Below are 57,671 nucleotides of genomic sequence, written 5' to 3'. Positions count from 1 at the left end.
ATATGCAGCAAATTTATGCGGTGTAACAAAAATTTTAAAAGTTGGTGGAATTCAGGCTATTGCAGGGATGACTTTTGGGACACAATCTATTCCGAAAGTGTATAAAATATTCGGACCAGGAAATCAGTTTGTAACGGTGGCGAAACAGTTGGCGACACAATTTGGTGTTGCAATTGATATGCCGGCAGGACCTTCAGAATTATTAATTGTAGCTGATGATACGGCAGTTCCGGCTTTTGTTGCTTCGGATTTATTATCTCAGGCAGAACATGGAACAGATAGTCAGGTGATTTTAGTTTCGACTTCTAGAAAACTGATTTCTGATGTTGAAGAAGAAATACAATCTCAGTTAGAAGTTCTTCCGAGAAAAGCCATTGCAGAAAAAGCCATCGAAAACTCGAAATTAATTTATGTCGAAAATGATCAAATTGCTTTGGATTTAATTAATGAATATGGTCCTGAGCACTTTATAATTTGTTCTGAATATGATGATTTCTATTGTAACGGAATCGTAAATGCAGGTTCAGTTTTCATTGGAAATTATACGCCGGAAAGTGCCGGAGATTATGCTTCGGGGACAAATCATACACTTCCAACAAATGGTTATGCTAAAAATTATAGTGGTGTAAATCTGGATAGTTTTATGAAATCGATGACATTTCAAAAAATATCTAAAATCGGAATTCAGAATATCGGAAAAGCAATTGAAGCTATGGCTGAAGCCGAAGGTTTACAAGCGCATAAGAATGCTGTAACGTTGAGATTGGAGAGTTTAAAATAAAAGACAAAAGGAAGAAGAAAGAGCAAAAAACAAGATTTTAAAAGATTTTTTTGTCTTGGTTCTTACTTCTTAAAAAAATAAAGCAATGAGTACTTTCGATATAAATACAATAACACGTGAAAACGTCAAAACATTAAAACCTTATTCGTCGGCAAGAGATGAATTTGAAGATTTTGATACAGCCGAAATGATTTTTTTGGATGCGAATGAAAATCCGTTTCAAAATGGCGTAAATCGTTATCCTGATCCACAACAGAATTCGGTTAAAGCGATTTTGGCTAAAAATAATTTAACAAAACAAAGTCAGATTTTATTAGGAAACGGAAGTGACGAAGTTTTGGACTTGCTTTTCAGAGCTTTTTGCGAACCTAATAAAGATAATATTATTTCATTGCCGCCAACCTACGGAATGTATGGTGTTTTGGCAAATATTAACGCAATTGAAAATCGAGAAATTTTACTGACAACAGATTTTCAGCCACAAGTTGAAAAAATTCTGGAAGCAGTTGACGAGAATACAAAAATCATCTTTTTGTGCTCGCCAAACAATCCAACCGGAAATTCTTTTTCAGATGAATGTGTGGTGAAATTATTGCAAAACTTTAAAGGTTTAGTAGTAATTGATGAAGCTTATATAGATTTTTCGGAGAAGGAAAGCTGGCTGGCAGAAATTGATGCGTATCCAAATTTGGTGATTACACAAACGCTTTCGAAAGCCTATGGTTTGGCTGGAATTCGTTTAGGAATTTGTTATGCATCTGAAGCTGTTATTTCGGTTTTAAATAAAATCAAACCACCTTATAATGTAAACGAATTAACACAGCAAAGAGCAATCGAACGTTTAAAAGATTCTGAAAAAATAAAAAGAGAAATTGCTTCTATTATTGAGCAGAGAGAAGAATTACTTAAAGTTTTACTTGAAGTTAGTTTTGTGGAAAAAGTCTATCCTACTGAAGCCAATTTTATTCTGGCAAAAGTAGATGACGCAAATAAAAGATACAATCAATTAATAGAAAAAGGAATCGTAATTCGTAATAGAACTACACAGCCTTTATGTGAAAATTGTCTTCGTTTTACGATTGGAACTGAAGAAGAAAATGCTGTTGTTATTAAAGAATTAAAGTTGTTGAACTAGATTTAACCGCAAAGAACACAAAGTTATTCTGCCAGAATGATTCAATATAATTCGTGAATTCGTGGCGGAAAAAAAATATAATATATGAAAAAAGTACTTTTTATCGATCGTGACGGAACGATTGTTTTAGAACCAGAAAATTACCAATTAGACAGTTTAGATAAATTAGAATTTTATCCGAAAGCTTTTCAATATTTGGCTAAAATTGCTAACGAATTAGATTACGAACTAGCAATGGTAACTAATCAAGACGGATTAGGAACGGATAGTTTTCCTGAAGATACGTTTTGGCCAACACAAAATTTCATTTTAAGAGCTTTTGAAAACGAAGGCGTTTTGTTTGATGAAATCTTTGTCGACAGAACTTTTCCGGAAGAAAATGCACCAACACGCAAACCAAGAACAGGAATGTTGACTAAATATTTGAATAATCCAGAATATGATTTGGCTAATTCTTTTGTTTTAGGAGATCGTTTAACAGATGTTGAATTGGCCAAAAATCTTGGTGCTAAAGCGATTTTCATGAATAATACGGATGGAATTGGAAGTAATGAAATTTCATCAAAACGTGAGGAATTAGACGAAACAATTGTTTTACAATCAATGGATTGGAAGACAATTTATGAATTTTTGAAATTAGAAGCGCGTTCAGCTTCAATCACTCGTAAAACCAACGAAACCGATATTTACATCAATTTAAATCTTGACGGAACAGGAAAAAGTAAAATCGACACGGGAATTGCGTTTTTCGACCATATGTTAGATCAAATCTCACGTCACGGTCAAATGGACTTAGAAATCACAGTAAAAGGCGATTTAGAAGTGGATGAACACCACACAATTGAAGATACAGCAATTGCTTTAGGAGAAGTTTTTGCGAAAGCGTTAGGAAACAAACTTGGAATTGAGCGCTACGGTTTCTGTCTTCCAATGGATGATTGTTTAGCGCAAGCTGCAATTGATTTCGGAGGAAGAAACTGGCTGATCTGGGAAACGGAATTCAAACGTGAAATGGTTGGTAAAATGCCTACAGAAATGTTTTATCATTTCTTCAAATCATTCACAGACGGCGCAAAAGCGAACTTAAACATCAAAGCAGAAGGAATCAACGAACATCACAAAATTGAGTCAATCTTTAAAGCTTTCGCGAAAGCAATAAAAGTAGCCGTAAAAAGAGATACGGAAAAAATGATTTTGCCTTCGACGAAGGGAATGCTTTAAAGAATTTTGTTTCAGGTTTCAGGTTTAAATTTTCAAGTTTCAAGTTTCAGGTTTCAAGTTTCAAGTTTCTGGTTGTCTAAAATGTATTTTTTAATGGATTTATTTAATTATACAATATCTATTTGGAATGAAGCAGATATAAAATTACAATCTGGTGCTTCAGAGGAATTAATTTTAGAATTTGAAAAGAAATTGAATTTTAAATTTCCAAAAGACTTTAGATCTTTTTATTTGAAAGTAAACGGATTTGTAGATTTTGAATGGAATAAAAATATGTTTTCATTGTGGTCTTTAGAAAGAATATACGAAGAGTCTAAATTCGACCAGAATCTTGATTATATTGCTTTTTGCGATTATTTAATAAATTCTCATTCGATGGGGTTTATGAAGAGCAGAAATGGAATTTTCATGAATACTACAAACGAAAAAGTATGTGAAACATTTGAAGAATTTATAGGTTTATTAAATACGAATTCAGATAAATTATATTAAACAACATCAAATTTTGTTTCAAGTTTAAAGCTTCAGGTTTTACGTTCTATTGAGTAACTTGAAACATGAAACCTGAAATAAAACAAACGAAAAAAGAATGAAAATAGTAATTATAAATTACGGAGCAGGAAATATTCAGAGCATTATGTTTGCTATTGAAAGATTGGGGTTTAAAGCTGTTTTGAGTAATAATCCGAACGAAATTAAATCGGCTGATAAAGTTATTTTTCCTGGCGTTGGCGAGGCGAGTTCGGCGATGACTAAACTTCGTGAAAGCGGTTTGGATAGTTTAATTCCGCAATTGAAACAACCTGTTTTGGGAATTTGTCTCGGAATGCAATTAATGTGTAATCAAACCGAAGAAGGAAATACTAAAGGTTTAGGAATATTTGATGTTGATGTTTTGAAATTTTCAAACAACGTAAAAGTGCCTCAAATGGGCTGGAATCAGATTTACGATTTAAAAACCGATTTGTTTAAGGGAATTTCGGAAAATGAATTTATGTATTTGGTTCACAGTTTTTATGCGCCAAATTGTACAGAAGCCATTGCAAGAACGAATTACGATGTAGAATACGCATCGGCTTTACAAAAAGATAATTTTTACGGAACGCAGTTTCACCCAGAAAAAAGTGGTGATGTTGGGGAAAAGATTCTAGGCAATTTTCTAAAAATGTAGAATTTCAATTTCAAAAATCAATATCAATCAAAATATCAATTTCAGCTTTGAGAATCTAAAATCTAAAATCTGAATTCTAAAATTAAAAACATGAGAATAATACCAGCTATAGATATCATTGAAGGAAAATGCGTTCGCTTATCCAAAGGTGATTATGACACAAAAATAATTTACAATGAAAATCCGCTTGAAGTTGCGAAATCATTTGAAGCACACGGAATTGAATATTTGCATTTAGTAGATCTTGACGGCGCAAAATCAAGCAAAATTGTCAATTATAAAATATTGGAGCAAATCGCAACGCAAACTAGTTTAAAAATTGATTTTGGTGGCGGATTAAAATCAGATGACGATTTGAGAATTGCTTTTGAAAGCGGTGCAAATCAAATTACTGGTGGAAGTATTGCGGTAAAAAACAGAGCAATTTTCGAAAAATGGATTTCCGAATATGGTTCTGAGAAAATTATTTTAGGCGCTGATGCAAAAGATGAAAAAATTGCAGTTTCTGGCTGGTTAGAAGAATCAAATGAAGATTTGGTTCCGTTTATTCAGGATTATCAATCAAAAGGAATTCAATACGTTATTTGCACTGATATTGCCAAAGATGGAATGCTTCAAGGCCCAAGTTTTGATTTATACAGCAAAATTTTAGCAGAGGCAAAAGGAATAAAATTAATTGCTTCAGGAGGTATTTCAACTTTCGATGAATTGCCAAAATTAGCTGAACTTGGTTGTGAAGGAGCAATCATCGGAAAGGCGATTTACGAAGGAAGAATCACTTTGAAACAACTACAGGATTTTATAATTAGAAAATGAGAATTAATTAGATAATTTGCCAATTAGACAATTAGATAATTTTTGACGTTGCGTTCAAATTATCAAATTTTCTAATTGGCATATTAAAAATTAACACATAAATAAATGTTAGCAAAAAGAATCATACCTTGTTTGGATATAAAAAACGGAAGAACCGTAAAAGGTGTTAATTTCGTTGACTTGCGCGATGCCGGAGATCCTGTTGAATTGGCTGAAATTTATTCGGCTGAAGGTGCAGACGAATTGGTTTTTTTGGATATTTCGGCTACGGAAGAAAGACGTAAAACCTTAGTAAATATGGTGCGAAGCGTTGCTGAGAAAATCAATATTCCGTTTACAGTTGGAGGTGGAATTTCATCTGTTGAAGATGTCGATATTCTGTTGAATAATGGCGCTGATAAAGTTTCAATCAATTCATCGGCAGTTAAAAATCCGCAATTAATTAATGATTTGGCACAGAAATTTGGAAGTCAATGCGTCGTTGTTGCAATTGATGCCAAACAAATTGACGGACAATGGATAGTGCATTTGGTTGGAGGTAAAGTGCCAACTGAATTGAATCTTTTTGATTGGGCTGTTGAAGTCGCAGAACGTGGTGCGGGAGAAATTTTGTTCACTTCGATGGATAATGACGGAACTAAAAATGGTTTTGCAAACGAGGCTTTGGCTAAGCTTTCAGAATTAGTGAATATTCCAATTATTGCTTCGGGAGGTGCCGGAAATATTCAGCATTTTGTTGATTCATTTAAAAAAGGAAAAGCAGATGCCGCTTTGGCAGCAAGCGTTTTTCACTTTAAAGAAATTGAGATAAAAGCTTTGAAACAAGAATTAAAAAATAATAATATAGAAGTTCGATTATAGTTTTAACTTTAAGACTTTGGACTTTTCAACTTTAGACTAAAATTATGGAAATCGATATAAAAAGTGCACACGGATTGATTCCGGCAATAATTCAGGATTCAGAAACTAAAAATGTTTTGATGCTGGGTTATATGAACGAAGAATCGCTTCAAAAAACCATAGAAACTCAAAAAGTAACTTTCTTCAGTCGTTCAAAACAAAGACTTTGGACAAAAGGCGAGGAGAGTGGTAACTTTTTGAATTTGGTAAGTATTAAAAATGACTGCGACGGTGATACGCTTTTGATTCAGGCAAAACCTGTTGGACCTACATGTCACACAGGTGCAGATACTTGTTGGCAAGAGCCAAATGAAGCGAATTATGGTTTTATTTCTCAATTGGAAAATACAATCAAAATCAGAAGAGAAAATGCTGATTCTGAGAAAAGTTATGTGGCATCTTTATTTGAAAAAGGCATCAATAAAATTGCTCAGAAAGTTGGAGAAGAAGCTGTAGAAGTGGTTATTGAAGCTAAAGATGAGAATGACGATTTATTTTTGAGCGAAAGTGCAGATTTGCTTTTTCATTATTTGATTTTATTGCAGGCAAAAGGTTTTCAATTAAATGACGTTGTTGAAGTTTTGAAGAAACGTCAGAAATAATTTTAAATTGTGAAAAAATATTTACTAAATTATGTTAAAATAAATTTTATTTTTTGATATTTACGTAAATATTTAAGCCATGGATATAGAAACATTCAGAAAGCGTTTTGTGGATCATTCAGACGAAGATTTAATTTTGATGCTGACTAAAAACGCCAGTAAATACAATCCTGATGCACTCGTTGTTGCAAAGGAAATTTTAGTTGCCAGAAATATTGATATTGATGCCATCCTGAAAGAAGCCAATGAAAAGAAAATAGCAGAAGAGAAAGAAACAGAAAAGAGACATATCGAAGATCTTTCTCCTTTGGAACAAATTGAATATTTATCGGAAAGAAGACTTGAATTTGAAGAAAATATCGAGGATATAATTGAAGATAATCACAAAGATCTTACTGATGCAGAATTGCTTGAAAATTTTGAAAGTATTCTGGATAAAATAATAGAAAACGGAAACTTTGGAGAACTTACAGAAAGCTACTCTAAAGAAAATTATTTTATTGTAAGCAATATAATTGAACAAAGAAGTGTTAAAATTCCAGTTTCTGTTCTAAAGAAAATAGATCGTATAAATGATATTACCCGTAAAGATTTTTCCAGAAAATTTACTAGAAATATTATAATTGGAATTGTTCTTTTAGCTCTTGGTTTGGTGTTTACAATAGGAACCGGAGGCGGACTTGTTTTTTATGGTGCTGTTTTGTCAGGTTTAGGTTTAGTAATAAACGGAATTGCAGGTAAAAGAAATTTAAAAAGAGGAGCACAGATTGGACTTGAATCTTACGGTTGATCGCTTTTTAAATTTTATTCTTTAAACTCAAAAACAGCAAATTCAGAAGGTTGATGAAATCCGAATTTTAAACTTTTATAAGGTTGAATTGCAAGATATTCGGTTGTGTTACCGTAATCTATTCTAAAAGCATTTCCTCTCCATTTTGTGCCAGTTTTTGGTTTTATAAAATTTCCATTTTCAATTTTTTCTAAACTTGAAAATGAAATTTTAATTTCTGCAGAAAAACCCTCAGGATTAATTTTGCTTGCGGTTTCCAGTCCAGAAATGTTATAAGCCATTGACATTTTCCATCCGCCGCAATCTGGCGAAATACATTTTAAAAGCATATCATAATAAGTGGAATAAGCATTTACTCCAATTTCAATATAGTTTTGTCCGTCACCGTCGGGATCAATGAAAATTTCTACTAAATCATCTGTATTGAAAATCTGTGTATCGTTTTTTTGTTTTGCTCCAATTATTTTAGAATCTGAGCAGCGATAAGCAATATAAAGATTTTCGTCATTCCATGAGAAGGAAACAAAAGTATTTTGAGTTGATTTTTCTCCCGAATTATGAATAACAAATGGTCCTAAAAATGGAGTTTTCCAATCTGATAAATCGCCGTCAATAATAACTTTTTCAGTAGTTTTATGAATGGGGATTTCTTGTGAATAGGAATTGTTAAGAAATAAGAAAAGCAATAAATACAGTATAAAATAAGATTTCATAAAAATGAATGATTTAAAAAGCTAAAAATAGAGAAGAATTATTAATTTTAGTGTTATTTTTTTGTTTTGAATGCAAACATTTTTCCAATAATCTTTAAATTTTCAAATTATTTTATGAAAAAAAACTTAAGCGCTATTTTGATAGCTTTAATTTCTGGTTTTTCAGCACATTCACAGTCTATTTTTAGCAAGTCAGAAACTTTGACACATCAGGACACTTTACGAGGAAGCGTCACAAAAGAAAGAGCTTGGTGGGATTTGAAATATTATCATTTAAATGTCAAAGTAAATCCGGTTGAAAAAACAATTACAGGTTCAAATACAGTACGTTATACAGTTTTGACTGAAAATAATAAAATGCAAATCGATTTGCAGGAACCAATGAATATTACGAAAGTGATTCAAAATGGAAAAGAACTGAAATTTGAACGAAACGGAAATGCTTTTTTTATAGAGTTATCTGAAGAACAAAAAGTTGGAGAAACGAAAGAGGTTGTTGTTTCTTTTGGAGGAAAACCTAAGGAAGCTGTTAATCCACCATGGGACGGAGGGATTACCTGGAAAAAAGATAAAAACGGAAAAGATTTTATTGCTTCATCATGCCAGGGTTTAGGCGCTAGTATTTGGTGGCCATGCAAGGATCATATGTATGATGAAGTTGAAAATATGCTGATTAGTGTGAATGTTCCCGGAGATTTAACTGATGTTTCGAACGGAAGACTACAAAGCGTTAAAAAAGAAAAAGACGGAACAAAAACTTTTAATTGGTATGTTTCAAATCCGATTAATAATTATGGCGTAAATATTAATATTGGTGATTATGTCAATTTTTCGGAGAAATATAAAGGAGAAAAAGGTGATTTAGATTGTAGTTATTATGTTCTGAAAGATAATTTGGCAATTGCTAAAGAACATTTTAAAGATGCGCCACGAATGCTGAAAGCTTTTGAAAACTGGTTTGGACCTTATCCTTGGTATGAAGACAGTTATAAATTGGTAGAAGCACCTTATTTAGGTATGGAACATCAAAGTTCTGTGACTTACGGAAACGAATTTAAAAATGGCTATCTGGGAGATGATATGAGCAGAACTGGTTGGGGCTTAAAATTTGATTACATTATTATTCACGAATCCGGTCACGAATGGTTTGCTAATAATATTACCTACAAAGATATTGCTGATATGTGGATTCATGAAAGCTTTACTACTTATTCTGAAAGTCTTTTTATTGAATATTATTATGGTAAAGATGCTGCAGCAGCCTATATTATTGGTGAAAGAAAATTGATTAGTAATGACAAGCCAATTATTGGTACTTATAATGTCAATAAAGAAGGTTCTGGTGATATGTATCCAAAAGGAGCAAATATGTTGCATACCATTCGTCAGCTTGTGAATGACGATGCAAAATGGAAAAACATTTTAAGAGGCTTAAACAGCACTTTTTATCATAAAACCGTTACCACTAAAGAAATTGAGGATTATATGAGTAAAGAATCAGGTATCGATTTAAGTCCTATTTTTAATCAGTATTTAAGAACAACTCAATTGCCAACTTTTGAATATTTTTTCTTTAAGCAAAAATTAGCATATCATTGGATCAATTGTACGCCAGAATTTAATATGCCTCTAAAAGTAAATTTAAATGGTGCTGAAACCTGGCTAAAACCTAAAAATGAATGGCAGGTATTAGATGTAAAAGGTGATAAACGAACACTTGTAACAGATAAAAACTTTTATATTACCACTTCTGATATTACGAATTAGATTGTTCTAAAAGATTAAAAATCAAACCCGACTGAAGTTTATATATTCAGTCGGGTTTGTTTTTTTATTTCAGAAATCATAAAATTTTAGAATAATTAATCTGAATGTTTACATTTGTTACAGATTAAACAGGTTTAAAGACCTTATTTATTACAAATTTATAAATAATGAGAAAATACTTTGGTGGCGCTTTTATCGCCTTTTTAGTTGGTTTTGGTGCAAATGCGCAAGGACTTTTAAACAAGTCAGAAACTGTTTTTACGCATCAGGATAGTTTGCGTGGCAGCATTACAAAAGAAAGAGCCTGGTGGGATTTGAAATATTATCATTTAGATGTAAAAGTGAATCCTTCAGAGAAATCAATTTCAGGTTCAAATACAGTACGTTATACTGTTTTGGCAGAAAACAATAGAATGCAAATCGATTTGCAGCAGCCAATGAATATCACAAAAGTGACTCAGAATGGTTTGCCATTAAAGTTTGAACGAGACGGAAATGCTTTCTTCATCACTTTAGTAGAAAAACAGAAAGTTGGAGATTCAAAAGAAATTATAATCAAGTTTGAAGGAAAACCAAAAGAAGCCGTGAGAGCGCCTTGGGACGGTGGATTTTCTTGGAAGAAAGATAAAAACGGAAAGGATTTTATTGCTACGTCATGTCAGGGTTTAGGCGCGAGTGTTTGGTGGCCTTGTAAAGATCATATGTACGATGAAGTCGAAAATATGTTAATCAGCGTGAATGTTCCTGGAGATTTGACAGATGTTTCAAACGGAAGATTAAAAAGCGTTAAAAAAGAAAAAGACGGAACGAAAACTTTTAATTGGTATGTTTCGAATCCAATTAACAATTACGGTGTAAATATCAATATTGGTGATTATGTTAATTTCTCTGAAGTTTATAAAGGTGAAAAAGGCAATTTAGATTGTAATTATTATGTTTTGAGAGATAATTTGGTTCTAGCTAAAGAGCAATTTAAAGATGCTCCAAAAATGCTAAAAGCTTTTGAAAACTGGTTTGGACCTTATCCGTTTTACGAAGACAGCTATAAATTAGTAGAAGTTCCGTATTTAGGTATGGAACACCAAAGTTCTGTAACTTATGGAAACCAATATAAAAACGGTTATTTAGGACGTGATTTAAGCGGAACTGGTTGGGGATTAAAGTTTGATTTCATTATTATTCACGAATCTGGCCACGAATGGTTCGCAAATAATATTACTTACAAAGATATTGCTGACATGTGGGTTCACGAAAGTTTTACCAACTATTCAGAAAGTTTGTTTTTGGAATATTATTATGGAAAAGACGCCGCTTCTGAATATATTATTGGATGCAGAAAAAATATTAAAAATGATACGCCAATTATTGGCCATTATGATGTAAATAACGAAGGATCTGGAGATATGTATCCAAAAGGAGCTTCAATGTTACATATGATTCGTCAGGTAATTAATGACGATGCAAAATGGAAATCGATTTTGAGAGGAATGAATAAAACCTTTTATCACCAAACGATTACAGGTAAACAAATTCAGGATTATATCAACGAGCAATCAGGAATTAATTTCAATAGAGTTTTTGCTCAATATTTGACTACAACTCAAATTCCTGTTTTTGAATACATGTTTAAAAATGGAACTTTTGGGTATCATTGGACAAATTGCGTAGCTAAATTTGATATGCCGGTTAGAATAAAACTAAATGGAGTCGAAATGTGGTTAAAACCAACAACTGAATGGCAATCTGAAAAAACTACTAATGAAGATAGAAAAGTAGAAGTTGATAAAGATTTCTATGTTACAACTTCGAATATTGTAGAATAAAACTTCGATAAAATCAATAAAAAAAGCGTAAAAGATCAGATCTTTTACGCTTTTTTGTTATTAAAATTTAAAGCCTTAACGACTATTCAGCTTAGCTTTTTCCTTTATTATATCAGCAATCTTGCGATTTTCGATTTTGCTTTCAAGCCAGGAAATAATATCTAAATATAAGAAAGCTCTTTTTTCGTAAGTGTTCTTTTCAAGTTCAACAAAACGAGCGTGCATTTTCTTGAATTCCTTCTTAATATCGGCTGGATAAAAATTATTTAAGTTTCTTAAAAATTTGATGATTTCCTTTTGAACTTCATGTAAATCATTCATTTTCAATAAGAATTTATACGTGCTTTTAAGATGATTTTCTAAATAATAATCTTTTCCTAATTCGTAATGTGCAATCAACGACAAAAGTCTCGCGAAGCACATTAAATCCTCACGCATTGTCAAATTCTTGTTATTGATGATTTTATCTAAGTAAAGAATACATTCGTTGTACTTTTCATTTCCAAAATAAATCGAAGCGATTTTGTAGAAAAACAACATTTCGTGATGTTCATCAAGATGTTCGCTGTGTAATTTCAGTCGTTCTAAAATTTCCGGAATCAAATATTCGCTTTCGGCAAAAGTCCCTTCTAAAATATGTAAATTCAGCTTATTATTATATATGTATAGAAATGATAGCGATGCAATGTTATCATTTACCGGAAATCTTGGATCTTCGATCGTTTCTTCTAAAAGTGAAAGGTATCTTTTGAAATTCGAAGTATATTTCAACATATAAAGTGATTCCAAAAAGTAATGATTTCCTTTTAAGAAAAATACTGGATTCAGATAAATCATATTTGGATTATCATAAAACAGCGTAACCCATTTATAAGCGTATTTATAACTTGCTAAGAAATCCTGAACTAAGAAACTGCGCCACAAATTAGCATTGTAAAACCAATATTTCTCTCTAAAACCAAACTTGCTTTCGTCTAGTTTTGCAATATGTCTGTTGAAATAATCGTCAATATATTTATATTCTTCATCGCTTTTTACGTAACCGGTTTTCAGCATGATTCCGTATAACTGAAGCGATAAATTGGATAATTTGCTTGAAATCGTGTTTCTGTAATTCAATTCTTTTGCCTGAATTACTAATTCGTCAGCGCGGCCTTGAATACTTCGGGTAATGTATTGTGATTCGATTAATTTTTCGAATTCTACAATCTCATAAGCCATATATTTTTCATCATTTTCTAAAGCCTGCTGTTTTGTTTTGTCTAGAATTTTTAAACTCTGTTTGTACAAACCTTTATTATAAAGAATAACAGCAAAATCAATCTGCTCGCGCAATTGGTAACGAATATTCTGGCTCGGAATATTTAATCGGATACTAACTAAAATCTGCTTGTATAAGTATGATTTTAAGTTAGATAACTGAACTTTTTTAATACTTCCGCTTTTTAGAATAAGCTTTTCATCATACGTTTCAGATTTGTCTAAAATATTAAACAGTTCAATAAATTTTGTGTTCGAACTGGTTTCTAATCGGCTCGCAAAAATTTTAAATTGTCTTTTTTCAGATTTGGAAAGTGATTTAATCAGAACAAATAAGAAATCTTTTTGATGGTTAGCCATTGTAAAAAATAATAATATAACTTATTGATTATAAAGTAATTAACTAGGTATAAATTGTTTTATGAACAGTATAATTTCATTAAAACGAATTTTGTACTGCATAAGTACAATATATATTTGTTATTACAATGTGAAATTACATTAAATAAATGAATATGAATAGAGAGAAAGTTCAAATTTTTGACACCACTTTGCGCGATGGTGAACAAGTTCCAGGATGTAAGTTAGATACTAATCAGAAATTAGTTATCGCAGAACGACTAGACAAAATGGGAGTTGATATTATCGAAGCTGGTTTTCCTGTGTCAAGTCCGGGCGATTTTTTATCGGTCTCTGAGATTTGTAAAATTGTAGAAAATGCAACTGTCTGCGGATTAACAAGAGCCGTAAAAAATGACATTGATGTTGCAGCAGCAGCTTTAAAGCACGCTAAGAAACCTAGAATCCACACCGGAATCGGAACCTCAGAATCTCATATCCTCCACAAATTACAAACTACGCCTGAAGATATTATTGCCAGAGCAAAATTTGCAGTAGCTCACGCAAAATCATATGTAGAAGATGTTGAATTCTACGCTGAAGATGCAGGAAGAACTGATAATGCGTTCTTAGCAAAAGTTTGCGAAGAAGTTATCAAATCTGGTGCAACGGTATTAAATATTCCTGATACGACAGGGTATTGCCTTCCAGAGGAATATGGAGCAAAAATCAAATATTTAAAAGAAAACGTAAAAGGAATCGAAAACGTAATCCTTTCATGTCACTGTCATAATGATTTAGGAATGGCAACTGCAAACTCAATTGCAGGAGCTATAAATGGTGCAAGACAAATTGAATGTACTATTAATGGTATTGGAGAAAGAGCTGGAAATACTGCGCTTGAAGAAGTGGTAATGATTTTCAAACAACATCCATACTTAAACTTAGATACAAATATCAATACTAGAGAATTAAACGAAATGAGCCGTTTAGTTTCTGAAAGTATGGGAATGATTGTGCAGCCAAATAAAGCAATTGTAGGAGCAAATGCTTTTGCACACAGTTCTGGAATTCATCAGGATGGAGTTATTAAAAACAGAGCGACTTACGAAATTATGGATCCGCTTGATGTTGGAGTAAATGAATCATCAATTATTTTGACAGCAAGAAGTGGAAGAGCAGCTTTGGCTTACCGAGCTAAAAAAGTTGGTTACGAGCTTACAAAAGTACAATTAGATATTGTATACATTGAGTTTTTGAAATTCGCTGATATTAAAAAAGAAGTTGTTGATGCTGATATTCATCAAATTATCGAAGCTTCAAAAATTCAGGGAGAATTGATCAGAAGCTAGTTGAAAAGAGAATAGAAGAAAGAAGCAAGAAAATAGAAAAAAAAATAAAGATTTAAATCATAAAGAACGAGACGTTATGAATTTGAAAATAGCAGTTTTACCAGGAGACGGAATTGGACCAGAAGTAATTTTACAAGCCAAAAAAGCATTATACGCAATTGGCGAGGTTTACAATCATGAATTTGTTTTTGAAGAAGCACTTATGGGTGCAGTTGCAATTGATAAAACAGGAAATCCGCTCCCGGAACAAACGCTTAATCTTTGTCTGAATACTGATGCTGTTTTGTTTGGCGCAATTGGAGATCCTAAATATGATAATAATCCAAATGCAAAAGTTCGTCCAGAACAGGGATTGTTAAAATTACGTAAGGAATTAGGTTTGTTCGCAAACATTCGCCCAATTAAACCGTATAAAGCATTAGTTGAATCTTCTCCTTTAAAAAGAGAAATTATTGAAGGCGCTGATTTTACTATTTTCAGAGAATTAACAGGTGGCGCTTATTTTGGAGCAAAAACATTAAATGAAGAAGGAACACACGCTTCAGATTTATGTGAATATTCAGAAGAAGAAATCACCAGAATTGCACATTTAGCTTTTAAATCGGCACAAAACCGACGCAAAAAGTTAACAATGGTTGATAAAGCAAATGTTTTGGAAACCTCAAGATTATGGAGAAAAGTAGTTCAGAAAGTGGGTGAAAGTTATCCAGATGTAGCTTTAGACTTCTTATTTGTTGATAATGCAGCGATGCAAATTATCTTAAATCCAAAACAATTTGATGTGATTTTGACAGAGAATTTATTTGGAGATATTTTATCAGATGAAGCAAGTGTTATTACAGGTTCAATTGGACTATTGGCATCGGCATCTTTAGGAGAAAAAAATGCTTTGTTTGAGCCAATTCACGGTTCTTATCCTCAGGCAAAAGGAAAAAATATTGCCAATCCAATTGCTTCAATTTTATCAGCAGCAATGTTGCTAGAACATTTTGGTTTGTTTAAAGAAGCAAATGTGATTTATCAAGCGGTTGAAAAAGCAATAGAATTTAAAGTAGTGACGGTTGATTTAAAACCAGATTCAAAATTCGGTACAAATGAAGTAGGGGAGTTTGTTTCTAATTTTATTTTCAGCAAAGATGATCTGCTTTATTTTAATAATGACAATGTAAGTATTGGGCAATCGACAATTGTTTAATATTTTTTGTTAAAACGTAGAAAAAACAACAAGAAGTCTTTAAAATGTTGAGATTTTATTTTTTTAGTCATTAAAGTTTTTATACTTTTGTCTCACTAAAAAATAGAAAAGATGCAAATCTCAATTATTATTATTTCTTCTGTCGTTGTTGTCAATGTGATTAGCACATCTGCGTCGGGAATGTTATAAATATAATTGAAAAACTATATTATAAACCTTCCAAATACTGGAAGGTTTTTTTTTTGAACAAAAATTAAAATAAAATAATACATAATGGAATTAAATAAGTACAGCAAAACCATCACTCAAGATCAGACACAGCCTGCGGCGCAAGCTATGTTATACGGTATTGGTTTAACTGAAGAAGATCTGAAAAAAGCACAAGTTGGAATTGTGAGCATGGGTTACGATGGTAACACTTGCAACATGCACTTGAATGATTTAGCAAAAGATGTTAAAAAAGGTGTTTGGGATGCAGATCTTGTCGGACTTATTTTTAATACCATTGGTGTTAGTGATGGAATTTCAAACGGAACTGAAGGAATGCGTTATTCTTTGGTTTCCCGTGATGTAATTGCAGATTCTATTGAAACAGTTGCAGGAGCACAATGGTACGATAGTATTATTGCAATTCCTGGATGTGATAAAAATATGCCTGGAGCGTTGATCGCAATGGGAAGATTAAACCGCCCGTCAATGATGGTTTACGGAGGTTCAATTCATTCTGGAAAATGGAAAGGTGAATCTTTGAATATTGTTTCCGCTTTTGAAGCTTTAGGGAAAAAAGTAAAAGGAGAAATAACTCCGGAAGATTTTAAAGGAGTTATTAAAAATGCTTGTCCAGGAGCTGGAGCTTGTGGCGGAATGTATACTGCAAATACTATGTCTTCTGCAATCGAAGCATTAGGAATGAGTTTGCCATACAGCTCTTCAAATCCTGCTTTGAGTCAGGAAAAAAGAGATGAATGTCTTGCTGCCGGAGCTGCGATTAAAATTTTATTAGAAAAAGATATTAAGCCAAGAGATATCATGACTCGAAAGGCTTTCGAAAATGCTATCACAATTGTAGCAGTTTTAGGAGGTTCTACAAATGCAGTTATGCACTTAATTGCAATGGCTCACTCAGTTGGAATAACAATTACTTTGGATGATTTTCAGGCAATTAATGACAGAACTCCTGTTCTTGCTGATATGAAACCAAGTGGGAAATATATGATGGAAGATATTCATGAAGTTGGAGGAATTCCTTCAGTAATGAAATATCTATTGAAAGTTGGACTTATTCATGGAGATTGTTTAACTGTAACAGGAAAAACTGTAGCTGAAAACTTAGCTTCAACTCCAGATTTACAAGACGGACAAGAAGTAATTCACGAAATTCAAAAAGCGCTAAAACCAACTGGAAATATTCAGGTTTTATACGGAAATCTAGCTTCTGAAGGTGCTGTAGCAAAAATCAGCGGAAAAGAAGGGGAGTATTTTGAAGGGCCAGCTGTTGTTTTTGAAGGTGAATTTGAAGTAATCCCAGGTCTTGAAGCCGGAAAAATTAAACCAGGAAATGTAGTCGTCATTAGAGGTTGTGGACCAAAAGGTGGTCCGGGAATGCCTGAAATGCTAAAACCTACATCTGCAATTATTGGAGCCGGATTAGGAAGCACCTGTGCACTAATCACAGACGGTAGATTTTCCGGAGGTTCACACGGTTTCGTGGTAGGACACGTTACACCAGAAGCATATGACGGTGGTGGTATTGCACTAGTAAAAGATGGGGATATAATTGCTATCGATGCTAAGAAAAATACAATCGACCTGAAGATATCTGACGAAGAATTCGCTGTTCGCAAAGCAGCTTGGGTTCAGCCTCCTTTAAAAGTTGATAGAGGAGTTTTGTTTAAGTACGCTAGATCGGTGTCAAGCGCTTCGACAGGATGCGTTACCGATAATTAATTAAAAAACAATAATATCAAGAATCAATTGAAAATTGAAATTGATTCTTGAAAAACAATATACTATGAGAATATCAGGGGCAGAAGCCGTTATAAGATGTTTATTAGAAGAAGGTGTGGACTTGGTTTATGGTTATCCAGGAGGAGCAATCATGCCGGTTTACGATGAATTATATAAATTTCAGGATCAGTTGCACCACGTTTTAGTTCGTCACGAACAAGGAGCAACGCATGCAGCTCAAGGTTATGCCAGAGCTACTGGAAAAGTGGGTGTTGCAATTGCTACATCTGGGCCTGGTGCTACAAATTTAGTTACAGGAATTGCAGATGCGCAAATCGATTCAACTCCAATGGTTTGTATTACAGGTCAGGTTGGAAGACATTTATTAGGTTCTGATGCGTTTCAGGAAACGGATATTATCGGAATTTCAACTCCGGTTACAAAATGGAATTTTCAGATTACTGAAGCTTCTCAAATTCCAGAAATTATTGCAAAAGCTTTTTATATCGCACGCTCAGGCCGTCCAGGTCCAGTTTTGATCGATATAACTAAAAATGCACAATTTGACGAGTTTGATTATAGCTACGAAAAATGCACAGGAATCAGAAGTTATGTTCCAGTTCCGAAATTAAAATTAGATAAAGTTGCCGAAGCTGCAGCTTTAATCAATAGCGCTAAAAAACCTTTCATTGTTTTTGGACAAGGAATTATTTTAGGACAAGCTGAAGCAGAATTCAAAGCTTTAGTAGAAAAATCAGGAATTCCTGCAGCTTGGACAATTTTAGGATTATCGGCTTTGCCAACAGATCATCCTTTAAATGTTGGAATGCTTGGAATGCACGGTAATTATGGTCCAAATTTATTGACTAATGAATGTGATGTTTTAATTGCCTTCGGAATGCGTTTTGATGACCGTGTTACTGGAAAATTAGCTACTTATGCGAAACAAGCAAAAGTAATTCACTTCGAAATTGATCCTGCGGAAATTGATAAAAACGTTAAAACTGAAATCGCGGTTTTAGGTGATGTAAAAGAATCTCTAGCAGCTTTATTGCCTTTAATCGATGCTAAATCTCACGATTTATGGCATAATGAATTTAAAGCGTTACAAGAAGTTGAGTATAATACGGTTATTAAAGAAGAGTTGAATCCTACTAATGGAAAAGGAATTTCAATGGGAGAAACTATTGAAATGATCAATAAACATTCAAAAGGTGATGCGATTATCGTTTCAGATGTTGGTCAGCACCAAATGTTTGCTTGTCGTTATGCAAAATTTAATTCAACAAAAAGTAATATTACTTCTGGAGGATTAGGAACAATGGGATTTGCGCTTCCAGCAGCAATTGGAGCAAAAATGGGTAAGCCAGAGCGTGAAGTTGTAGCGATTATTGGTGATGGTGGATTCCAAATGACAATTCAGGAATTGGGAACAATTTTCCAAACTCAGGTTCCAGTAAAGATTGTTATTCTGAATAATGAATTTTTAGGAATGGTACGTCAATGGCAGGAATTGTTCTTTGACAATCGATATGCATCAACAAAAATGATTAATCCAAATTTTGTTGCAATTGCAGAAGGGTATCATATTAAATCTAAAAAAGTAACGCAACGTGAAGATTTAGATGAAGCTGTAGCAGAAATGCTGGCTTCAAAAGATTCTTACTTCTTGGAAGTTATGGTGGAAAAAGAAAACAACGTTTTCCCAATGATTCCAACAGGAGCTTGTGTTTCAGAAATTAGATTAAGCTAAAAAAAGGTTTCAGGTTTCAAGTTTATTTGTTTCAAGTTCTCAACTTGTAACATAAAACTTGTAACAAATAAAACTAAAACAAAATGGAAGATAAAACATTTACCATATCGGTATACTCAGAAAATAATGTTGGATTGTTGAATAGAATATCAGGAATATTCTTAAAGCGTCACATTAATATATTAAGTCTAAACGTTTCAGAATCAGAAATAGAAAATGTTTCAAGATTCATTATCGTAGTGAATACTACAGAGAAATGGGTTCAGAATATTGTTGGACAAATTGAAAAACAAATTGAAGTTATAAAAGCGTTTTATCACACAGATGAAGAGACTATTTATTTAGAAAATGCTTTGTTCAAAATAAATTCAAGTTTGTTGTTTGATGAGAAACAAATTCAAAATATTATCAAAGAAAGCCAGTCTACAATTGTGACGGTTTCTCGTGATTTTTTTGTGATTTCAAAATCAGGAAGACGTTCTGAAATTGAAGAATTGTATGCAAAATTTAAACCTTACGGTATTATGCAGTTTGTACGTTCGGGAAGAATTTCAGTTTCTAAGGAAAAAATGGAGATTTCAACATTATTGGAAACTTTCAAATAATATCATTCATAGTTATATATTAAATCAATTATTAAATTACACAATTCATTAAATAAAAAAAAATGGCAAATTATTTCAACACATTACCACTTAGATTACAATTAGAGCAACTAGGAGTTTGCGAATTTATGGAGCAATCAGAATTTGCAGACGGAATCGCAGCTTTAGCAGGAAAAAAAGTTGTTATCGTAGGTTGTGGTGCACAAGGTTTGAATCAAGGTTTAAACATGAGAGATTCAGGTTTAGATATTTCTTACGCATTGCGTGCAGATGCAATTGCTGAAAAAAGAGCTTCATATAAAAATGCAACTGAAAATGGATTTAAAGTAGGAACGTATGAAGAATTGATTCCAACTGCTGATTTAGTGTGTAATTTAACTCCAGACAAACAACATACTGCTGTGGTTACTGCAATTATGCCATTAATGAAACAAGGTTCGACTTTAGCATATTCTCACGGATTCAACATTGTTGAAGAAGGAATGCAGATTCGTAAAGATATCACAGTAATTATGTGTGCTCCAAAATGTCCTGGTTCTGAGGTTCGTGAAGAATACAAAAGAGGGTTTGGTGTGCCAACTCTTATTGCTGTTCACCCAGAAAATGATCCAAACGGATTTGGTTTAGATCAAGCAAAAGCTTATGCTGTAGCAACTGGAGGACATAAAGCAGGAGTTTTAAAATCATCTTTCGTTGCTGAAGTAAAATCAGATTTAATGGGTGAGCAAACAATTCTTTGTGGATTATTGCAAACTGGATCTATTTTATGTTTTGATAAAATGGTTGAAAAAGGAATCGACGCTGCATATGCTTCAAAATTAATTCAATACGGATGGGAGACTATCACTGAAGCCTTGAAACATGGTGGTATCACAAATATGATGGATCGTCTTTCTAATCCTGCAAAAATTGAAGCTTACGAATTGGCAGAAGAATTGAAAGACATTATGCGTCCGTTGTTCCAAAAACACCAAGATGATATTATTTCTGGAGAATTCTCAAGAACTATGATGATCGATTGGGCTAACGATGATGTTAACTTATTGAAATGGAGAGCTGCAACTGGAGAAACTAATTTCGAAAAAACAGCTCCGCAAGAAGCTCCAATCTCAGAGCAAGAATATTTCGACAATGGAGTATTGATGATTGCAATGGTTAAAGCTGGTGTTGAATTGGCTTTTGAAACAATGACAGAAGCTGGAATTATCGAAGAATCTGCTTACTACGAGTCATTACACGAATTGCCTTTGATTGCTAATACAATTGCAAGAAAAAAATTGTTCGAAATGAACCGTGTAATTTCTGATACTGCTGAGTACGGATGTTACTTATTTGATCACGCTTGTAAACCTTTGTTAACAGAATTCATGAAAACTGTTGAAACAAATATAATCGGAAAACCATTTTCAACTTCTAATGGAGTAGATAATGCTGTTTTGATTGCTGTGAATAAAGAAATTCGCCAACATCCTATTGAAGAAGTAGGGGCATGGTTGAGAGAATCTATGACGGCAATGAAAAAAATTGGATAATTAAAATTGGGGAAATCTCGCAAAATTGGATTTTGCGAGATTTGCACTGTATCAAATTTTATAATATTTTGAATTAGTAAGCACTTATTAAGAAACTAGATATAGATGCATATTGCATTCACTTAACTTCAGCGAGAGTAAGTTAAGTGAAGCTAATCCCTCATAATGGGGTATATTTTATAATAAATATACTTGTTGAAATTTCTGTTGTAATTAATAAAGATGCTTCTATTTTCAAAATAGGAGAAGGTATTGTAGTTCTATAATTACAAAATTAATTGTTATTGAAATTGTTAAAAATAAAAAGGTGTGGTATTTATTTGCTGCACCTTTTTTGTAATATGCTTTTTGATGTAAAAAAGTGTTTTTTTATATTAAACACAATAAAAAGAGATATTTTTTTTAATATGTGTTTTTATTTGTCAAAATTTATGAATTAAATAATTTTAAGAATACGCTGAGATTTAATACATTTATAAAAAAAATTCCAAGAAACATATGAGTTATTATAAAATTGAAAATTTAGAACAATATTTTAAACATTACAATAAGTCAATAAGGGAACCAAGAAAATTTTGGGGTAAAATCGCTGAGGAAAATTTTACATGGTACCAACAATGGGAAAAAGTAGTTGATTTTAATATGGCTGACGCTGAAGTAAAATGGTTTACTGACGCAAAAGTTAATATTACTAAAAACTGTATCGATAGGCATTTAAGCAAAAGAGGTGAGAAGACGGCAATTATTTTTGAACCGAATGATCCATCTGAAGAAGCTTTACATATAACATATAATGAATTATACGAACGCGTTTCAAAAATGGCGAATGTTTTGCGCGAGCAAGGTGTACGTAAAGGGGACAGAGTTTGTATTTATTTGCCAATGATTCCAGAATTGGCAGTTTCTGTTTTGGCTTGTGCTAGAATTGGAGCAATACATTCTGTTGTTTTTGCTGGATTTTCAGCATCAGCTGTTTCTGCAAGAATTAATGACTGTGAATGTAAAATGGTTATTACTTCTGATGGAGGTTACAGAGGAAACAAAACAATTGATCTTAAAGGAATTGTTGACGAAGCTTTAGAAACATGCCCTTCAGTAACAAAAGTTTTAGTTGCTAAAAGAACTAAAACAGATGTGAAAATGAAAGAAGGCCGTGATATTTGGTTACAGCCATTGTTAGATGCAGCTCTAGACAATAGTGTTGCTGAAATTATGGACGCCGAAGATCCTTTGTTTATTTTATATACTTCAGGATCAACTGGTAAGCCAAAAGGAATGGTTCATACTACAGCTGGTTATATGGTTTATACAGCGTATACATTCAAAAATGTTTTCAGTCACGAAGAAAATGATATTTTCTGGTGTACAGCTGATATAGGCTGGATTACTGGGCATTCATACATTTTATATGGGCCATTATTGAACGGAGGAACAACAGTAATTTTCGAAGGAGTTCCGTCGTATCCTGATTTTAGCCGTTTTTGGGATATTATTGAAAAACATAAAATCACTCAATTTTATACTGCACCAACAGCAATTCGTTCATTAGCAAAAGAAAGCTTAGATTATATTCAGAAATATCCTTTGAAATCTTTAAAAGTTATTGGATCTGTTGGAGAGCCAATCAATGAAGAAGCTTGGCACTGGTTCAATGACCACGTAGGAGATAAAAGATGTCCGGTTGTAGATACCTGGTGGCAAACAGAAACTGGTGGGATCATGATTTCTCCAATTGCTTTTGTTACTCCAACAAAACCAACATACGCAACCTTGCCGTTACCGGGAATTCAGCCAGTTTTAATGGATGAGAAACGTAATGAAATTGAAGGAAATCAAGTAGTTGGAAGTTTGTGTATTAAATTTCCATGGCCTGGAATTGCAAGAACAATCTGGAATAATCATGATCGTTATAAAGAAACTTACTTCTCCGCTTTCCCTGGGAAATATTTTACAGGAGACGGTGCATTAAGAGATGAAGTTGGATATTACAGAATTACGGGTAGAGTAGATGATGTTGTGATTGTTTCTGGTCATAATTTAGGAACTGCTCCAATTGAAGATGCTATTAACGAACACCCAGCGGTAGCAGAATCTGCAATTGTTGGATTCCCACATGATATTAAAGGAAATGCATTATATGGTTATGTAATCTTGAAAGAAACTGGAGAAGTTAGAAATAAAGAAAACTTGTCTAAAGAAATCAATCAATACATTTCTGACCACATTGGACCAATTGCAAAATTAGACAAAATTCAATTTGTGTCTGGTTTGCCAAAAACTCGTTCTGGAAAAATTATGCGTAGAATTTTACGTAAAATAGCAGAAGGTGATTTTTCTAATTTTGGAGATACTTCAACATTATTGAACCCTGAAGTTGTAGATGAAATTACGAAAGGAAAAATTTAACAATTAGAATTTATAAATAGAAAAGCCTCTTAGAATTTAAGAGGCTTTTTTTATATGATTTATTGAAATTAATTTTTATTTAATTCCAAGTCTTGATTTTAATTTTAAAAATAATAACGCTATTCTGTAAGCATCTTCAGCTGATGAATTTCTGTCGCTTTTTGGGATTTTATAAATTTCACATAAATCATCCAACGAAAACTGTTTGTCGTTAATGTCCATTAATTTTCGGTACATCACATCAACATCCAGAGCTTCATTTTTTAATCTTCCACAGTCAAGACGTTCCAAAGAAGAATTCAGCATTTCAATATCAAAATTTATATGATGACCAACTAAAACGGCATTTCCCAGAAAATTAACGAATGCTTCCAGAGCTTCTGGTTCCTGCATCTTGCTCATTTTGCTTTCAATAATAAATTCGTTTGAAAGTCCATTATCTTGCAAAAATTTATATTGCAGTAACACAGATTCGAAATTATCCTTAATTACAATGCTATCATCAATTACGGAGAACGCACCTAAAGACAAAATCACGTCTTTATTCGGATTTAAACCAGATGTTTCCGTTGATAGAACAACGAATCTGTTAGGTTTTGTCTCGAATTTATTTAGGTAATCTTTCCAAAAATCTGGATATTCTTTATTAATATTTTTAAGCCAGTCTAGCATATTTTACGAGAATTGTGTAAGTTGAAATTTACTCTTAATTAATTCCTCAAGATCTTTCATTGGGGTCAAGGCATTTTTTAACTTTTCTTTGTCTGTTTTAGACATTTCTCTAAGATTAATATATTGTCCAGAATCGTCATTTTTTAAACCTTCAACAGTTCTAAATTTTGAGAGCGTTAAAAAAGCTTCAGCACAACTCAAATAGATTTCAGCATTTTTAGAATCTGTTATTGCTAATTGTTTGAATCTCAAATATGTATTTTTGATTCCTTTTATATTAGCATTTAAAATTAACAAGCGTGCAGCATCAATTAATGGCATTAGTGCGCGTGTTTTGATGTCAAATTTAGTTTTATGTGGGCCTTCTTCTTCAACAATGAATTTTTTGAAAAAACTCAAAGGAGAATTTTTCTTTAAAGCATCGTTTCCTAAAAAGTCAAAGAATAAGGTGTTATTTACAGCGTTTTTAAAAATCACGTTTTCGATTACTTCTTCAATTTTTGGTTCACCAAAAACAATTTCATAGTCAAAGAAAATACTGCTTAAATCATTACTGTTTTCACCTGGAGTATTCATCCAGCTATTGTATTGTTTTGTCCAGTCTGTCAATGATTTACACCATAACATGTTGCTTCCCATATGTCCATTTGGACAAAATTCATATCCTACTTTTTCCAGGATTGTAGTTGCTCTTTTTGCTAATCTTAAAAAGTAATCTTTTACTTCTCTGTATTTTTCCGGAGCAACATCTTCAAAAATTAAAATACTGTCTTGATCTGTAAGCAATAATTGTTCCTTACGTCCTTGACTTCCAATGCTTAACCAGGCAAAACGAGCAGGAGGCGAGCCTAAATCTAAAATAGATAATTCAACAGAACGTTTGATAATTGCCAAATTGATTTCACTTGCAATATTGCTCACATGTGAAATCGGAATATTTTTCTGAATTGAATTCTGAATCAAATCAGACAAACGATCACGAATTTGTTTAAGGTCTTTAGGTAACTGCGAACGCTTAATTTCTTTAATTAAAACACCAGGGTTGCTAGCTTGAGCTACAATTAAATCGTGCTCAGAAATAATTCCTTTTACAGCAGATTTACTCGTACCATCTTTTGTTACGCAAAGATGCGTTACATTATGTTTAAGCATTAGCAATTGTGCTTCGGCAAGTGAAACATTTTCAATTACTGTTACTACTGGTGAAGACATGATTTTATCAATAGTTTCAGTAATAGGATAGCGTCCAGTTGCAATTTTTGAAGCTAAATCGGTAGCAGTAACAATACCAATTGGGCGGCTTTTTTCGCCGCAAACTATAATATTATCAACCATTGCTTCAGTCATTAAAATCGCAACATCTTTAACAATATGAGTTGCTTCGGTTGTTAAAGGCGAATTGTTGTAGTTAAGTGACTGAATATATTGCATTTCTGATTGCTGATCAACGTAGAACGAAGTATCAGAAATCATTTTTCCATTTGAATTTACACTGTCTTTTGTATGTCTTGAATTTGTTGCAAAACTTTCTAGTAAAAAGTTTAAAACATCAGAATTATTAGCAACAAAAGGCCTGAAAACAGCAATCGGAATAGCATATATGATACTTTCTTCACGCGCTTTTGCCGTCATCATATAATTATTTTTGGCAAAGAAAGGTCTTAAACCAAAAATATCGCCTTCGTGACATTTATTGATAATAGTTTCCTCAGCATCAGCAATTGTAGTTAAATTGATGACACCAGAAGCTACAACATAAAAACTATCATGCAGCGTATCGTTATTTTGAAATAATACAGTATGTTTTTCTAAATTTAATACACGGATGTTTGTTGCAATATCAGATAATTCCTGAAAAGTCAAATTATTAAACGGCGGGTATTCTTTTAAAAAATCTGCAATATGCTCAGCAATAGTATTCATATATTTGATAATTTTTTTAAAGTATCGAATGTAAAAATAAGAAAATAAAGTCTTACAATGATAGCAACTTTGGCAGAATCTTAATATTTTAAAGAAATGTTAAGATTTAATGATTTCAAGGCTTTAAAATTTTTTTTTTTACGTTTAAAATTTAAATTATCATTCTAAAGTTAATTTGTTTTTGATTGTGATTTTTTAAATAATTATGCAAAATCCTTATTTACAGTTAGTTTCAAAGAGTGAAAGGATCTTTGCAATAATGATTTGGATTGGTCTGAACGTATGTGAGAAAATGTTTTTTGAAACATTCTATTTTACATAATATAAATTATAGGTCAAAAGTGCCATTATCTTTATATCATACTAAATCGACTACAAATGGATTATTTATTAATCATGTTTATACAATACATTTATCTCTTATTTGAAAATTACTTTACTTTCTTTCAGATAATTGAATTTTCAATCAGCTCACAATATATTGACTCACAGTTTATTTTAAACTGAAATTCTCATATTTGAAAAAATAAATTAATTTTTATCAAATAAGCGATTTATGAGCATTTGTGAATTTTAAATAAAAAAGCATCACAATATCTGTGATGCTTCAAATTTCTCATATTTGAAAATTTAATTTAATTTTTTCAAATAAACCGATTTTCCGTTAAGTGAGATTTCAATTTGATTTGTTTTATCGCTAAACGTTGTTCTTAAAACATTTCCTTTAAAAAGCTGAACATCTCCAAAAACTTTTCCGGTTTCGTCTGAAACGTATTCAAATAATAGTTTTTTGTTCCCTGGTTCAATTCCTAATTTATAACTTGAGAATTTGGTGCCTTTTAAATCAAATTGCTGTTGTGAATCGATAATTTTTCCGTCAGCATAAAAATTTGTAATCGTTTTGCTTAATGTAATGTCCGGATAATACTCATTTACTTTTTTTAGAAGTTCGTATTGTTCTACATTTGCATCTTCTTGTTTTGATACGATGGTTTGAGCAAATGAAATTGTTGTAAAAATAAGCGCTAATAATAAAGTGATTTTTTTCATAATTTAAATTTTATAGTTAAGGATTCAAAAATATTTCTGAAAACTTACATAATTTCCATTTTTTATGTGAAAATGTTATTATATCTAACAAGATAGTGAATATTAACTAATAATTTGGAATTATAAGTAATTTTTTATAAAAATGACAACAAAAAAATACATCAAACTTATTCTTATTTTAGGCTCTTTAACCGCACTTGGACCATTTTCAATTGATATGTATCTGCCTGGTTTCTCAGATATTGCCAAGGATTTAAATACATCTGTTGCGAAAGTTTCAATGAGTTTATCCAGTTATTTTATTGGAATTTCTGCCGGACAATTGCTTTACGGACCGCTTTTAGACCGTTTTGGACGAAAAAAACCTTTATTTATGGGTCTGATGGTTTACATATTAGCATCTTTAGGCTGTGCTTATGTGACTGATATTGATTTGTTTATCTTGTTGAGATTTATTCAGGCAATCGGAAGTTGTGCCGCAACGGTTGCTTCTGTTGCTATGGTTCGTGATTTATTTCCTGTAAAAGATATTCCTAAAGTATTCTCACTTTTAATGCTTGTTCTAGGTCTTTCTCCAATGCTTGCGCCTACAATTGGTGGCTATGTGACAGAAGATTACGGCTGGCATACTGTATTTTTTATCTTAATGTTTATGGGGATTTCTATATTATTTGCCTCACAAATTGGTTTACCAAATAGTTATAAACCAGATGTTTCTATTTCATTAAAGCCAAAGCCTATTATTTCAAACTTTTTAAAAGTCCTAAAAGAACCTCAGTTTTTCACTTATGCATTTACCGGAGCAATAGCTTTTTCTGGATTGTTTACATATGTAGCGGCCTCTCCTATCATTTTTATGGATATTTACCATGTTGATGCTAAAACTTACGGATGGATTTTTGCTTTTATGTCTGTCAGTTTTATAGGCTCCAGTCAATTAAATTCACTTTTGTTAAAACGATTTTCTAGCGAACAGATAATTTTTAGAGCATTAATTTTGCAATCTATAGTTAGTATTGTTTTCCTTGTACTTTCCTTAAATAATTTATTAGGATTGTATGAAACTATAGCAATGTTATTTGTGTTTTTAGGTTGCTTAGGAATTTCAAACCCAAATACTGCGGGACTAACGATGGCTCCATTTGCTAAAAATGCCGGTAGTGCTTCAGCTTTAATGGGTGCTATTCAATTAGGCTTAGGATCCATAGCATCGTTTGCTGTTGGAATTTTTGTTAAAGATTCTGTAGCACCTATGGTTTTTATTATAACAGTCACTACTATAATTGCTTTTATTGTTTTAAATATTGGAAAGAGATTTATAAAAAATAAAGTGGTGATGTCTGATGAAGAAGATATTCTTGTTGTTCATTAATTAAAGGAATTGTATCTATTTAAAAACCAGCAAATAACGGTTATAATGTGTTTGTATTTGATTAATTTTATAGTACTTAAAATTAAATGGAATCCAGATACCATTTGAAAAACGGGGCGAAACCGAAAAGCCATATGAGTAGGAATAAATTCCGAATTATTATGCCGAAATATGTTATTGAAAGGGAAATCCCAAATGCCGGTAAACTTACATCTGATCAATTAAAAAGTATTTCACAGGCTTCCTGTGGTGTGCTTAATCAATTAGGAACACAAATTCAATGGCTAAACAGCTATATTACAAATGACAAGCTTTATTGTATTTATATAGCACCAAATAAAGAATTGGTTTATGAACATGCTAAATTAGGAGGTTTTCCTGCGAATTCAGTAAATGAAGTAGTAGGAATAATTGATCCGACTACAGCCGAATGAATTTAAAACAAAAAAGCCAGACAAAAATTCTGGCTTTTTTTATGAAATTTCAAATATTTTACTCTGCAGATTGTCTCTTGTCAGGTCTTATAATCATTCTAAGAGATTGATCTCTTGCGAAATAAGCAACCATCCAGTTCCAGAAAGTATTTAATCTGTTTCTGTAGGTTATCAAAGAAATCAAGTGAATGAATAACCAAATAACCCAAGCAAAAAATCCATTAAAATGCCATTTCGGACTTGGCAAATCTACTACGGCTTTAGCTCTTCCAATAATAGCCATAGACCCTTTATCATTGTAGGCAAAAGGTTTAAGCTGTTTTTTCGCAGCCATATTCATGAAGTTTTTGGCTAGATTTATCCCTTGTTGAATCGCTACTTGCGCCACTTGCGGATGTCCATCAGGGAAGTTTTTATCTCCTGCAAGAATTGCAGTATCTCCAATTGCGTATACATTATCTAATCCGTTGACTTTATTGTATTGGTCTGTCGCCATGCGTCGGCCACGGCCATAACTTTCCTTCGGAATTCCATCGAAAATTTTAGCAGAAACACCAGCGGCCCAAATTAGATTTTTGGTTTTGATGGTTTCTCCATTTTCAAAAAATACTGTATCATCAACATAATCAGTCACACGGCTGTTTAATTTGACTACAACGCCAAGATTAGTCAATGCTTTCAAAGTATCTTTTTGCGAAGCTTCACTCATTGGTGATAACAAAGCATCTCCTCCATCAACTAAATAAACATTGCTGGCAGAAGTATCCAATTCAGGATATTCTTTCAGTAGGATACTTTTTCTCATTTCAGCAAACATTCCAGAAACTTCTACTCCTGTTGGCCCTCCTCCGGCAACAACAATCGTTAAAAGCTTACGTCGTTTGCGCATATCTTTACAAATAGCAGCTTTTTCAAGATTTTTAAGCAGCGTATTACGCATTTCGATGGCATCGTTTAGCGTTTTCATCGGAATGGCGTTTTTCATAACATTTTCCATTCCAAAATAACTCGTTTCTGCGCCTGTAGCAAAAACCAGATGATCGTATGTTAATTCCCCATTACTTAAAATAATTTTGTTTTCGGCCGGAACTACTGAAAGTAATTCGCCCAAACGAAACTGAAGATTTTTTTTGCCTGCGAAAAATTTTCTAAAAGGATAACTGATGCTTGATGGTTCTAAAAAAGCCGTTGCAACTTGATATATTAACGGTGGAAAAAAGTTATAATTATTTTTGTCTACAAGCGTTACTTGTATCTGAGGATGGTTTACAAGTTCTTTTGCGAGATTGATTCCCGCAAAACCTCCTCCTATTATGACTATGTTCATATATGCTGTTATTAAATAGGATTATAAAATAATACCTTATAAATATACAACTTTAATATGCAATGACAATTGCTGAATTTATTACTTTTTGAATTTTTTAACAGGTTTTTCAACTACATCGATTTTGTTTTGCAGAACATAATTTGCCAGCAATTTTTCAATCAATTCGTCTTTTGTAAGATGATGAAAAACAGTTTTTACTTTTGTTTTCAAATCCGAAGATATATCATGATTTGGTTTTGTTTTGAAGATTTGTTTTGCCCATAAAAGCGTGTTGTTTTCTTCTAAACTCAAAGCAGAAGGCTTTTCGAATTTGGTGAATTTTATTCCCAATTCTCTTTCAAAATCAGGAATTTCAACAGTTTCTTCTTCTTGTAAAACAGTCAATGAAAGTCCTTTTGCTCCAGCTCTTGCTGTTCTTCCGCTTCGGTGAACATAATTTTCGTAAGTGTCTGGTAAATGATAATTCACAACATAAGCGATTTCTTTTACATCAATTCCTCTTGCTGCAAGATCTGTTGCTACTAAAATATTGATGTGACCTTCACGAAATTGCTCCATAATTCGGTCGCGAATTCCTTGAGTTAAACTTCCATGAATAGCTCCCGATGAAAAACGATTTATGGCTAAATTTTTAGCTAATTTATTAACGGCAGCTTTTGTTTTGCAGAAAATAATACCGCGTTCACCTTCTCTTGAATTCAAGAAATGCATTAAAACATCTAGTTTTTCAATTGGATCAACTACAATATATTGGTGGTCGATTTCTTGATTTCCTGTTGTCTCCATGCTCGCACTAATTTGTACAGCATTTTTGTTTAAATAATTCTGAACCAGTTGTTTGATTGTACCTGGTAAAGTGGCTGAAAATAAAAGAGTACGGTGTTTCTTTGGAAGTTCAGCAATAATTTCATCTAAACTTTCTTTTAGAATAGAAACCATTTCATCGGCTTCGTCTAAAACTAAATATTCTGCCTTACTTAAATCAACGGCTTTTCTTTGAATCAAATCGATCAAACGTCCTGGAGTTGCTACAACGATATGTGCAGGCTGCGTAAGACGCTCGATTTGAGGTTTGATTGGAATTCCGCCGCAAGTTGCAGCTATTGAAATATTTGGAATATGTTTCGAAAAATCTTCTAAATTTCTAAAAATCTGATGTCCAAGTTCTCTTGTTGGAACTAAAATTACGGCCTGAACTGCTGAAGATTCAGTATCAATTAATTGCAATAAAGGCAATCCAAAAGCAGCAGTTTTTCCTGTTCCGGTTTTGGCTAAACCTACAACATCGTGTTTTTCGGCCAAAAGAAGCGGAATTGTTTTTTGTTGAATTTCTGTTGGTTCAACAATATTTAATTCGCCTAAAGCTTTTAAAATTGGCGCTGAAACTCCTAATGCTGAGAATTGTTTAGACATAGTTTTTGTTTTTTTGTTTAAAGTTTCATGTTCCAAGTTGTACTAAAACTTAATAGATTCGAAAAAGGAGAAATCACATTCGAAATGAATTATTCTGAAATGCGATTTCTCCTTTAAAATTATAAATAATGTTCTAGATTCCAATAACTTGAAAGATGAAACCTAAAACTTTAAACTTTTTTAAAATCAATCTGGTTCGTTCATGATTTTTTCACGGTATTTTTTACCGATTAATAAAGTCATGTTCTTTTTATAATCGTCAACCAGCCATTCACGGTAGTTTTTACTGCATTGGCTTAAACATTTTGCATAACGTTTAATACGACATTCAATATCATCATCAAGTTCTTTTCCTAATGATTTTGCTTCCTGCAACGTTTCAGTATTATCTACACACATTGAAGCGTGTTGCTCTAATGATTTGTCCAATACAATTTTTGAACGTAAATTTTGCTTAATTGCCAGTTTATGCTCTTCGTCAACATCAAAAGTAACGTCAGCAGTTTTGCTGAATTTTGCTCTTAATTCAGGCGGCATGCTGTATTTGAAAAACATTTCGATCTCAGTATCATCTCGAAGATTTTCAAGATAAAATTCTGGAGATTTAAAAATATGTTGCCAGTTTACAGGCTCGCTCCATAATCCAAAACGAGCGGCGTTATTTCCTAAATCAATTACGGTAAATTCATCTTTTCCAGGTAATTTACGAGATCCTCGTCCAATCATCTGAAAGTATAATGTAAGCGATTTTGTTGCTCTGTTCAAAATAATAGTCTCGACAGTTGGCTCATCAAAACCAGTTGTAAGGATTCCGACAGAAGTCAAAATCGCATCTGGAGTTTTTTTGAACCAAGCCAAAATATCTTTACGTTCTTCAGAACTGCTTGTGTTATCAAGGTGTCTGATGTCGTAACCTGCTTCTCTAAAAGTATCATATACATATAACGAAGTATGAATACCATTATTGAAAATAAGCGTTTTTTTACCCAAAGAACGTTCTGTATAAGCATGAAGCAGTTTTTCCTGCATCATTGTATTAGTATACAAATCGTCAGAAGATTTTACAGTATAATCACCGTTGATACCTACTTTTAACGAAGTCAAACCAACATCATAACTATAAGTTGTCGCTCTTGCCAAAAATCCTTTGTCAATTAATGAACCAATTGTATCTCCAACGATTAATTCGTCATAACTCTGGTGCATTGGTAATTTTATATTCGAACTCAATGGAGTTGCTGTTACTCCAAGAATAAAAGCATTTTTGAATGAGTTTAATAATTTTCTGAATGAATTGTAATGCGCCTCATCAATAATAACCAAACCAATATTGTCAAGATGCAATTTTTCATCATTGATACGGTTTTTCAAAGTCTCAACCATTGCCACAAAACAAGAATAATCATTTTGATCAGGAAGTTCTTTTACCTTGCTGTTGATTATTTTATTGCTTACGCCAAAACCTTTCAGCATTTTTGACGTTTGTTTGCAAAGCTCGATTCGGTGTGTTAAAACAACCACTTTTTTGTCATTATTAGATAAATAACGACGTACAATTTCTGAGAATATCACTGTTTTTCCCCCACCAGTTGGCAATTGATACAATAAATGGTGTTTTTGAGGAGCATTGTCTAAGCGGTCAAAAATGGCGTCAATATCGCCTTTTTGATACGCATAAAGTTCTTTTTTCTCTTCTCTTTCTATTTCTAAAGTGTTTTGAGACATTGTTTATTTTTGGATTTTTGCAAAAATACACCGAAAAAACAGTTATTCATCGTAATTTAACCTAAAATAAATGTTTTTTTTAAATAAAGATTTTTTATGAGAAGTGCATTTAAAGGTCAATTTTGTCTAAAATCGCTTCAAAATCGTACTTGTTTTTCCATTTTTGTTGAACAGTTTCATCATGAATTGCAATAATTCTTGCTTTATATTCAGTTAAAATTCCGTTTGAAATTAAAAAATTAACTGCTTGTTCAAATGAATTAAATATACTTTTGTAAAATAAATCTTGCTTTATGAGATTTTGAGAAGAATACGTTTGGGCAATTTCGATGTTGTAAAGCATTAAATCGGCAATTACAAAAGAATCGACACCAAGAGAAATAAAATGTTTAATTATTTTTTGAGCAACAGAGCGACGCATTTTTGCTTTCGGACGCCATCTTGCTCCTGGTTTTTTGATTGGAAAATATTCATGCGAGATTTTAACCTTCGATTCCTGCAAAAGTTTGTCTTCTTTCGGATTAAAAACAAAATCATAATACACTTTTACGGGACTAAATTTTTCATACAGCTCAATTAGTTGTTCTTCTAATTGTTCTTTACTTAATTTGGCTAAATATTTTTTTAAATCGCGTTTGCTCATTATCAAAGTTTAAGACTGTAAAAATAAATTACTTTTCTGACACATAACTTAAAAACCAATCCTAATACTTAATTTTGCTTCCATAAATTCAAAAAATACATCTATATGCTCAAGATTTTTAAAGTTACTGCCATTTTAGAAGGAATATCATACTTAGTATTGTTTGCTAATATGCTTATTATAAAAACCAATAATCCTGAACTTTATCATACATTATTGCGTCCGTTAGGAATGACACATGGTGTTTTGTTTATCGGATATATTGTTCTTGCTTTTTTATTGAAAAAATCAATGAACTGGGATTTAAAGACTTTCGGAATCATTTTAATTGCTTCTCTTGTTCCATTTGGAACTTTTTATATTGAAAAAAAATACTTAGAAAATAATGCATAAGCTTTTGGATAAAATATTTAATTTTTTATATCCGATTTTCAGAGATTGGGGAATGAGCCGCAATGTGGCGTCATACACCAGTCTTATTTTTAATATCGCCATTTTGGTGGCATTGGCTTATGTTATTTATTACGTTGCCAAATTTGTTTTAGTGACTTTGACCGCCATTTTTGCGCAACGTACTAAAACAAAATTCGATGATTATCTAATTCAGAATAAAACAACAAGATATACGGCGTATTTAATTCCGTTTTTCTTTATTTATAAAGCGGTTCCTGTAATTTTAGACAAATATGAATATTGGGAATCTATTTTCGGGAAAATAGTCGGTGTTTATATTGTATTGTTAGGATTATGGATTGTTCGAACAATTTTTAATTCGCTTCGAGATTATTTAAAGCAAAAGCCTGAATATAGCGACAAACCTATCGATAGTTTCGTTCAGGTTATTATGATTGTGCTCTGGATTTTTGGCGTTGCGCTTATTATTTCGACTTTATTCGGAATAAAAAAAGGTGAACTGCTTACCATTTTAGGAACACTTTCGGCAATTATTATCTTGATTTTCAGAGATACAATTCTTGGATTTGTTTCAAGCGTTCAGGTTGCGATTAACGATATGGTTCGTATTGGCGACTGGATTACAATGGATAAATTTGGTGCCGATGGTGATGTAATCGAAATCAATTTGACGACAGTAAAAGTTCGAAATTTTGATAATACTATTACAACAATCCCCACGTATGCCTTAAGTTCAGATTCTTTTCAAAACTGGCGCGGTATGCAAAAATCTGCCGGACGCCGAATCAAAAGACATGTTTTGATCAAAAGCAGTACAATTCGGTTTTTGAATGATGAAGATTTGGCACAAATGAAAAAAGTACAGCTGATTTCATCTTATATCGAGACAAGACAAGCCGAAATTGAAAAATACAACGATCTTAGAGGAGTTGATAAAACACTTGCGCTTAACGGTCGAAATATGACCAATTTAGGTTTGTTTAGAAAATATATCATGCAGTATCTTGTGACGCATCCAGGATTAAACAAAGATATGCATATCATGTGCCGTCAGCTGCAATCTACTGCGCATGGAGTTCCGTTGGAAATTTATGCTTTTTCAAGTGATAAACGCTGGGCGAATTACGAATATATTATGTCTGATATTTTTGACCACGTTATGGCTTCTGTAGAATATTTTGATCTTGAAATATTTGAACTTCCTTCTAAGATTGGAAGTTTGGAATAAAACTATTTAACCGCAAAGAGCGCAATCCCGATAGCTATCGGGACGAAAGGTTCGCAAAGTTTTTACACAAAGCTTTGCGAACTTTGCATTTTTATTTAGTGCATTATATAAAACCTTGCGCTCTTTGCGGTTAAGTCGATAAAAACTTGAAAAAAAACTATTTCTTAATCTCTTCAAAAACAAACCTCGGCTCATTATAATTTAATGTACCCTGAATAAAACACGGAAGACTCATATACGTTCCGATCACTCCATTTCCTGAGATTAGTTTGTTATCTTTTTTGAGAAATGCCAAAGGAATTCTTTTCCAGCTTCCGCCATTTGAAATATAATGAAAATCGCCTCTTAAAGTATCTCCTTTAATATCTCCCCTTACATCGCCTGAATCTTTTCCAATTTGATGATATAAGATTTCATATCGGCCAAAAAAGCGTTTTTCGTTGATATTAAGGACTAAAATTGCAGTATCTTTTTGATGTACGGCGCGATAAACGACTTCTTGATAACCGTTTTTATCTTCTTTCGAATTACAAGAAATAACAGAAATCATAATTAAAAGAAGAAAAAGAAAGGAGTTTTTATTCATAATAAATTTTTAAAACTATCTAAGTGATAAAACTACATTTAAACATTTTAAACTAAATTTTGTTAACTAACTTATGTCTCGATTTAGTTTTTGCATTGTAATTTTTTCTAAATTTAAAGAAAAAACATGGCAGATAGAGATAATTTTTTAAGAGAATTCAGAGGTGAAACTTTAGGAACTGTCAGTGCTCAGTCTTCGGCAGACGAATTGTTTCAAAATCAGACCATCAGGCCTATTCTAAAACTTCAAAATGATTTATTCATAGCAGTTTTTATCAATTACGTCAATAAAAATAAAGCTGATTTTTATTCCTATTCAGTTGAAAAGAAACTTCAGACGATAGAAAATTCCATTCAAAAAGATATTAAGTTCCGTAATTCCCTAAAAGGAATCGTTATGGCTCTTTTTACGCTTGAAGAATATGAAACTTATATTCAGAATTCTTCCAGTTTAAACAAACGTATGATGAATTTATTAATTGACCGATTGAAAAGTCAGGTGCAGTTGTTTGAATTGGAATCAAATTCCAATTAAATATTTTAAATGGAAATAGAAATTATTCGAGATAAAAATCAAAGTCTTTATGTTTACAAAAATGATGAACTTTTATTTTATTCTAAGGTAAAATTCAATTGGACAAATAGAATAATTTCTATTTTTAATTGCAATGATATTTTGCTTTTAGAAGTAAAATCTAAAATGACTTTCATAAAAAGTGATTATGAAATTTTGTTCCAGAATGAACTGATTGCAGATAATATATCTGAAATAACTAATGGGAGAATAATCTTTGGTTCTGGAAAAAGATTATATATAAAACAAGATTACTTTATTTCCTTAGACGGGAATTTTTCGTACTATTTCAAAGAGATTAAAATTTCTCAATTAAAGCAGAAAACATGGATTTCTAAACCGAAGTTAACATTAAATATTAACGACGAAAACATAGAGTTTCTAGATACAGTAATCTATCATATTTTAGCGATTAGAGCTGGAAACAATTCAGATTAAAAAATAGTATAAAATTATAAGATAAATAAATGTTTGACCAATTCCGAAATAAATTTCCTTTAACAGACGAAAAATGGAACGAATACATCAGTTACTTCAACTATATTGAAGTTCCAGCTAAAACAGTTCTTATTGAAGAAGGAGAAATTTCGAAAAAGCTTTTTATAATTGAAAAAGGCTGTATCAGAGTTTGGTTTAACAATAACGGAAAAGATTTGACTTCGCAGTTTTTTTTCGAAAATCAAAGTGTGGCTTCTATTGAAAGTTTCATGAAGCAATTTCCGAGTCCGGTTGTGGTTGAAACTATTGAACCTTCGATTTTATGGTGGATTTCTAAAAATCATGTCGATAAAATTTTGGAAGAAATTAAAGAAATTCCTGAATTAAGAGATCGATTAATCAATATGCTTTTTCAGAGAACATTTGATTACATGAAACATTTTTTTTCTTTTATAAAAGACTCCCCTACTCAGCGTTATCTCGATTTAATTAAAGAAAAACCTCAAATTGTCCAACGCGTTCCACAACATTATATTGCTTCTTATCTTGGAGTAAGTACGGTTCATCTTAGCCGAATCAAAAGTAAATTAATTCATAAAAAAGAATAAAATTTTATTTGATAACAAATGTTATCGTCTACCGAAAATCGAGTTTCGAACTTTGCATCATAAAATTAAATATTATGAAAGCAGCAGTAGTTTATACGAAAGGCGAAATGCCTAAATATGCAGAATTTGCAGAACCAATTGTTCAAAACGAAAATCAGATTTTAATTTCAGTTAAAGCTGTAGGTATTACAAATCTGGATAAAGGAAAAGCCTCAGGAAAACATTATTCTTCAGAAAACAAGAATGAAAATGGTTTTGTTATTGGAAGCGATTGCGTTGGTTTACTCGAAAACGGAACTAGAGTTTATGCTCGCGGAATTTCAGGTACAATGGCTGAAAAGGCAATAATTGATAAAAATATACTTGTAAAGTTGCCTGAAGGAATTAGCGATGCAGTCGCAGCTTCGTTGCCAAATGCAGTTGCAGGTTCAGCAATGGCTTTGCGGTTTCGTGCCAATATCAAAACTGGAGATACTGTTTTGATCAACGGAGCAACCGGATTTACAGGTCAAATAGCAATTCAGATTGCAAAATATTATGGAGCGAAAAAAATAATTGTTACCGGAAGAAATGAAAAAATACTTCAAAACCTAAAAGAATTAGGCGCTGATGAAACAATTTCATTAAAACAACACGATGATGTGTTTATTTCTCAATTAAATGAAATTCATCAAAATACACCAATTGACATTATTTTGGATTATTTATGGGGACATCCTGCAGAGTTGGTTCTTTCTGTTTTAAAAGGAAATGGATCTTTTACCAATAAAATAAGATATGTGACTATTGGCGGAATGGCTGGTGACAGTATTCAGTTATCATCAGGAATTTTAAGAAGCGTTGATCTGCAATTATCTGGTTCTGGTTTAGGAAGCTGGTCAAAAGAAGAAGTGAAATTATTATTTTCAGAAATACTTCCGGAAATGTTTCTTTTGGCAGCTCAGAATAAAATGAAAGTGAATATCGAAACAGGAAATCTTGTTGACATTGAAGAAATGTGGGCAAAAGAAGTTTTAGACGGTCAACGACTGGTTGTTCTTATCTAACTTAATATTTTTAAAAGAAAAAAGGTTTGACAATCATTTTGTCAAACCTTTTTTTAAATTCTTTTATTCAGACAAGTATGCTTTATGGGACTAATATTTCAATAAATCCAAAAGTGTTTCTTCAAAACGATCTTTTGCCAAAAACTGATCTTCCAAAGCTTTTGTAAACGGAATTGGAGAATCCAAACTTGCAACTCTTTTTACAGGACCATCTAAAAATTCAAAACAGTTTTCCATAATCAAAGAAGAAATATCGCTTGCAATTCCGCCAAACATAGTATCTTCCTGATAAATAATGGCTTTTCCTGTTTTTTTTACTGAAGCAAAAATCGCTTCAGTATCTAAAGGTTGCAATGTTCTTAAATCAATTAAATCAGCATTAATTTGTGGATTCTTTTCCAAAGTGTCTAAAGCCCAATGAACAGTTGCTCCGAAAGCAATAATGGTTACTGCGTTTCCTTCTTTTATTAAAGCTGCTTTTCCAAAAGGAATAGTGTAATAATCTGTTGGAACATCTTGATAAATACTTCTGTACAATTGTTTATGCTCAAAAAACAATACCGGATTTGGATCATTTATAGAAGTATTAAGTAGTCCTTTTGCATCATAAGGAAAAGCTGGATAAACTACTTTTAAACCAGGAGTTTTTGTAAACCAGGCTTCATTTGTTTGCGAATGAAAAGGTCCAGCCTGAGTTCCGCCACCGCAAGGCATACGAACCACAACGTCAGCATTTTCACCCCAACGATAATGTGATTTTGCCAGTAAATTAACAATCGGGTTAAAACCAGTTGAAACAAAATCAGCAAACTGCATTTCTACGATTGCTTTATAACCGTTAATTGATAATCCCATTCCGGTTGAAACAACAGCACTTTCGCAAATTGGCGTATTTCGGATTCTTTCTCTTCCAAAAGCGTCTACAAATCCTTCTGTAATTTTAAAAGCGCCACCATATTCAGCGATGTCTTGCCCCATAATGACTAAGTTTTTATTACGCCACATCGATTGTTCCAAACTATTTCGAATAGCATCAATAAAACGGATATTTTTTACTTCTTCGCCATGAGTATATTCTTCATATTCAAATTCTTTATAAACATCATCTAATTCTCCACTGTAAGTAGGAATGATTTCAGGCTCAGCATTTGCAATAGCTAAATTTTCATCAATTTCTTGTTTGATTTCTTTGTGAAGCTGTTCATCAAATTCGGCTGTAAGAACATCAATTTCTATCAAATATTTTCTGTAATTCGTTACAGGATCTTTAGCTGCCCATTCATCCATTAATTCTTGCGGAACATATTTTGTGCCACTCGCCTCTTCATGGCCTCGCATCCTAAAAGTTTTAAATTCCAATAAAACTGGACGCGGATTGATCTGCATTTCTTCTTTTAACTGTGAAAGCTTGTTGTAAACTTCCAGAATATTGTTTCCGTCAATAATCCAGCTCTCCATTCCGTAGCCAATGCCTTTGTCTGCCAGATTTTCACATAAATATTGTTCATTTGTAGGTGTCGAAAGCCCGTAACCATTATTTTCAATGACGAACATTACAGGTAACTTCCATACAGCAGCAATGTTTAAAGCTTCATGAAAATCGCCTTCGCTTGTTGCACCTTCTCCTGTGAAAACGGCGGTGATTTTTTTATTATTTTGAAGTTTATTGGCTAATGCAATTCCATCTGCGATACCTAATTGTGGTCCCAGATGTGAAATCATTCCGATTATCTTATATTCTTGCGTTCCAAAGTGAAAACTTCTGTCTCTTCCTTTTGTAAAACCGTTTGCTTTTCCTTGCCATTGCGAGAACAATCGATGAAGCGGAATGTTTCTTGTAGTGAAAACACCAAGATTTCTATGCATCGGTAATACATATTCAGATTCATCTAAAACAGCTGTAACGCCCACAGCAATAGCTTCCTGCCCGATTCCGGAGAACCATTTTGATACTTTACCCTGACGAATCAGAATCAGCATTTTTTCTTCGATTAATCGAGGTTTAAGAATTTTTTTATATAAATCTAATAATTGAGCGTCAGTTAGGTTTTGTCTGTTAAAGATCATTCGGTGTATGTTTTTTAGTGTTTCAAATATAAAAAATTATAACAATTTTATTTGTTTTTGTTATAAAATTTCAATTTTAATATAACTTTTAAAATTCAATTCTAAAATATTCTCTACCTTTGTTTCTGAAAGGTTTTTTCGACACCTTTCATCTTTAAACAAAAAATGTAAAGTATGCAAAACATTCCTAGTGTAGACTTACGTGATTTCCTTTCGGACGACCCGAAACGTAAACAAAAATTTGTAAATGAAATCGGCAGTGCATTTGAAAACATTGGCTTCGTAGCCCTAAAAGGTCATTTCTTAGATGATCAATTGGTAGACGAGCTTTATAGCGAAATTAGAAAATTTTTCGCTTTGCCAATAGAAACTAAGCATAATTATGAAATTCCTGGTATTGGCGGACAAAGAGGTTATGTATCTTTTGGAAAAGAACATGCTAAAGGACGCAAAGAAGGAGATTTAAAAGAATTTTGGCACTTTGGTCAGTATGTTGACAAAGAATCAAGATGGGCTTCAGAATATCCAGACAATGTTGAAGTAAAAGAATTGCCACGTTTTAATGAAGTTGGTAAAGATGCCTACCAAATGCTTGAGAAAACAGGTGTTTATGTGCTTAGAGCTTTAGCTTTGCATTTAGGTTTAGATGAGTTTTATTTTGATGAATATGCTAAAGAAGGAAACTCAATTTTAAGACCAATTCACTATCCTCCAATTACTTCTGAGCCAGAAAACGCAATTCGTGCAGCGGCTCATGGTGATATCAATCTTATCACACTTTTAATGGGAGCACAAGGAAAAGGATTGCAGGTTCAAAATCATGATGGAGAATGGATCGACGCCATCGCAGCTGATGATGAATTAGTAATTAATGTTGGGGATATGTTGTCAAGACATACAAACAATAAATTAAAATCAACAATTCACCAAGTGGTAAATCCGCCGAGAGAATTATGGGGAACTTCTCGTTTTTCAGTTCCGTTTTTCATGCATCCAGTAAGCGATATGCGTTTGGATTGTTTAGAAAACTGTATCGATGACGAAAACCCTAAAAAATATGAAGATATTTCTGCGGGAGAGTTTTTACACGAACGTTTAGTAGAATTGGGTTTAATTAAAAAATAAAATCTAAAATTCTCAATTTTAAAATTCCAAATTCCAAGAAATACCTTATTTTGGAATTTGGAATTTCATTTTTACATAACTTTAAATATTCGAATTTAATATATTATGGATTTAAAAGATCAGTTGAAAAACTTATTTCCGGATCACATGGAATCAAATGAACCTGAAGAAATTCAGGCAGAAGAGCATGTATTGTATGTTCAGAAAGAGCCTATGATTTGTAAATTTGAAAAACGAAAAGGGAAAGCCACCACTATAATTGAAGGCTATGAAGGCTCAGATGAAGATTTTAAAATCTTAGCCAAAGAAATCAAAACAAAACTTAGCGTTGGCGGAACTTTTAAAGACGATTCAATCATCATTCAAGGTGATTATCGTGACAAAATAATGGCTATTTTAAAAGAAAAAGGATTTAAAACAAAACGTGTAGGAGGCTAAAAAGTTTAATGTTTCAGGTTTCAAGTTATGTGAATCTGAAACAAAAAACTTAGAATCTTAGCATCTTAGAAACTTAGCATCTTAAAAAATATGATACAAGCATCAGAATTAATACTTAACCCAGACGGAAGCGTTTATCACTTAAACCTTCGTCCTGAACATATTGCACACGACATTATTTTTGTTGGAGATCAAAACAGAGTAGAAAAAATCACTCAGTTTTTTGAAAAAATTGAATTTTCGACACAAAAAAGAGAATTTAAAACCCAAACCGGAATTTATAAAGGAAAAAGAATTTCAGTTATTTCTACAGGAATCGGTCCGGACAATATTGATATTGTACTAAATGAATTGGATGCATTGGTAAATATTAATTTGGAAACGCGTACACCAAAAGAAAATTTAACTTCTCTAAATATTGTCAGAATTGGGACTTCGGGTTCTTTGCAGGAAGATATTCCTGTTGATAGTTTTGTGATGTCAAAATTCGGACTTGGACTTGATAATATGCTTCGCTCCTATTTGATTGATGATGTTTCAAATGCTGCTATTGAAGATGCTTTTATCATGCATACAAATTGGGATATCCGCAAGGGAAGACCTTATGCGATTGCGTGTTCTGAAAAATTAGAAAAAATCATTGAATCAGAAAAAATATTTAAAGGAATTACGGCTACTGCAGGCGGTTTTTATGGACCTCAGGGACGTGTTTTGCGTTTGAATATTCAAGATGAAGAATTAAACAATAAAATGGATAATTTTGATTTTGATGGCACTAAAATCACTAATTTAGAGATGGAAACAGCGGCAATTTATGGGTTATCAGCACTGTTAGGACATAATGCACTATCTTTAAATGCCATTATTGCCAATCGTGCATCTGGAACTTTCAGCGAAGATCCTTATAAAGCTGTTGATGAACTTATTACATATACGCTTAACAAACTTGCCGAAAAATAATGGGACACATTTTTACTCATATTTTACAGAGATTCTTTTTTGGTATTGGAGGTTTGATTAGATGGTGTTTTTTTCAATTGCTAAACGCATCTATTGAAGAAAAATATCCTAAAGATTTAGATTATTATATGGATTTGAAAAATCAAGTCTTAGATAAAAATGGTTTTACAACAGCGAATAAAAACTTTTTTGTGTCTATATTCATTTTTGTAAGTTTTATTTTGTTGATAAAAAAAATTGAAGGATAAATATTTAAATCAGTTCAGAAGTAATTAGCTCGTGGAAAACGCTATTCTTAAATTTGAAAAGTTATTGAGGGAAAATGTTAACTATTTTCCCGAAATTAGTAAAAATGTTTTAGAAGAAAAAAAAACTGGAAAATGGTCTAAGAAAGAGATTTTAGGGCATTTAGTAGATTCGGCGGTTCATAATTTGGTACGTTTTACAGAAATTAATTATGCAGAGAAACCATATAGACACAGACCGTATAATCAAATAGATTTAGTAAATTTAAATCAGTATCAGGAGATGGATATTGACGAGTTAATACAACTTTGGTTTGTACTGAACAATCAAATTGTAAAGATTATGAAATCTGTTAATGAGGAAGCTTTGAATTATAAAATTGTTCTAAGTGATGAATCTGTTATCGATTTAAGGTTTCTTATGACAGATTATGTGGAACATTTAGAACATCATATCAATCAGATAAAATCCTAAAATTTTATGTTTTTAAGAGTTGCACGACACACCGATGATTTAAAAAAAATTGAAGATTTTTATGTAAATATTCTTGGTTTTGAACAATTGGGAGAGTTTCTAAATCATAATAATTACAATGGAATTTTCATTGGGAAATCAGGTTTAGACTGGCATTTTGAATTCACTCAGTCCAATAATAAAGCAAAACATACATTTGATGAAGACGACGTTATTGTACTGTATCCGAAATCAATTTTAGATTATAATAATCTCATAAACAAACTTGAACACCATAATATCTCAACTATAGCTGCAACAAATCCATTTTGGAATGAAAACGGAAAAATGATTCAGGATCCAGATGGTTATCGTATAGTTATATCACCATTAAAAGCTGAAATAAGCGAAATTGAATAAACAAATTAGACAATTAGTCAATTTGAAAATTAGATAATTCAAAGCCACTTCCAAATCATTAAAGGATTGGGTAATTAAAAAATAATTTCAGATTAAATAATGACAGAAACACACAAAAAAATACTTTTTAAATATTACAGCGATTATTTAGAAGACAATGTTTCAGAAACCATGTGGGCTGAAATTATAGATTTAGAAAAAGGTCTTTTTAAATTGGATAATATTCCATTTTTTGGACCACTTATTGCGACAGATGATTTGTTTTTTGCTGAATTTGACGAGAAGGAAAATCGCTTTGTCTACAAAGAAACTATTGAAAATTCAGGAAATTCGATTGTTCAGGTTTTAATTTTAGAAAAAGGATTTGATAAAGAAATTATCCGAGAAAAATTAAAAGCAATTAATTGCCAGTCTGAAGGTTTAAACGAAACTTTATTTGCAGTTGAAATTGTTCGTGATGTTGATTATTCATTAGTAAAAAGCATTTTGAACGAATATGAATCGGAAGAAATAATTGAATATGCTGAGCCATGTCTTTCAGACAAACATCGGGCAGATTTATTAAAAAACTAAACAAACAAAACTTAAGAATACGCATACCAAACTTAACTTAAACTTAAAACTGTAATGAAAACCGTAAACATTGTGGGTGTTCCCGAACACTTCAATTTGCCATGGCATCTATGCATTGAAAATGGCGAATTTGAGGCAGAAAGCATTGATTTGCAATGGAAAGATATTCCTGAAGGAACAGGCAAGATGTGCCAGATGCTTCGTGATGGAGAAGCTGATATTGCCGTTATCCTGACAGAAGGAATTGTCAAAGATATTTTGGCAGGAAATCCAAGCAAAATTGTTCAGATTTATGTACAGTCTCCTTTAATTTGGGGAATTCATGTAGCAGCTAAATCAGATTTTCAAACTGTAAAAGATTTAGAAAACAAAAAAGTGGCAATTTCAAGAATTGGATCAGGTTCGCAACTAATGGCGTATGTAAATGCTGCTGAACAAGGTTGGGAACAAGATGAATTGAAATTTGAAATCATCAATACAATTGATGGCGCTGTTGAAGCTTTGACAAACGGAACTGCAGATTATTTTATGTGGGAACGTTTTATGACGAAACCTCTGGTTGACAAAGGTGTGTTCAGACGTGTGGGTGACTGCCCTACGCCATGGCCTTCTTTTGTAATTGCAGTTCGTGATGAATTTTTGAAAAAGAACACAAAAGCAATGGAGAAAATTCTCGAAATTATCAATAAAACAACGCAGGATTTTGCTCAAATTCCACATATTGACAAAACATTAGCTGAACTTTTTAATCAAAAAAAAGAAGACATTCGCGAGTGGCTGAAACTCACACAATGGTCTCAAAAACATTTAAACGAAAAAGCATTTACGAAAATTCAAAATCAATTATTCGATCTGGGAATTATCGATAAAAAAAGTACTTTTGTTGAAACCGTAAAAGCGCTTTAAAAAACTGCTTTGAATTTTTATGATGAAATTCCCTAAAATTGACTTTCCGCAATTAAAATCCAAATTACAGGTGAAATCACCTTATGACAGGATTATTATTATGCTGTTGAGTCTTTTGATCACCATTCCGATTTTCATCATTCTGCATCAAAATCTCCGCGATTTAAATTGGGCTTTCAATTTAGATCGCGTCTTTATTTTTCTTTTTGTTTTTGCGGCTATCTTTTTATTGTTGATGTTGCTGCGAACGATAATAATTTTGTGTGTTGCAGTTTATTTGCTGGTTTTGTTTTATGGTTCTGTCATTGGAAATTATGGTTTCAGTGAAATTTCAGAAGACTATAATTCGATGATTTATACCATGTCTGACAATCCTTTTCCACAAGATATCATTGTGGCAAAATTGCTTCCATTTCCAAATAAATCAAAAATTATAAATGCGATTGAATATCAAAATCCAAAAGTTCGGAATTTTGCTATTATGGCGACTACAAAGCATTTTAAAGGTCTTAAAGGCTATTCAGATTATCGTACTACAATTCAATGTTTCGCCGTTTTTAAAGAAATCAACAGCCGATGGAATTATGTAAATGATCCAAAGGAAGGTGATTATATTGCAACTGCAAGCGAATCTTTGGAATATTTTTCCGGAGATTGTGATGATCATTCCATTTTAATGGCAGCTGCAATTCGGGCAATTGGCGGAACTCCGAGGCTTATTCATACCAAAGGCCATATTTATCCAGAAATTTTAATTGGTTCTTTAATTGATTTAGAAAAGGTCAATTTCCTGATAAAAAATGTTCTTTTTGTCAAAGAAAGTTATGGCAAAAAAATACATTACCATATTGATGAACGCGGACAAGTCTGGATGAATTTAGATTATACCGCTACCTATCCTGGCGGGCCATTTTTATATGAGGAAATTTTGGGAGAATTAACGCTTAACTAAATAATGAATTTCATTCTGTTTTTCATATTTTCATAAATCACATTTTTGATTTTGCATATAATTCTCTTCCAAGCGCAGCAAAAAAAGGAAGTGAAACAGAATTGTATTCGTAAACACCATCATTAAAAATACCATCTTTATTGACCAATATTGTTGCGGACAACATAAATTCAACTTTATTTTCAGTATCAATTATATAAGCTGTTTCTGTCATGGTTCCGTATGCTTGACCAATTTTATTGTATATTTTTATGTTATCAGGGATTTGATTTTTTGTATCACCAAACATGAAAAATTTACAGTAGCTGTCATAATATTCTTTTGGGTTATAACCAGCATTTCGAGGTAAATTCTGCATCGAAAACAAAATAAACTCACGCTCTTTATCTGTTATTTTAAAACGTTCACTTTCATTAAAAGCTTCAGGAAATACAATTCTTTTTAATGTATTATGAAGCGTTTCTAACGGATAATAATTTTTCTTAGAAAAGTCAAAAGGTTCATTTACAAGTTGATCGCCTTTAATAAATCCTGTTCCTTTAATGAGGTTATTAAGTTCTAATGTTGCACTTTTTTCGTTTAATTTTGAAGGAAAAACTTCAATAGATCCGTTATCTTTGTATAATGTAACCGATTTTACAAGAGGATTTGAAGGTTCAGAACCAGAAAGTCTGTGACTGATTCTGAAAGGCTCTAATCCTTTTTCTTTCATTTTTTGATTGATATAATCAAAACCTGTAAACTCAAATAAATTGCTGCTGGCCACATTATCGCTTACAGCAAAAACTTTAGTGATTTCATCAGCAAATTTTAGTTTTTCAGAACTTCCTTCTATAGTATAAATGCTATTTACAGACGTATTTTCTATAGTATTTAACTTTTCAAGTGCTAAAATTGCTATTGGAAATTTTATAGTACTTGCTGGATAATAATAGTTTGATGCGTCTAAATTATATGTATAATCCTTAAATGTGATTTTTCCTTTGTCTCTTACAATTTGAGTGTAAATGATTTGAAGCTCATATTGCTTTGAATTTTTTATTACCTCTTTTATTTTTTCATTATCAGTAGCTAATACTTTTTCTAGAACATTCTTTTTAGAACTACAGTTATAGAGCAACAGAATGGCAAAATATAAAATTGCTTTTTTTATTAACGACATAATTTAAGTTAAAATGAAAACTCAAATATAAAAAATGAATATTAGTTTTACATCTTTAGTGAAAATATGTAGTACGTTTATCTTCAAATTATTACAAAACACAGCCATTTAAGTTGTTTTTTTTACTTTTAATCCTATTAGATTGTAAATATTTGATTATAAATATTTTAACTATTGTTTTTTTTTGTAACTTTTCCTGTCTAATTTTTTAATCACAGAATTATGAAAAAATCTAAATTATTTATCTTCGGAATTTTATTATCTGCAGTATTAATTCTTTCATGCAACAAAGCAAAAAGAAATGAATTAGTAAGTTCGTGGAAAGTTACGGGTGTTGAAGCAAACAAAAAACCACTTTCTGATTCATTGAAAAATGTGATTCTTACTAACGGCCAATTAACTTTTACTGAAGATGGTCATGTAACAGGATTTTTACTAAGAGAAATGACAGATGGTACTTATGCTTTAACCAAAAAAGGTAAAAGCCTTGTAATTAAAGACGAAACAGGTACTCCGTGGCCTTGTGTGAGCACTATCACTGATGACAATCTAATTTTAGAGACTGATGAAGTAAAATTGACTCTTAAAAAGATTTGATCTCTTCACTCACAAATAAACAATAACCACAAAAAAATCATTGAAAACTCCTAAATAATCTCAAGTTTTTAGGAGTTTTTTATTTTACAGAATTCAAAACGAGTTTCTTTTTTAACCAAAATAAAAGTTAGTTATATGAAGACAAAAATTAGAATTTTAATGATTTTTGCTTTTTTGAGCACAATAATTTATTCCGAAAAAAACTTTGCCTGCACAAGAATAGTTTATCAAGGTCCGAATGGCACTATTTTAACCGCTCGCTCAATGGACTGGAGAGGCGAAATTCCGGCTAATTTGTGGGTTTTTCCAAGAGGAATTGAAAGGTTTGGAGAAGCCGGAAATAACTCCGTTAAATGGAAAGCAAAATTTGGAAGTGTGGTTACAAGTTCTTGGGACATTGCTTCTTCTGATGGAATGAACGAAAAAGGTTTGGTTGGGAATTTACTCTGGCTAGCTGAATCAACTTATCCACAATTTGAAAAAAACAGCAAAACAAAAGGTTTGGCAGTCTCATTATGGCTCCAATATGTTTTGGATAATTTTTCTACTGTTTCTGAAGCTGTAGATGCTTTGGAGAAAAATGAATTTACTGTAACATCTTCACATATTCCGGGCACAGATATTTTTGCGACAGTACATTTGTCAATATCTGACGCATCTGGAGATAATGCAATTTTTGAATATATAAACGGAAAATTGGTAATTCATCATGACAAATCATATGTAGCGATGACAAACTCTCCTATTTTTGATGAACAACTGGCTATAAATGCGTATTGGAAAAGTATTCCAGGAACAATAATGCTGCCAGGAACAAATAGAGCCGCAGATCGATTTGTGAGAGCTCATTATTATATAGATGCCATTCCTAAAACCGATAATATAAGAACTGCGCTTGCAAGCGTTTTTGGCGTGATTAGAAATTGTTCTGTACCACTTGGAATTTCTTCTGCTACAGAACCAAATATATCGTCAACACGATGGAGAACTGTTGCTGATCAAAAAAATCTGGTTTACTATTTTGACAATGTCTTAAATCCAAATGTGGTTTGGGTTGAATTTAGTAAACTTGATTTTAGCGAAAAAGCTAAAGTGCGAAAACTTAGCTTGGCTAATAATGAAAATTATTCTGGAGAATCTTCGATGAATTTTCAGGCGATGGCGCCATTCAAATTTGCAGGTTTAGATTAAATGAAAACTTTAATTAAAAAACAGAACCCTCAGAAATCCTGAGGGTTTTGTTTTTTGAAATTAAGATAAACCGCGTGTCAGCCAACCTTTTTTATTGGCAGTAGCTATCGCGTAAGGTGTTATCCAAAACAAACTGAAAGTATAAAATATACTGTAAGAATAAGCCCAAAAAGCATCAGCAAAACTGTATCTTTTAGCATAAAATAACACTGAAAACGTTGACACAATTAAGATGCTTAAAAGTGTTGAACTAAAAAACAATACTGGATGCACAGCTATAAAAAATAGCATAAATAACAAGAATGGATATGCCATAATTATTTTTAAAGACTGATTTATGAACAAAAGTCTTGCGCCAAATTTAGACTCATTTCTAAAATCTTTAAAAACATATTGCGCCATCATGATATTCTCGCGAACATTGCTTCTGCCCCATCTGATAAACATTTTGTACAAACCTTTATATTCTTCCGGAACGTTTGTTAAAACGTAAGCATTTCTTTGAAACAAAACATGAAGCCCTTGTTTTAAAATCATATTTGTCATAGCTCGGTCTTCACCAATATCTGATGGTTGCCCCATAAAGGTTTGATTAATCCATTCTGGCAGACATTCAAATACGGCATCTCTTCTGTATGCTGCTGCTGCGCCAGGCGTGCATAACACAGACCCCAGCATACTTTCAGCTGAACGCATGAATTCGAAACTCATCACAAAACTAACGTTCAGCATTTTTGGCAATAAGGCTTTTTTATTGTTTAAAACATGAACATTTCCTGCAACGGCGCCACATTTTTGATCAACAACAAACGGACTTACTAAATTTCGCAATGTATCTTTTTTTACAATTGAATCACTATCAACAGTTACAAAAATTTCTCCCGTACCAAGTTCGAATCCGCGGTGTAGCGCGTGACGTTTTCCTTTATTTTCAGGCTGCTGATAAATAGATAAACGATTCCCAAGCTTAATTTTTGCCTGTTGCATCCAATACCAAGTATCATCTTTACTTCCATCATCAATAGCAAGTATTTGAAGTTTTTGCTCTGGAAAATCGCTGTCTGCAAGGCTTAATAAGGTTTCCCAAACTAATTTTCCTTCGTTGTAAGCGGGAACAATTACTGTACAAGTTGGCAATAAATCATCTGAAACTGATTCAATTGGCTTGTATTTAAAATATAAATACAAATTGTACAAAAATGAACCTGTCTGAAAAAAGAACAAAGCTGCGGCTAGAATTAAAAATGGAAATCCCCAACTCGAATTTATTCTATCCAATTGAAATTGATCAAAATCAGATTGCAAAGTATAAACTACAAAAGCGCCTCCTAACATTAGTAAAAAAGTACCTGCGAGTACAATTGAACCTAATGGGCTTGATGTTTTTTCAGTTGATTTTTTAAGGGATTTGGTATTCGAACTAAAAATTGATTTTTTTAATATTTGTTCTTTTGTGTTGAGATTTTTATCTGAAGTATAAAATGATTCAGAAATAATTGTTTCACTTTTCATGAGGCTATTTGCTTTTATCGTAAAATGGCTTTTAAATTGACCATTTCTGCTTTTTTCTTTTTCGTTAAACAATGAAAAATGAATTACACAAAAATGGACTGTATTCCATTTTACAAGCGTTGTGCCATAAAAAATAAAAACTGATAATTAGCGATTTAGCAAATTTTAACTAAAATTAAGATGTATAAAATTTATACAGTTGTAAAAAGTTTATACTTTATATTTGAAAAAAAATCCCCAGAAATAGGGCTGTCCGGAGATTTTAAAAACGAAATTTATTTGATATTATTGTTTTTGTCTTTTAGAATTTTTCCATCTTTGGTGAATTCTAAATCAATACCATTTGTTAAATCGACGTCCAGATCTTTGTGTCCATAATCGATATGCGTAATCTTTTCATTTGGATAATTCTTAGAAACGTAATCTTTAATGTTTGCCGGAATAAAGTCTGTCGGGATCGGATTTTTTTCTCCATCAACTTCACGATACGAGCCATCTTTCCAAAATTCAACTTCGGTTCCGTCTTTTAATATAACTTCATAGCCTTTTTCACCATGTTCTGCATCTTTTTTAGCAATATCTACAGTTGTATAACTAAAATGTTTTAGAAGAAATTCCTGTGCCGCTTTTGGCAATTCAGTAGTTTCAATTCTTTTCTGAGCTTTGGCCGATATTACAAAACCGAATAATAATGCGACAATTATATGATGTGTTTTCATAATTTACACTTTTTAAATTTCGTATGTAGCTAATTTACAATTACTAACACCGAATTCAAATCAAATTAAGAAAGCTTTTGGTTTTTTTGAAGTACTTTTTTGCTACATTTAATCTTTAAATATCCTGAATTTTGTAAATAAAATAATTATAATAAGTACTTTAAAAACATCTAAAATTAATTTAATATATGGGTTTCTTTTCGAGATTATTTGGGTTAGATATGCCTACACCTACTCCATTAACAGACAATAGCGGTAGACGAATTGTTAAAGAAGAAAAAGTGGAACAAAAAATTCCGTTACCGGGAAATCCTTTTTTTACAAATGCTCCAGAACACTGGCCTTTGATTACTGATGAATTTTTAAGCAGCAATAAAGAATTCAGTAATAATTTTGACGAGAAAACAGGCGATATTATTCTGAGAAAAAGGATGTTTATGGTAAATTCATTGGTTTTAATTGGCAAACTAAATGAATGGCTTTCGAAAAAAACAAATAAAAAGGTTGAAAATGATTATGGTGGTTCTTTATTGGAAAACACTGATAAATATGCTACAAGTCTTTGTATTGATAAAGTTTTCGAAAAAGGCATTTTCAAAACAAATGGAATTGTTATAGATGATTATAAAAAATATGCTGTTTTACTATTTGACAGACCAGAATCAATACATTATATCAATAAGGTAAAAGAATATTTTTTAAAAGAAGGCTTTGAAGATCTAATTTATTATGCAGTTACAGATCCAAATACTGTTGAAGAAAATGAAAAAGAAGTTGAATTTGAAACTTTTAGCATAAACAGTTTTAATTTAGATAAAGAAAAGCAAACACTAGAGGACAGTAAATACAAAGAATATGAGTTATGGTGGAACGGCGAGCAAAATATTAGTTTTGATCAATCTGAGTTATTGCCTGTTTTAAAAGAATATCATACCAATTGTGCCGATTGTTATTCTTATATATTAGGAAAATTCAGTTATGCATTAAAATTAAGTAGTGATGATACGCGAATTGCTCTTCCAGAATATGACGAATTGATTATTACCGGACCTGAAAATGTTGATATAATAATGACACTTTCAAAGAAATCAGGAATTAATTTTCACTTTCGTGCTATTCCGGTTTTTGAAAATTACAGAAATAATTTTATAAAAACGTTTGCTCTTTTGTGCAAAGATTTAAAGCAGCAAGTTGTAGAACAAAATTTTGATAGAGATCCGTTTTTTGTTGACCCTATCTGGTTAGATGAATTAGTAAACGTAGTCAAAAATAATAATGAAATTCATTCTTTTAGTCTCATTAAGGAAGGTCTTTTTGATAATCGTTTGAATTAAAAATAATTTAATAAAGTATAGCTATGGAAGATCAAAAAAATCAAGAAGCTAATTCAGATAAAATACCAAAAGTTACTGGAGTTGGCGGCATTTTCTTTTTTACTGAAAACCCGAAAGAAACAAGAGAATGGTATGCTAAAAATTTAGGACTTGAAGTCAATGATTGGGGATCAACATTTGAATCCAGAAATGTTGACAATCCAGATTTAAAGGAAGCACTTCAATGGAGTCCGTTCAAGAAAAATGATGATTATTTTTCTCCTTCTAAAAAAGAGTTTATGATTAATTATCGCGTGCAAAACATTGAAGGATTGATAGATCAACTGAAAGAAAACGGAGTGACAGTTTTGGATGATATTGCCACTTATGATTATGGCAAATTTGTCCATATTATGGATGCGGATGGCAATAAAATTGAACTTTGGGAACCGATTTAATGAAATAAAACATAATAAAAAAAGCTCCAAAATCAATTGATCTTGGAGTTTTTTCGATTATAAATTTTAATTTACCACGGACTTTCTTCGCTTTCGTCTTCAATATCGTTGCTAAAAAACTTTCCTGTTGGCCCGTTTTCATCTGTCAAAGTATGTTTGATGATGAAGCTTGCAGCACTTTCAACACTTCCAGGTCCGTTAAAATTATTGAAATCAGTCGCGGTATAACCCGGATCGATTGAATTCACTTTAAATGGCAAATCTTTTAATTCAAAAGCCAAAGCGACTGTAAAAGCGTTTAAAGCTGTTTTTGATGAAACATATGAAACCGCCTTAAATGGATAATATTTCCAAGTTGGATCACTGTGTAAAGTAAGCGAACCTAGACCAGATGTAATATTGCTGATTCTTGGACTGTCCGATTTTTTAAGCAAATCAAGAAACAATTGAGTAACTCTGATAACTCCGAAGAAATTCGTATCAAATGTCTCTTGTATGTTTTCAATTGAAGTTGTAGAAGAATTTTGCGGCATTGCTCCTAAAACTCCGGCATTATTGATCAAAATATCAAGTTTGCCTTGTTCTTTTTCGATGCTATTCTTAGCGGCTAAAACACTCTCCTGATTCGTAACATCAATTTGGATTGCTTTTACGTTTTCAAATCCGTTTTGAGCTAATTCGGCAACTACTTCTTCTCCTTTTACAAGATCTCGACTTCCTAAATAAACAAATAAACCTTTTTTCGAAAGCTGTTTAACTATTTCTAAACCAATGCTTCTGTTTGCACCTGTAATTAATACTGATTTCATTTTTTACGTTTTAAAATTATTAATACAAAGTTGCAACCCTAAAAAATAGAAACATTTGCCAAATGGCAAAAAAACAATTTAACGTATGTTTTTCCTAATTCGGCTTAATGAAGACTGCGTGATTCCAAGATAAGAAGCTAAATAAGAAAGCGGAATTCGATTGATGACATTCGGGAACATTTTCATAAAAGACAAATAACGAGTCGTTGCATCCTCTGAAACAAGTGGGCTTCTTCTGGCAACTTTCTGAATTAAAGCTTTTGAAATTATTTTATGAACAATGGTGTCCCAACCAATAATAGTATCTAATAATTCCTGCCAGCCTTTCTTTGAAAAAACAATGATTTTACAATCTGTAACCGCTTGTACATAGCACGACGAACAAATGCCATTATCGAAACTTTCTAAATCTACAACGAGATTGTTTTCTTCAATAAAGTATTTTGTAATTTCTTCGCCTTTATTATCATAATAACAAACACGCATTATTCCGTCTATTATAAAACCAACTTCAGCCGCGACTTTTCCTGCTTCTGCAAAATACTTCTCTTTGCGAATTTCTCTTTCTTGTCCTTTTGATAAAATCAAATCAATTTGCTGCTGATTCAAATTGCCAAATTGCAATATATAATTTACTAGTTCTTTCATGCATGAAAGTTAAGCATAACTTTTTAGTACAAATTTGTCATTTGGCAAAAAAATAAAGTTTCTGAAAATATTTTCTAAGTCCGAATTAAATCAATTTTATAAATACACCGATAAGTCCAGCAATTAAAATGATATAAGGCTCTTGGATTTTTTTTAAATAAATCAAGGCCAAAACAGTCAAAATGGCAATTATTGCTGTTGGTATATCGATAATACTTCGCAAGGAAATAACAACTACAGATCCAACTAAAGCGCCAATTACAACAGCAGTAATTCCTTCCACAAAAGCTTTTACCGATTTATTATCGGCAATTTTCTTGAAATACGGCGCCAATATAATCGTAAACAAATAACAAGGTAAAAAAGTGGCTAAAGCTGCTATTAAAGCGCCCGAAAATCCGTTAACTAAATAGCCAATAAAGCCCACAGTTATTACAACTGGCCCCGGCGTAATCATTGCTACGGCGACAGAATCCAGAAATTGCTGTTCAGTGAGCCAATGGTTTTCTGCTACAACGCCAGAGTGCAAAAACGGAACAATGGCTAATCCGCTTCCAAAAACAAATGCGCCTGCTTTAGCAAAAAATAGAGCTAATTTAACGAGTGTTGATTCTTCTGAATTCCAAAGAGTAAATTGAAATAAAACCAAAGAATTTGTTGTTTTAAAATTCCACCATTTTGGAGGAGCTGTGAAAATCATATAAAAAAATCCAGCTAAAATAAAGAGTAAAATTTGCTCCTTTTCAGTTACAAACGTTACGATTGCGGCTGAAATAAAAAACAACCAAAGCAGCCATTTCGATTTAAAAGATTCGAGATTTAATTTTCCGATAGATTTCAAAGTCAACTTATAAGAACTGAGTGCAATAATGCCAACAACTGAAGCGCCGACGCCGTAAAATACAGCTTGAATCCATGTTAGGCCACCATATAATTTATAAACAATTCCTAGTAGGACAACCATTATAAATGAAGGTAAAATAAACGCAAAACCGGCTAATGTTGCTCCTAAAAAACTATAATGGACAAATCCTATATAAATTCCTAATTGTGCTGCGAGCGGCCCCGGAGCAAGCTGCGCCAAAGCTAATCCTTGTTTGTATTCTTCCTCAGTAATCCATTTTCGGTCTTCTACCAAATCTTTGTGCATATAGCCAACTAAGGCGACAGGACCGCCAAAACCTGTTGTTCCGAGTTTTAGAAAGTAAAGTGTTAATTGCAACAAACTGTATTTTGATGTTTTTTCCATAATTAAAACGCAATTCCAAATTGAAAGCCTACTGTGAAAGTTGCAGGATGGTCATTCCCGAATCGGACTGGCAATGGCACGGCGGCATAATAACTGCAACTCTTGTTTTTAATTATAGTTTTATTGAATACGGGTGTGAAACCATATCTGCCACTCGTTTCAAAAGCCGCTCTTCCGGCAAAAGTGTATCCTTTTCCTAATGCGACCAAAACTCCAGGATGAAATAATAAATTGGTTACTTTATCAGTTCCGTTATCGTCTTTTATGTTTGGGACAAATTCAAGCGAAAAACCAATTTTTTCACTTTTCC

The 57,671-nt window shown here is 32.3% G+C and carries 56 protein-coding genes (2 of these 56 cut by a window edge); 38 read left to right on the top strand and 18 right to left on the bottom strand.

The window, feature by feature from the left end; genetic code table 11:
- The 9 genes from hisD to FN795_RS00745 all read left to right on the top strand — a co-directional run.
- Window positions 1-781, top strand: partial view of a histidinol dehydrogenase gene (gene hisD, locus FN795_RS00785; protein ID WP_142448821.1) — the 3' portion only. Its footprint begins 503 nt before the window's first position; the window shows 781 of its 1,284 coding nt (coding positions 504-1,284); the start codon falls outside the window, past its left edge; it ends in the stop codon at window positions 779-781.
- A gap of 85 nt (window positions 782-866) precedes the next feature.
- Window positions 867-1,916, top strand: a complete 1,050-nt coding sequence (gene hisC / locus FN795_RS00780; protein WP_142448820.1) for a histidinol-phosphate transaminase — start codon at window positions 867-869, stop codon at window positions 1,914-1,916.
- Window positions 1,917-2,000: 84 nt separating this feature from the next.
- The gene (gene hisB, locus FN795_RS00775) at window positions 2,001-3,137 is read left to right on the top strand and encodes a bifunctional histidinol-phosphatase/imidazoleglycerol-phosphate dehydratase HisB (protein ID WP_142448819.1); all 1,137 of its coding nucleotides are present in this window, start codon (window positions 2,001-2,003) and stop codon (window positions 3,135-3,137) included.
- Window positions 3,138-3,230: 93 nt separating this feature from the next.
- On the top strand, window positions 3,231-3,629 hold the full coding sequence (locus FN795_RS00770; protein ID WP_167498043.1) for an SMI1/KNR4 family protein: 399 nt from the start codon (window positions 3,231-3,233) through the stop codon (window positions 3,627-3,629).
- 97 nt (window positions 3,630-3,726) lie between these two features.
- Entirely contained in the window at window positions 3,727-4,308 is a 582-nt protein-coding gene (gene hisH, locus FN795_RS00765) for an imidazole glycerol phosphate synthase subunit HisH (RefSeq protein WP_142448817.1), read from the top strand.
- Window positions 4,309-4,398: 90 nt separating this feature from the next.
- Entirely contained in the window at window positions 4,399-5,124 is a 726-nt protein-coding gene (hisA, locus tag FN795_RS00760) for a 1-(5-phosphoribosyl)-5-[(5-phosphoribosylamino)methylideneamino]imidazole-4-carboxamide isomerase (RefSeq protein ID WP_142448816.1), read from the top strand.
- Window positions 5,125-5,229: 105 nt separating this feature from the next.
- Complete coding sequence (gene hisF / locus FN795_RS00755) at window positions 5,230-5,985, top strand: imidazole glycerol phosphate synthase subunit HisF (RefSeq protein ID WP_142448815.1); 756 nt, start codon at window positions 5,230-5,232, stop codon at window positions 5,983-5,985.
- 44 nt (window positions 5,986-6,029) lie between these two features.
- On the top strand, window positions 6,030-6,626 hold the full coding sequence (hisIE, locus tag FN795_RS00750) for a bifunctional phosphoribosyl-AMP cyclohydrolase/phosphoribosyl-ATP diphosphatase HisIE (RefSeq protein ID WP_142448814.1): 597 nt from the start codon (window positions 6,030-6,032) through the stop codon (window positions 6,624-6,626).
- A gap of 79 nt (window positions 6,627-6,705) precedes the next feature.
- Window positions 6,706-7,416, top strand: a complete 711-nt coding sequence (locus FN795_RS00745) for a hypothetical protein (RefSeq protein ID WP_142448813.1) — start codon at window positions 6,706-6,708, stop codon at window positions 7,414-7,416.
- A 14-nt stretch (window positions 7,417-7,430) separates the two neighbouring features.
- Here FN795_RS00745 and FN795_RS00740 read toward each other — a convergent pair whose 3' ends face one another.
- Window positions 7,431-8,129: a carbohydrate-binding family 9-like protein gene (locus tag FN795_RS00740; RefSeq protein ID WP_142448812.1), complete on the bottom strand. Its 699-nt coding sequence runs from the start codon at window positions 8,127-8,129 to the stop codon at window positions 7,431-7,433.
- Between the two features lie 114 nt (window positions 8,130-8,243).
- Between FN795_RS00740 and FN795_RS00735 the strand changes: the two genes are divergently transcribed.
- Together FN795_RS00735 and FN795_RS00730 are read left to right on the top strand one after the other, a co-directional pair.
- Window positions 8,244-9,896 (top strand): M1 family metallopeptidase, encoded by a 1,653-nt coding sequence (locus FN795_RS00735; protein WP_142448811.1) that lies wholly within the window; start codon window positions 8,244-8,246, stop codon window positions 9,894-9,896.
- Between the two features lie 167 nt (window positions 9,897-10,063).
- Window positions 10,064-11,719 (top strand): M1 family metallopeptidase, encoded by a 1,656-nt coding sequence (locus FN795_RS00730; RefSeq protein ID WP_142448810.1) that lies wholly within the window; start codon window positions 10,064-10,066, stop codon window positions 11,717-11,719.
- A gap of 75 nt (window positions 11,720-11,794) precedes the next feature.
- On the opposite strand, the gene FN795_RS00725 is transcribed toward FN795_RS00730, so the two are convergent.
- A complete protein-coding gene (locus FN795_RS00725) occupies window positions 11,795-13,339 on the bottom strand; it encodes a hypothetical protein (RefSeq protein WP_142448809.1) in 1,545 nt (514 codons plus the stop codon).
- A 155-nt stretch (window positions 13,340-13,494) separates the two neighbouring features.
- On the opposite strand from FN795_RS00725, the gene FN795_RS00720 reads away from it, so the two are divergent.
- From FN795_RS00720 to acs, 7 genes are all read left to right on the top strand, one after another.
- Window positions 13,495-14,670: a 2-isopropylmalate synthase gene (locus tag FN795_RS00720; protein ID WP_081909306.1), complete on the top strand. Its 1,176-nt coding sequence runs from the start codon at window positions 13,495-13,497 to the stop codon at window positions 14,668-14,670.
- Window positions 14,671-14,746: 76 nt separating this feature from the next.
- On the top strand, window positions 14,747-15,865 hold the full coding sequence (gene leuB / locus FN795_RS00715) for a 3-isopropylmalate dehydrogenase (RefSeq protein WP_142448808.1): 1,119 nt from the start codon (window positions 14,747-14,749) through the stop codon (window positions 15,863-15,865).
- 273 nt (window positions 15,866-16,138) lie between these two features.
- Window positions 16,139-17,812, top strand: a complete 1,674-nt coding sequence (gene ilvD, locus FN795_RS00710; RefSeq protein WP_142448807.1) for a dihydroxy-acid dehydratase — start codon at window positions 16,139-16,141, stop codon at window positions 17,810-17,812.
- Window positions 17,813-17,876: 64 nt separating this feature from the next.
- The gene (gene ilvB, locus FN795_RS00705) at window positions 17,877-19,565 is read left to right on the top strand and encodes a biosynthetic-type acetolactate synthase large subunit (RefSeq protein ID WP_142448806.1); all 1,689 of its coding nucleotides are present in this window, start codon (window positions 17,877-17,879) and stop codon (window positions 19,563-19,565) included.
- Window positions 19,566-19,648: 83 nt separating this feature from the next.
- A complete protein-coding gene (ilvN, locus tag FN795_RS00700) occupies window positions 19,649-20,170 on the top strand; it encodes an acetolactate synthase small subunit (protein WP_142448805.1) in 522 nt (173 codons plus the stop codon).
- Between the two features lie 62 nt (window positions 20,171-20,232).
- Window positions 20,233-21,702 (top strand): ketol-acid reductoisomerase, encoded by a 1,470-nt coding sequence (gene ilvC / locus FN795_RS00695; RefSeq protein WP_035643802.1) that lies wholly within the window; start codon window positions 20,233-20,235, stop codon window positions 21,700-21,702.
- A 498-nt stretch (window positions 21,703-22,200) separates the two neighbouring features.
- Window positions 22,201-24,108 carry an acetate--CoA ligase gene (gene acs, locus FN795_RS00690; protein ID WP_142448804.1) on the top strand — a complete coding sequence of 636 codons (1,908 nt, stop codon included), beginning with the start codon at window positions 22,201-22,203 and terminating at the stop codon, window positions 24,106-24,108.
- A 75-nt stretch (window positions 24,109-24,183) separates the two neighbouring features.
- On the opposite strand, the gene FN795_RS00685 is transcribed toward acs, so the two are convergent.
- The 3 genes from FN795_RS00685 to FN795_RS00675 form a co-directional block, all read right to left on the bottom strand.
- On the bottom strand, window positions 24,184-24,780 hold the full coding sequence (locus FN795_RS00685; protein ID WP_035643800.1) for a 3'-5' exonuclease: 597 nt from the start codon (window positions 24,778-24,780) through the stop codon (window positions 24,184-24,186).
- Window positions 24,781-24,783: 3 nt separating this feature from the next.
- Complete coding sequence (locus FN795_RS00680) at window positions 24,784-26,703, bottom strand: DUF294 nucleotidyltransferase-like domain-containing protein (RefSeq protein ID WP_035643798.1); 1,920 nt, start codon at window positions 26,701-26,703, stop codon at window positions 24,784-24,786.
- A gap of 630 nt (window positions 26,704-27,333) precedes the next feature.
- Window positions 27,334-27,753 (bottom strand): hypothetical protein, encoded by a 420-nt coding sequence (locus FN795_RS00675; protein ID WP_142448803.1) that lies wholly within the window; start codon window positions 27,751-27,753, stop codon window positions 27,334-27,336.
- Window positions 27,754-27,895: 142 nt separating this feature from the next.
- Here FN795_RS00675 and FN795_RS00670 point away from each other — a divergent pair, with 142 nt between their 5' ends.
- Both FN795_RS00670 and FN795_RS00665 read left to right on the top strand, forming a co-directional pair.
- On the top strand, window positions 27,896-29,125 hold the full coding sequence (locus FN795_RS00670; protein ID WP_142448802.1) for a multidrug effflux MFS transporter: 1,230 nt from the start codon (window positions 27,896-27,898) through the stop codon (window positions 29,123-29,125).
- Window positions 29,126-29,259: 134 nt separating this feature from the next.
- Window positions 29,260-29,559: a DUF4242 domain-containing protein gene (locus tag FN795_RS00665; RefSeq protein WP_244289930.1), complete on the top strand. Its 300-nt coding sequence runs from the start codon at window positions 29,260-29,262 to the stop codon at window positions 29,557-29,559.
- A 58-nt stretch (window positions 29,560-29,617) separates the two neighbouring features.
- On the opposite strand, the gene FN795_RS00660 is transcribed toward FN795_RS00665, so the two are convergent.
- From FN795_RS00660 to FN795_RS00645, 4 genes are all read right to left on the bottom strand, one after another.
- Complete coding sequence (locus tag FN795_RS00660; RefSeq protein ID WP_142448801.1) at window positions 29,618-30,886, bottom strand: NAD(P)/FAD-dependent oxidoreductase; 1,269 nt, start codon at window positions 30,884-30,886, stop codon at window positions 29,618-29,620.
- Window positions 30,887-30,967: 81 nt separating this feature from the next.
- Window positions 30,968-32,302 (bottom strand): DEAD/DEAH box helicase, encoded by a 1,335-nt coding sequence (locus FN795_RS00655; protein ID WP_142448800.1) that lies wholly within the window; start codon window positions 32,300-32,302, stop codon window positions 30,968-30,970.
- Window positions 32,303-32,488: 186 nt separating this feature from the next.
- A complete protein-coding gene (locus tag FN795_RS00650) occupies window positions 32,489-34,027 on the bottom strand; it encodes a DEAD/DEAH box helicase (protein ID WP_035643785.1) in 1,539 nt (512 codons plus the stop codon).
- Between the two features lie 109 nt (window positions 34,028-34,136).
- A complete protein-coding gene (locus tag FN795_RS00645; RefSeq protein WP_142448799.1) occupies window positions 34,137-34,670 on the bottom strand; it encodes a DUF6155 family protein in 534 nt (177 codons plus the stop codon).
- Window positions 34,671-34,775: 105 nt separating this feature from the next.
- Between FN795_RS00645 and FN795_RS00640 the strand changes: the two genes are divergently transcribed.
- Together FN795_RS00640 and FN795_RS00635 are read left to right on the top strand one after the other, a co-directional pair.
- Complete coding sequence (locus FN795_RS00640; protein ID WP_035643781.1) at window positions 34,776-35,063, top strand: DUF3817 domain-containing protein; 288 nt, start codon at window positions 34,776-34,778, stop codon at window positions 35,061-35,063.
- Window positions 35,056-36,312 (top strand): mechanosensitive ion channel family protein, encoded by a 1,257-nt coding sequence (locus tag FN795_RS00635; RefSeq protein ID WP_142448798.1) that lies wholly within the window; start codon window positions 35,056-35,058, stop codon window positions 36,310-36,312. The genes FN795_RS00640 and FN795_RS00635 overlap by 8 nt, the downstream gene beginning before the upstream one ends.
- A gap of 157 nt (window positions 36,313-36,469) precedes the next feature.
- On the opposite strand, the gene FN795_RS00630 is transcribed toward FN795_RS00635, so the two are convergent.
- The gene (locus FN795_RS00630) at window positions 36,470-36,898 is read right to left on the bottom strand and encodes a hypothetical protein (RefSeq protein ID WP_142448797.1); all 429 of its coding nucleotides are present in this window, start codon (window positions 36,896-36,898) and stop codon (window positions 36,470-36,472) included.
- Window positions 36,899-37,024: 126 nt separating this feature from the next.
- Here FN795_RS00630 and FN795_RS00625 point away from each other — a divergent pair, with 126 nt between their 5' ends.
- From FN795_RS00625 to FN795_RS00610, 4 genes are all read left to right on the top strand, one after another.
- The gene (locus FN795_RS00625) at window positions 37,025-37,432 is read left to right on the top strand and encodes a glyoxalase (protein ID WP_142448796.1); all 408 of its coding nucleotides are present in this window, start codon (window positions 37,025-37,027) and stop codon (window positions 37,430-37,432) included.
- Between the two features lie 9 nt (window positions 37,433-37,441).
- Window positions 37,442-37,909, top strand: coding sequence for a hypothetical protein (locus FN795_RS00620; RefSeq protein WP_142448795.1), 468 nt, complete (start codon window positions 37,442-37,444; stop codon window positions 37,907-37,909).
- 29 nt (window positions 37,910-37,938) lie between these two features.
- Complete coding sequence (locus FN795_RS00615; RefSeq protein ID WP_142448794.1) at window positions 37,939-38,517, top strand: Crp/Fnr family transcriptional regulator; 579 nt, start codon at window positions 37,939-37,941, stop codon at window positions 38,515-38,517.
- 74 nt (window positions 38,518-38,591) lie between these two features.
- Window positions 38,592-39,563: a quinone oxidoreductase family protein gene (locus tag FN795_RS00610; protein ID WP_142448793.1), complete on the top strand. Its 972-nt coding sequence runs from the start codon at window positions 38,592-38,594 to the stop codon at window positions 39,561-39,563.
- Between the two features lie 90 nt (window positions 39,564-39,653).
- On the opposite strand, the gene FN795_RS00605 is transcribed toward FN795_RS00610, so the two are convergent.
- Window positions 39,654-41,630: an alpha-ketoacid dehydrogenase subunit alpha/beta gene (locus tag FN795_RS00605; RefSeq protein WP_142448792.1), complete on the bottom strand. Its 1,977-nt coding sequence runs from the start codon at window positions 41,628-41,630 to the stop codon at window positions 39,654-39,656.
- Between the two features lie 174 nt (window positions 41,631-41,804).
- On the opposite strand from FN795_RS00605, the gene FN795_RS00600 reads away from it, so the two are divergent.
- The 8 genes from FN795_RS00600 to FN795_RS00565 all read left to right on the top strand — a co-directional run bounded on the left by FN795_RS00600 (window position 41,805) and on the right by FN795_RS00565 (window position 47,703).
- Window positions 41,805-42,755: an isopenicillin N synthase family dioxygenase gene (locus FN795_RS00600; protein WP_142448791.1), complete on the top strand. Its 951-nt coding sequence runs from the start codon at window positions 41,805-41,807 to the stop codon at window positions 42,753-42,755.
- A 105-nt stretch (window positions 42,756-42,860) separates the two neighbouring features.
- Window positions 42,861-43,193: a translation initiation factor gene (locus FN795_RS00595; RefSeq protein WP_035643764.1), complete on the top strand. Its 333-nt coding sequence runs from the start codon at window positions 42,861-42,863 to the stop codon at window positions 43,191-43,193.
- A gap of 90 nt (window positions 43,194-43,283) precedes the next feature.
- Window positions 43,284-44,153: a nucleoside phosphorylase gene (locus tag FN795_RS00590; protein ID WP_142448790.1), complete on the top strand. Its 870-nt coding sequence runs from the start codon at window positions 43,284-43,286 to the stop codon at window positions 44,151-44,153.
- 312 nt (window positions 44,154-44,465) lie between these two features.
- The gene (locus FN795_RS00585) at window positions 44,466-44,873 is read left to right on the top strand and encodes a DinB family protein (RefSeq protein ID WP_154275388.1); all 408 of its coding nucleotides are present in this window, start codon (window positions 44,466-44,468) and stop codon (window positions 44,871-44,873) included.
- A 6-nt stretch (window positions 44,874-44,879) separates the two neighbouring features.
- Window positions 44,880-45,272 (top strand): VOC family protein, encoded by a 393-nt coding sequence (locus FN795_RS00580; protein ID WP_142448788.1) that lies wholly within the window; start codon window positions 44,880-44,882, stop codon window positions 45,270-45,272.
- Between the two features lie 99 nt (window positions 45,273-45,371).
- On the top strand, window positions 45,372-45,845 hold the full coding sequence (locus FN795_RS00575) for a DUF4265 domain-containing protein (RefSeq protein WP_035643756.1): 474 nt from the start codon (window positions 45,372-45,374) through the stop codon (window positions 45,843-45,845).
- 54 nt (window positions 45,846-45,899) lie between these two features.
- Window positions 45,900-46,751, top strand: a complete 852-nt coding sequence (locus tag FN795_RS00570) for a substrate-binding domain-containing protein (protein WP_142448787.1) — start codon at window positions 45,900-45,902, stop codon at window positions 46,749-46,751.
- A 19-nt stretch (window positions 46,752-46,770) separates the two neighbouring features.
- Window positions 46,771-47,703, top strand: coding sequence for a transglutaminase (locus tag FN795_RS00565; RefSeq protein ID WP_142448786.1), 933 nt, complete (start codon window positions 46,771-46,773; stop codon window positions 47,701-47,703).
- Between the two features lie 37 nt (window positions 47,704-47,740).
- On the opposite strand, the gene FN795_RS00560 is transcribed toward FN795_RS00565, so the two are convergent.
- Entirely contained in the window at window positions 47,741-48,865 is a 1,125-nt protein-coding gene (locus FN795_RS00560; protein WP_142448785.1) for a serine hydrolase, read from the bottom strand.
- A 222-nt stretch (window positions 48,866-49,087) separates the two neighbouring features.
- Between FN795_RS00560 and FN795_RS00555 the strand changes: the two genes are divergently transcribed.
- Together FN795_RS00555 and FN795_RS00550 are read left to right on the top strand one after the other, a co-directional pair.
- Window positions 49,088-49,462 (top strand): hypothetical protein, encoded by a 375-nt coding sequence (locus FN795_RS00555; RefSeq protein ID WP_035643749.1) that lies wholly within the window; start codon window positions 49,088-49,090, stop codon window positions 49,460-49,462.
- Between the two features lie 135 nt (window positions 49,463-49,597).
- Window positions 49,598-50,653 carry a linear amide C-N hydrolase gene (locus FN795_RS00550; RefSeq protein ID WP_142448784.1) on the top strand — a complete coding sequence of 352 codons (1,056 nt, stop codon included), beginning with the start codon at window positions 49,598-49,600 and terminating at the stop codon, window positions 50,651-50,653.
- 60 nt (window positions 50,654-50,713) lie between these two features.
- Here the strand turns inward: FN795_RS00550 and FN795_RS00545 are convergent, their stop codons facing one another.
- The gene (locus tag FN795_RS00545; protein WP_142448783.1) at window positions 50,714-52,165 is read right to left on the bottom strand and encodes a glycosyltransferase; all 1,452 of its coding nucleotides are present in this window, start codon (window positions 52,163-52,165) and stop codon (window positions 50,714-50,716) included.
- 275 nt (window positions 52,166-52,440) lie between these two features.
- A complete protein-coding gene (locus tag FN795_RS00540) occupies window positions 52,441-52,884 on the bottom strand; it encodes a PepSY-like domain-containing protein (protein WP_142448782.1) in 444 nt (147 codons plus the stop codon).
- A gap of 188 nt (window positions 52,885-53,072) precedes the next feature.
- On the opposite strand from FN795_RS00540, the gene FN795_RS00535 reads away from it, so the two are divergent.
- Together FN795_RS00535 and FN795_RS00530 are read left to right on the top strand one after the other, a co-directional pair.
- On the top strand, window positions 53,073-54,218 hold the full coding sequence (locus tag FN795_RS00535) for a hypothetical protein (protein WP_142448781.1): 1,146 nt from the start codon (window positions 53,073-53,075) through the stop codon (window positions 54,216-54,218).
- A 23-nt stretch (window positions 54,219-54,241) separates the two neighbouring features.
- Entirely contained in the window at window positions 54,242-54,655 is a 414-nt protein-coding gene (locus FN795_RS00530; RefSeq protein ID WP_142448780.1) for a VOC family protein, read from the top strand.
- 71 nt (window positions 54,656-54,726) lie between these two features.
- On the opposite strand, the gene FN795_RS00525 is transcribed toward FN795_RS00530, so the two are convergent.
- The 4 genes from FN795_RS00525 to FN795_RS00510 form a co-directional block, all read right to left on the bottom strand.
- Entirely contained in the window at window positions 54,727-55,464 is a 738-nt protein-coding gene (locus FN795_RS00525; RefSeq protein ID WP_142448779.1) for an SDR family oxidoreductase, read from the bottom strand.
- A gap of 78 nt (window positions 55,465-55,542) precedes the next feature.
- Window positions 55,543-56,112 carry a Crp/Fnr family transcriptional regulator gene (locus FN795_RS00520; protein ID WP_142448778.1) on the bottom strand — a complete coding sequence of 190 codons (570 nt, stop codon included), beginning with the start codon at window positions 56,110-56,112 and terminating at the stop codon, window positions 55,543-55,545.
- An 85-nt stretch (window positions 56,113-56,197) separates the two neighbouring features.
- On the bottom strand, window positions 56,198-57,361 hold the full coding sequence (locus FN795_RS00515) for a chromate transporter (RefSeq protein ID WP_142448777.1): 1,164 nt from the start codon (window positions 57,359-57,361) through the stop codon (window positions 56,198-56,200).
- Window positions 57,362-57,363: 2 nt separating this feature from the next.
- Window positions 57,364-57,671 carry the 3' portion of a hypothetical protein gene (locus tag FN795_RS00510; RefSeq protein WP_142448776.1) on the bottom strand. 190 nt of this gene lie beyond the right edge of the window, so 308 of the gene's 498 nt are visible here — the last part of the coding sequence; its start codon lies off the right edge, out of view; its stop codon occupies window positions 57,364-57,366.

It is taken from the genome of Flavobacterium resistens (assembly GCF_900182645.1).
GTDB lineage: Bacteria > Bacteroidota > Bacteroidia > Flavobacteriales > Flavobacteriaceae > Flavobacterium > Flavobacterium resistens.
The sequence above is the reverse complement of the archived record's forward strand: the minus strand, read 5'-3'. Positions and strand labels throughout refer to the sequence as shown.

Excerpts from the sequence above, each read along its gene's own strand:
- hisC (WP_142448820.1), top strand. The coding sequence starts at position 867 with ATGAGTACTTTCGATATAAATACAATAACACGTGAAAACGTCAAAACA.
- hisB (WP_142448819.1), top strand. The coding sequence starts at position 2,001 with ATGAAAAAAGTACTTTTTATCGATCGTGACGGAACGATTGTTTTAGAA.
- FN795_RS00770 (WP_167498043.1), top strand. The coding sequence starts at position 3,231 with ATGGATTTATTTAATTATACAATATCTATTTGGAATGAAGCAGATATA.
- hisH (WP_142448817.1), top strand. The coding sequence starts at position 3,727 with ATGAAAATAGTAATTATAAATTACGGAGCAGGAAATATTCAGAGCATT.
- hisA (WP_142448816.1), top strand. The coding sequence starts at position 4,399 with ATGAGAATAATACCAGCTATAGATATCATTGAAGGAAAATGCGTTCGC.
- hisF (WP_142448815.1), top strand. The coding sequence starts at position 5,230 with ATGTTAGCAAAAAGAATCATACCTTGTTTGGATATAAAAAACGGAAGA.
- hisIE (WP_142448814.1), top strand. The coding sequence starts at position 6,030 with ATGGAAATCGATATAAAAAGTGCACACGGATTGATTCCGGCAATAATT.
- FN795_RS00745 (WP_142448813.1), top strand. The coding sequence starts at position 6,706 with ATGGATATAGAAACATTCAGAAAGCGTTTTGTGGATCATTCAGACGAA.
- FN795_RS00740 (WP_142448812.1), bottom strand. The coding sequence starts at position 8,129 with ATGAAATCTTATTTTATACTGTATTTATTGCTTTTCTTATTTCTTAAC.
- FN795_RS00735 (WP_142448811.1), top strand. The coding sequence starts at position 8,244 with ATGAAAAAAAACTTAAGCGCTATTTTGATAGCTTTAATTTCTGGTTTT.
- FN795_RS00730 (WP_142448810.1), top strand. The coding sequence starts at position 10,064 with ATGAGAAAATACTTTGGTGGCGCTTTTATCGCCTTTTTAGTTGGTTTT.
- FN795_RS00725 (WP_142448809.1), bottom strand. The coding sequence starts at position 13,339 with ATGGCTAACCATCAAAAAGATTTCTTATTTGTTCTGATTAAATCACTT.
- FN795_RS00720 (WP_081909306.1), top strand. The coding sequence starts at position 13,495 with ATGAATAGAGAGAAAGTTCAAATTTTTGACACCACTTTGCGCGATGGT.
- leuB (WP_142448808.1), top strand. The coding sequence starts at position 14,747 with ATGAATTTGAAAATAGCAGTTTTACCAGGAGACGGAATTGGACCAGAA.
- ilvD (WP_142448807.1), top strand. The coding sequence starts at position 16,139 with ATGGAATTAAATAAGTACAGCAAAACCATCACTCAAGATCAGACACAG.
- ilvB (WP_142448806.1), top strand. The coding sequence starts at position 17,877 with ATGAGAATATCAGGGGCAGAAGCCGTTATAAGATGTTTATTAGAAGAA.
- ilvN (WP_142448805.1), top strand. The coding sequence starts at position 19,649 with ATGGAAGATAAAACATTTACCATATCGGTATACTCAGAAAATAATGTT.
- ilvC (WP_035643802.1), top strand. The coding sequence starts at position 20,233 with ATGGCAAATTATTTCAACACATTACCACTTAGATTACAATTAGAGCAA.
- acs (WP_142448804.1), top strand. The coding sequence starts at position 22,201 with ATGAGTTATTATAAAATTGAAAATTTAGAACAATATTTTAAACATTAC.
- FN795_RS00685 (WP_035643800.1), bottom strand. The coding sequence starts at position 24,780 with ATGCTAGACTGGCTTAAAAATATTAATAAAGAATATCCAGATTTTTGG.
- FN795_RS00680 (WP_035643798.1), bottom strand. The coding sequence starts at position 26,703 with ATGAATACTATTGCTGAGCATATTGCAGATTTTTTAAAAGAATACCCG.
- FN795_RS00675 (WP_142448803.1), bottom strand. The coding sequence starts at position 27,753 with ATGAAAAAAATCACTTTATTATTAGCGCTTATTTTTACAACAATTTCA.
- FN795_RS00670 (WP_142448802.1), top strand. The coding sequence starts at position 27,896 with ATGACAACAAAAAAATACATCAAACTTATTCTTATTTTAGGCTCTTTA.
- FN795_RS00665 (WP_244289930.1), top strand. The coding sequence starts at position 29,260 with ATGAGTAGGAATAAATTCCGAATTATTATGCCGAAATATGTTATTGAA.
- FN795_RS00660 (WP_142448801.1), bottom strand. The coding sequence starts at position 30,886 with ATGAACATAGTCATAATAGGAGGAGGTTTTGCGGGAATCAATCTCGCA.
- FN795_RS00655 (WP_142448800.1), bottom strand. The coding sequence starts at position 32,302 with ATGTCTAAACAATTCTCAGCATTAGGAGTTTCAGCGCCAATTTTAAAA.
- FN795_RS00650 (WP_035643785.1), bottom strand. The coding sequence starts at position 34,027 with ATGTCTCAAAACACTTTAGAAATAGAAAGAGAAGAGAAAAAAGAACTT.
- FN795_RS00645 (WP_142448799.1), bottom strand. The coding sequence starts at position 34,670 with ATGAGCAAACGCGATTTAAAAAAATATTTAGCCAAATTAAGTAAAGAA.
- FN795_RS00640 (WP_035643781.1), top strand. The coding sequence starts at position 34,776 with ATGCTCAAGATTTTTAAAGTTACTGCCATTTTAGAAGGAATATCATAC.
- FN795_RS00635 (WP_142448798.1), top strand. The coding sequence starts at position 35,056 with ATGCATAAGCTTTTGGATAAAATATTTAATTTTTTATATCCGATTTTC.
- FN795_RS00630 (WP_142448797.1), bottom strand. The coding sequence starts at position 36,898 with ATGAATAAAAACTCCTTTCTTTTTCTTCTTTTAATTATGATTTCTGTT.
- FN795_RS00625 (WP_142448796.1), top strand. The coding sequence starts at position 37,025 with ATGGCAGATAGAGATAATTTTTTAAGAGAATTCAGAGGTGAAACTTTA.
- FN795_RS00620 (WP_142448795.1), top strand. The coding sequence starts at position 37,442 with ATGGAAATAGAAATTATTCGAGATAAAAATCAAAGTCTTTATGTTTAC.
- FN795_RS00615 (WP_142448794.1), top strand. The coding sequence starts at position 37,939 with ATGTTTGACCAATTCCGAAATAAATTTCCTTTAACAGACGAAAAATGG.
- FN795_RS00610 (WP_142448793.1), top strand. The coding sequence starts at position 38,592 with ATGAAAGCAGCAGTAGTTTATACGAAAGGCGAAATGCCTAAATATGCA.
- FN795_RS00605 (WP_142448792.1), bottom strand. The coding sequence starts at position 41,630 with ATGATCTTTAACAGACAAAACCTAACTGACGCTCAATTATTAGATTTA.
- FN795_RS00600 (WP_142448791.1), top strand. The coding sequence starts at position 41,805 with ATGCAAAACATTCCTAGTGTAGACTTACGTGATTTCCTTTCGGACGAC.
- FN795_RS00595 (WP_035643764.1), top strand. The coding sequence starts at position 42,861 with ATGGATTTAAAAGATCAGTTGAAAAACTTATTTCCGGATCACATGGAA.
- FN795_RS00590 (WP_142448790.1), top strand. The coding sequence starts at position 43,284 with ATGATACAAGCATCAGAATTAATACTTAACCCAGACGGAAGCGTTTAT.
- FN795_RS00580 (WP_142448788.1), top strand. The coding sequence starts at position 44,880 with ATGTTTTTAAGAGTTGCACGACACACCGATGATTTAAAAAAAATTGAA.
- FN795_RS00575 (WP_035643756.1), top strand. The coding sequence starts at position 45,372 with ATGACAGAAACACACAAAAAAATACTTTTTAAATATTACAGCGATTAT.
- FN795_RS00570 (WP_142448787.1), top strand. The coding sequence starts at position 45,900 with ATGAAAACCGTAAACATTGTGGGTGTTCCCGAACACTTCAATTTGCCA.
- FN795_RS00565 (WP_142448786.1), top strand. The coding sequence starts at position 46,771 with ATGATGAAATTCCCTAAAATTGACTTTCCGCAATTAAAATCCAAATTA.
- FN795_RS00560 (WP_142448785.1), bottom strand. The coding sequence starts at position 48,865 with ATGTCGTTAATAAAAAAAGCAATTTTATATTTTGCCATTCTGTTGCTC.
- FN795_RS00555 (WP_035643749.1), top strand. The coding sequence starts at position 49,088 with ATGAAAAAATCTAAATTATTTATCTTCGGAATTTTATTATCTGCAGTA.
- FN795_RS00550 (WP_142448784.1), top strand. The coding sequence starts at position 49,598 with ATGAAGACAAAAATTAGAATTTTAATGATTTTTGCTTTTTTGAGCACA.
- FN795_RS00545 (WP_142448783.1), bottom strand. The coding sequence starts at position 52,165 with ATGAAAAGTGAAACAATTATTTCTGAATCATTTTATACTTCAGATAAA.
- FN795_RS00540 (WP_142448782.1), bottom strand. The coding sequence starts at position 52,884 with ATGAAAACACATCATATAATTGTCGCATTATTATTCGGTTTTGTAATA.
- FN795_RS00535 (WP_142448781.1), top strand. The coding sequence starts at position 53,073 with ATGGGTTTCTTTTCGAGATTATTTGGGTTAGATATGCCTACACCTACT.
- FN795_RS00530 (WP_142448780.1), top strand. The coding sequence starts at position 54,242 with ATGGAAGATCAAAAAAATCAAGAAGCTAATTCAGATAAAATACCAAAA.
- FN795_RS00525 (WP_142448779.1), bottom strand. The coding sequence starts at position 55,464 with ATGAAATCAGTATTAATTACAGGTGCAAACAGAAGCATTGGTTTAGAA.
- FN795_RS00520 (WP_142448778.1), bottom strand. The coding sequence starts at position 56,112 with ATGAAAGAACTAGTAAATTATATATTGCAATTTGGCAATTTGAATCAG.
- FN795_RS00515 (WP_142448777.1), bottom strand. The coding sequence starts at position 57,361 with ATGGAAAAAACATCAAAATACAGTTTGTTGCAATTAACACTTTACTTT.